The following is a 56,137-nucleotide window of genomic DNA, read 5'->3' on the forward strand; positions in this document are numbered from 1 at the left end:
CCGGGGCAAGCCTTTGATCTCGCCCAGGCCGATGGCACGACGCTGCGCCTGCGCAAGCTGCATGAAGGGCACGACGCCACCAGTCGCCTGGCGGCCATGACCGCCATCCAAACGCTGCAGGGCCAGGGCGAGCTGCCCACCGGGCTGCTCTACGTGGACCCGCAGGCGCGCAACCTGCACCAGCAACTGAAGATGGTGCCGGGGGCGCTGAACCGGCTTGACGAGTCGGCGCTCTGCCCCGGCGCGGCGCAACTGGACCGCCTCAACCAAGCGCTGCGCTGATGCTGCGGTGCGCGGCCGGCTGGGCCGTTCGACTCGGGCTCTGGGGCGGGTTGCTGTGGGGCCTGCTGGTCGGCGGGCTGGCCCGTGCCGAGTTTGAGCGGCCTGCTCTGGCCGAGCCCTTGTTTGAGAGCGTGGCGGAATCCACGCAGCTCGGGCATGTGGTGGTGTCGGCGCTGGCCACGGATCACCGCGGCTTTCTGTGGATTGCCAGCGCGGCGGGGGTGGCCCGGTTTGATGGTCACGAACTGCAGTCGCTGAAGCTGCCGATCGACCCCCAGGCAGGTTCCAGGCAATTCGTGCGCTCGCTCTTGTGGTCGCGTGCAGGCCAGTTGTGGGTGGGCACGGATCATCAAGGCCTGTTCGCCTATGACCCCTTGACCGAGCGGTGGACGGTTTATGCGCCCGCACCAGCCGGCTCGTTTGTCCGGGGCTCGATTCGAGGCTTGGCAGAAGACGCGCAGGGCCGCATCTGGGTGGCCACGCTGGGCAATGGCGTTCAGCGACTGGACCCGCAGACGGGTCAGTTGGAGGCCTACGGAGTGCGGCAGGGCTTGCGGGATGAGCGGGTGCAATCCCTGTTCTTCGATCGCAACCAAGGCGTGTGGGCCGGGACGTGGTCCGGGCTGGATTACCTCGGGCCCGGGCAACCGCGGTTTGCGCCGGCCCCCGGCCCCTTGTCCTTGCCGGGCGAAACGGTGACCTCGCTCTTCGAGGACCCGCTGGGGCGGCTGTGGATCGGTACCCGTGCGGGCGCCTTGCTGCGGTGGACGCCGGAGGGCGCCAAGTTGGACTGGCTGGATCGGGGCGAATCCCCGCTGGGGGCTCCGGCCGCGTTTGCGGTCATGGACGCGGGCGAGATTTGGGTGGCGCGTGGCCAAGGGGTGGACATCCGACAACTGGGCAGCGGTCGACGATTGCAGGCGCTGCGTCCGCGCGCCATTCGGCCCTATGGTTTGGCGGGCAACGATGTGCGGGCCATGTTGCGAGACGCGGCCGGTGTGCTGTGGGTGGGCAGTTTCGGGGGGGGCTTGCAACGGCACCTACCCAATCACTTGGCCTATTGGGTGCGTCAGGCCGATGAAAAGGAGCTGAGCGTGCTGGGGCGCGTCGATGTACGCAGCCTGCTGCAGTTGCCCAATGGTGAGATCTGGGTGGGCACCGCCGAGCGCGGCATAGCCGTGCTGGACTCTGAGCTCCGAGTGCTCCGGACCCAAAACCTGCCCGAGCGCATTGAACGTGACGTGGTGGCCCTTGCACTTGGCCCCGACCACCGGGTGTGGGTGGGGATCGAGGGGCGTATTTTTGTGTGGGCGCAAGGGCGCTGGCAACATGTCTATTCGCTCGGTAATGTCTGGGTGCGCCGCCTGCTGATCCAGGCGGATGGCACGGCCCTGGCCGCCACCCACGATGGGGTGTACCGACTGCGCCCTGGTGCTAAGGCGTTTGAGCGTTTGACGCTGCGCGGCGGCAAGCCCTTGTCCGGGACGGTGAACGCGGTGGTCCAAGCCCTGGACGGGCGCATTTGGCTCGGGGGGCAGCAGGGGTTGCACACGCTGGCCCCTGGCTCAAGCGAGTTACAGGCGGTGGCGGGCGGCGACAAACTGCGACAGGACGTGCTGGGGCTGCTCTTTGATGCCAGCCAGCAGTTGTGGGTCGATCTGCCGGCCGGCTTGCATCGCCTCCACGGGTGGACGGGCGAGCGCGCTGAACTGCTGCCGGTGGAGGCCGCCAACAGCGCGGACGGTGGCAGTTTTGGTGCCAACCTGTTGGCCGATGCCAGCGGCCGCATTTGGACCCAAAGCGGCGTGTACGACCCCGCCATCAATCGGTTTGAACCGCTGCGTGATGCGGAAGGGGCGGCCCACGGCAACGCCTGGTTCCGCTCCTACGTGCAACTTAAAGATGGACGCCTGCTGTTCGGGGGCAGTCGGGGCCTGCTGGTGGTCGATCCCACCCGCTATCGCCGCTGGCAGTTTCAGCCCGCGGTGCAGCCCAGCCGGCTGCGCATTCGCGGTCAGGACGTGCCCTTGGCGCGTCTGCAGACCAAGCTGGTGCTGGAGCCGGACGAGACCAGTTTCGTGCTGGACTTTGTCGCCATGGATTTGAGCCACCCGCGGCGCAACCGGTACCGACACCGCCTGTTGGGCGTGGACAAGGACTGGGTGGAATCCGACGCCACGGCGCGGCAGGCGGCCTATGGCGGCTTGGCGCCGGGCCGCTACCGCTTGGAGGTGCAGGGCAGCAACCGTGTGGGGGATTGGAGCCCCAACGAACTGAAGCTGGACATCGTGGTGCGGCCGGCGTGGTGGCAGACCTGGTGGGCGCGCCTTGGCGGGGGCGTGCTGGTTCTGGGGGGGCTCTTGCTGGTGGTGCAACTGCGCACGCGGTGGCTGCGTCGTCGCCAAGCCGAATTGGAGTTCCGGGTGCAGGAGCGCACGCAGGCGCTGCGGGAGCTGTCGGATGCGCTGCAGGAAAAAACCCGGGCGCTGGAAAACTCGGCGCAGACCGATCCGCTCACCGGCTTGCACAACCGCCGCTTTGTGACCGAACGGTTGGACGACGATTTGCACTTGGTCGTGCGGCAGTATGAAGAGGCGCAGCGCCAAGGGCAGCAACCGCGAGACGCGGACTTGCTCTTCTTCCTGATTGACGTGGACCATTTCAAGCAGGTCAATGACCAGCACGGGCATGCGGCCGGGGACTCGGTCCTGAAACAAATGCGGGAGCGGTTGCAAGAGGTCTTCCGTGAGTCGGACTACTTGGTCCGCTGGGGGGGCGAAGAATTTCTGGTCGTGGCGCGGGCCAGCCACCGGCGCAGCGCCAGTTTGCTGGCCGAGCGGGCCCGGCGGGCTGTGGCTGACCGGCCCTTTGAGCTGCCCCAGGGACGGACCCTGGTTCGCACCTGTTCGATTGGCTTCGCCTGTTTCCCCTTGTTGCCGGACCAGCCGCGGGCCACGGGCTGGAACCTGCTGGTGGATTTGGCCGATGCGGCGCTGTATCAAGCCAAGCGGGGCGGTCGCAATCAGTGGGCCGGCGTGGTGGATGCCGGGGCCTGGAGCGCCAGCGCCTTGGCGGAGTTGCATCTCAGTGCCGAAACGCTGCCCGACGGGTTGACTGTGGTTTCTGGGCCGCAACCCGAGTCCTGATCCGCAAGATTGGCCCCGGACGGCGAAAGTCCCGAGTGCCGGCGGGGCGGGCCTGCGCTAGGCTGGTGCCATGAACCGCGACATGCTTGCATGGCTGGCGGCCCTGTGGATAGGGCTTGCGGGGGGGGCCTTGCCGGTTGCGGCCGCGGGGCTCGCCGAACCGCGCTTTGAGGCGGTGGGCGACACGGGGTCCATCTCGGATGGGGTGGTGTCGGCCTTGGTGGTGGACCGCCAAGGCTTTCTGTGGATCGGCTCCGCCCTGGGGTTGGTGCGGTTCGACGGTTACGAATTCAAGGCCATCAGCGTGCCCAGCACCCGGGGGCGGCGCAGTGTGGGCACCTTTGTTCGCAGCCTGATGGCCAGCCGGGACGGCCGGCTGTGGGTGGGCACCGACAACGAAGAGCTGGCGGTCTACGACCCGGTGGCCGAAACCTGGCACTTTCTCCGCGGGCAGGAATCGGGCCGGGCGTTCCGCGGCACGATTCGTGCCCTGCTCGAAGACGCCCAGGGGCAGATTTGGGCCGGTACGGTGGGCGGGGGGCTGTATGAGGTCAACCCCGTCGATTTCCGCACCACGCGTTGGGGGGTGGAGCAAGGCTTGCCGGATGACCGCATCCAAACCCTGATGTTGGACAAGCAAGGGCAGGTCTGGGCCGGCACCTGGGGCGGCTTGGCTGTTCGCAAGCCGGGCGGGGCGCGATTTGAGAGCCCGGACGACGATTTGGCACTCAAAGGCCGCTACATCAATGCGTTGCACCAGGACCCGCAGGGGCGCTTGTGGGTCGGCACGCAACGGGGCGAGGTGCTGCGACGCAGTGCCGGTGCTGTGGAGTGGTTGGACCGCGGCGACAGCGGCGCGGGCCCCGTCCATGTGTTCCAAGACATGGCCAACGACGAGATGTGGCTGGGGCGCGGCAACGGGGTGGAAATTCGCCGGCGCAGCACGGGCCAAGCCCTGCAACTGCTGCGACACAGTGTGCACCGGCCCTGGGGCCCCGCCGGGTCCGAAGTGCGGGCCATGACCCTGGACCACAGTGGGGTGCTTTGGATCGGCAGCTATGGGGGCGGGTTGCAGCGCCACACCGCCGACACGCATGCCATTTGGGTGCGTCGAGCTGAGTCGCGCGAAGACTCGGTGCTGGGCGTGCTCGATGCGCGCAGCCTGGTTCAGTTGCCCAGCGGCGAGATCTGGGTCGGGACCAACGAACGCGGGGTGGCCGTTCTGGGGCCCGACCTGACCGTTGTGGCAGAAATTCCCCGCGGACAAGGCGGCTATCCGGGTGGGCGCGTGGGCGGGATTGCCTATGACGGGCGTGGCCAGGTTTGGGTGGCGGCGGACGACAAGGTGGTGCAGTTCGACGCCGCCTCCCGGCGCTTCCAGCGGGTGTTTGCGTTGGGTAAGGGGCGGGTGCGCATCATGCGCGGCGGTGCCGATGGCTCGGTGTGGGCGGGCACGCAAGACGGGGTCTACCGCAGGCGGCCCGGGCAGGAGGCCTTTGAGCGCCTCCGCCTGGGTGAAGGGGAGGTCCTCAAAGGGGACATCAATGCGCTGGCGGAATCGGGCGACGGCCAGATGTGGGTGGGGGGCGAAGGCGGGCTCTTCCAGTGGGCGCCTGGGGAACGGTTTTTGCGCAAGGTGGTGGCGGAACCGGGCGCTGAACTGGAGGACCCCACGGTCCTGGGCCTGCTGGTGGATTCGCGCCAGCACCTGTGGATTGACACCTCGGCGGGGTTACACCGGCTGGTGGAATGGAGCGGTGAAAAAGCGCGGTTTGAGTCCTACAGCCAGCAGCAACAAGGGCTGAATGGCCAGTCGTTTGGTGCCAACTTGCTGGAGGATGGCCGCGGGCGTATTTGGACGCACCGCGGCATGTTCGACCCGGCCGACCACCGGGTGGTGGAACTCAGCGCCGCCGACGGGGTGGACATCGGAACCGGTTGGTTCCGTTCGTACGTGGGATTGCAGGATGGCCGCATGCTCTTTGGCGGCAGCCGGGGCCTCATGGTGCTGGACCCCTTGCGGTTCGCGCCCTGGGCGTACCAGCCCAAGGTCCTGGCCACCGAACTGTGGGTGGACGGCGTTGCCCGCCCCCTGAGCAGTTTGAGCCCCCGCCTGCAGTTGCAACCGAACCACCGCAGCTTCCAGGTTGAATTCAGTGCCATTGACTTCAGCCTGCCGGGCCGCAACCGGTATCGCTATCGGATGCAGGGGGTTGACGCGGAGTGGCTGAAGGCCGACGCGGGGGAGCGCCGGGCGAGCTACGGCGGCTTGAGCCCCGGCCGCTATGTGCTCGAAATTCAAGGCACCAACCGCAATGGCCAATGGAGCCCGCACGCTTTGACCATCGAGGTCGAAGTCTTGCCGGCCTGGTGGCAGACCCTTTGGGCACGGCTGGCGATGGGGCTGCTGGCGGTGCTGGGCATCACCGCCATCGTGCACGTGCGCACCGTGCTCTTGCGCCGGCGTCAACGGGTGCTGGAACAGAGCGTCAAGGAACGCACCGAAGCCCTGGAAGCTGCCACCCGCGCCCTCGAAGAGGCGGCGATGAGTGACCCGCTCACGGGGCTGCGCAACCGCCGCTTCCTGATGGAGCGTTTGGACGACGACCTGCGTTTGGTGCTGCGCCAGCATGAAGAGGCCTTGCGCCAGGGGCGTGCGGCCGCGGACGCCGATTTGTGCTTTTTCATGATCGACATCGACCACTTCAAGCAGGTCAACGACCAACACGGGCACGCCGCCGGGGACTCCGTGCTGGTTCAGATGCGTGAGCGTCTGCAGGAGGTGTTCCGCGAGTCGGATTACCTGGTCCGCTGGGGCGGCGAAGAATTCTTGGTGGTGGCGCGGGCCAGCGACCGACACAGCGCGGCCGAGTTGGCTGAGCGGGCGCGCCGGGCGGTGGCGGAGCGCCCCTTCGAGTTGCCGCAGGGGCGCACCCTGTTGCGCACCTGTTCCATCGGCTTTGCCTGCTATCCGCTGCTGCCCCTCCACCCACGGACTACGGGCTGGACCGTGGTGGTGGATTTGGCGGACGCCGCGCTCTATCAGGCGAAGCGAGGGGGCCGCAACCGGTGGGTTGGCGTGGTGGACGCCGGGAAGTGGACGGTTCAGGCGCTGGCGGACCTGCACCCGAGCGGTGAGGGCTTGCCGGAAGGCTTGAGCGTGGTCAGCGGTCCGTCGGCGGCGACGCCCGGCTGACCGTCAGTTGCAGCCCACGCTGCCGCAGCCGGCATCGGCCTCGGCCGGGGCGGGGGCCACCGGCGTGGGGTGGTCCGGGTCGAAACCCAGGTTTTTCATTGTGAACACCAGGGCGGCGTCCATCATGTCGGCGTGCTGGGGCAGCCACTCGGCCAGGGCGGGCGCCAGATGGCGCATGGGCTCCCATTCCTGACGCTCCACGGCGCAACTGCGTACGTCGCGCATCAGGTCCAGCACCATGCGGTGCTGCTTGGTGTGGCAGTTGTCCGCAGAAAAGCCCGTGGCGGCCATGAAGCCCTCTTCGCGCGCGAAGTGAGCCTGAACGTGCGCGTGCAGCGCGTCAAAAGCGGGCAAGGCGCCCTCGCCGTCGGCCGCTGCGGCCGCGTCCGCGAGCGCGTTGAGCAGGCGCACAAACTCTTCGTGATCGGCGTCGATGTGCGGTTGTTGCAGCACCAACTCGTCGTTCCAGGCTAGGGCAGTCATGGGTGAATTGTCGCAGCCGGGCTGGGTTGGGCCTTGAACCGGGTCAACCGGCCGCTTTCCCCACCCTTGCCAAAAGAAAAGCCGGCCCAGTGGGCCGGCTTGGAGGCGGGGTGCCCCGGGCTTAGCGCATCGAGTAGCTGAAGCTCAGGAAGTAGCTGCGGCCGCGCGGGTCCCCGTAGGTCGGGTCCCAGGTGACCTGGAAGTACCGCGCTTGGTTGGTGAACGGTGGGGCGGTGTTGGCCACGTTCAGCACGCCAAAGCGCAGGCGCATTTGCGGGCTCACCTTGTAGCTGCCGGTCAAGTCCCACAGCGAGTAGGCCTCGACATCGCGGTCGTTCCACTCCGGCGCGGCCAGGCCGGGCACGTTTTGGTCGCGGTAGCCCGACAGGTAGGTGTTGCTCAGCGTCAGGCCGAAGGGGCCGCGGTCCCAGTCCACGCTCACCTTGTGGCGCCAGCGTTGAACGGCCTTGTCGTCCTTGAACTTGCCCAAGCCGTCCACCAGGGGCGAGCGCGGGTCGGTGGCGAACTTGTATTCGGTGACCAGCGTGCCGGCGGCGCTCACCGCAAAGCGGCCGATTTCGGTGGCGGTGCCGCGCCAGTTCAGCGCCACATCAATCCCCGAGGTATTCAGCTTGCCGCGGTTCTCCTTCTTGACGTTGACGTAGTTGACGAAGCCGTCCGAGAAGCGCGCGACGATCTTGGGGTCGTTGTAGTAGACCGGGTTGGTGAAGATGGTCTCTTCGCCGATCTCGCTGATGATGTCCGTCTTGCGGATCGTCCAGTAGTCGATGGACCCGCTCCACTCCCGCGTGGGTTCGAACACCACGCCCACGCTGGCCTGCTTGGATTTCTCGGGCTTGAGGTCAGGGTTGGAGGCGCGGTCCACCGGCATCTGCGCCACTTCGCCCGACACCGGGTCGCGCACAAAGCTGGCGGTGATGCCCGAGCGCAGCGGCAGGAACAACTCGGCCACCGAGGGCGCGCGGAAGCCGGTGCCGAACGAGGCGCGGGCCAGCAGGCTCTTGCTGGGGCGGAAGCTCAGGCCCAGCTTGGGGTTGGTGGTGGAGAGGCTTGGCGAGGTCAGCCCCGTGCGGGCATCGCTCACGCCTTGGTAGCGGTCATGGCGCAGGGCGAACTGGCCCTCCCACTGCTTGGTGAAGGGGGCGCTGATTTCCGCATAAACGCCCGCCACATTGCGCTGGTGGTCGGTGTCCGAGAGCAAGGCGCCCGAGCTGGAGCGGTCTCCCGTGATGTCATTGGCCTTCAGCACATCGGAGGCGCGGAACGCCACCTCTTCGCGGCGCAACTCGGCCCCCAGGGCCAGCATGGCGTCGCCGCCGTCCAATTCGGCCAGCGCACGGGTCAGCTTGCCGTCCAGGCTGGTGGCGCGGCCTTCCGCACGGCGCGAACCGCCGTCCAGGCGAATGGAATTCATGAAGGCTTGACCGGCTGTGCGGTCTGCGGGAGCCTGGAAGGGGTTGTACTGACCGGCCTTCAAGCCGGCTTCCAGTTTGGAGAACGACACCCAGCCCGACAAGTCGGTGTCGGTGACCTGATTGCGGCTGAAGTTCAGGGCCGTGTCGTAGTCCCACTCGCCAAAGTGGCCTTGGGCACCAGCCACGAGGCGGCTGCCCTCGCTCTCGACGCGGCTCACGCGCTTGCCGGCGTCCTCCAACCGGAAGCGGAAGTCCACCGGGGTGGTGATGCCGGTCGCAGCTTGCAGCGAGGCGGGCAGGGTGATGCCCGAGGCGGTGCGGAAGCGCGCCGTCGCCGGCGAGGCTGCGTAGTCGGTTTCGGCGCGGGTCAGCAGCAGCTCGGCAAACAGCTGGTGGTCGGGGGCCACCTGGAAGGTCACGCGGCCCAGGGCGCTGGCCTTGTCCGCCGCCGGGTAGATCTCCGAGCCGGCCACGTAGTCGTAGGAGCAGCCTTCGCGCCCGCCCAGGCCCAGGGCCACGACCGAATTCGGGTTGGGGGCACCCGTGCAAGCGGACTTGCCAAAGTTCACGCGGCGCGAGCCCGAGTTCGGGCCGCCCGGGTTCCAGGTGCCGTTGGCGTTGCTGCCCTTGAGCGCGGTGTTCGGGTTGGCCAGCACGAAGTTGTTCAGCGCCGTCAGCTGCGACGAGGTCAAGTCCACGTTCGCAGGGAACGAGTTGCTGGAGGTTTGCGGCGGCAGGCGGCCGGGCAGGTTGTATTCGCGAATGAAGTCGCGTTGCGTGGCATTGAGCTCGCCGAGCTTTTGCACGTCTAGGTTGAGGAAGGCGTTGAAGCCGTCCTTGCGCAGGTCGCCCACGCCGCCTGACACCGTCAGCGTGGTCTTCTTGGCCCCGCCTTCTTGCGTGTCCAGCGCATAGAGGTTCAGGTCTGCGCCTTGGTAATCCTTGCGGGTGATGAAGTTGATCACGCCGCCCATGGCGTCCGTGCCATAGATGGCCGAGGCGCCGTCTTTGAGCACTTCCACGCGCTGGATCGCGCCGGCGGGGATGGTGTTCAGGTCCACGCCCGCGTTGTCCCCCGGGCTGGCGAAGTTGGCGAGGCGGCGGCCGTTGAGCAGCACCAGGGTCGAGGACACCCCCAGGCCGCGAAGGTTGGCGCCGTTGAAGCCGCGCTGGCCGCCCATCTGGTCACTGACGCTGGCGCCATCGGTCAGGCCGCCCACGTTGGAGGTGATTTTTTGCAGCAGCTCGGCCGCGGTGGTCACGCCGGACTTGGCGATGTCCTCGCGCTTGATGACTTCCACCGGCAGGGCGGTTTCGCCGTCGATGCGCTTGATGCTGGAGCCCGTGACCTCGATGCGTTCGAGCTTGACGTCTTCAGCATGGGCCAGGGGTAAGGCCAGCGCCATCAGGGCGGCGCGGGCGATGGCGTGAAGGGGAACAGGTCGGTTCATGGCGGGGTTCAGGGGTAAGAGGTGGAGAACGCCACGACTCTAGAAACGCGGCCGGCGCGGCCCTACAGGGTTGGCCCCCCGGGGTCGCTTCGCCGCAAGTGGGCGTCGCAAGCCTGCAAGTCCGGCTGGCTGACTTGCGGGATTGCGACATGCACTTGCAAGTGCCCTGTAAATGAGCGCCTTCTGCGGTGCAACCCGCTGGCCCGCGACGCGTGGGGCTGACAACATGCCGGCCATGAACGCAATCCGAACCCTGGTCGCGCTGTTGACCTGTTGGCCGCTGTGGGGGCAAGCCCAGACCGCTGTGGTGGCAGGCGGCGCCCTGCGCTTTGACAACGACGCGGTGTGGCAGCGCATCGTGGACGAGGCCGGAGGGCGCGGCGCGCCCATCGCCGTTTTTGCCACCGCCGCCGGCAACCCGGCGCGCAGCGGCGCGCTGATCGTCGAGGCGCTGCAGCGCCGCGGGGCGCAGGCCCGCTTCATCCCGGTGGCCCCCAAGCTCAAGGGTGTGGACCTCCCACAGCAGCTGAACGACCCGGCGCTGATCGAGCAGGTGCGCCAATCGCGGGGCGTGTTCTTTTCGGGTGGGGCGCAGGAGTTGATCGTGGACACGCTGCAGCCCGGCGGCGAGGCGACGCCGATGCTCCAAGCCATCCGTCAGGTGTTCGACCGAGGCGGCGTGGTGGCGGGCACCAGCGCGGGCGCGGCCATCATGAGCCGCATGATGTTCCGCGACGCCCAGGACAACCACCAGATCCTCAAAGGCCGCTGGCGCGCGGGCCAGGAGTACGACCGCGGCCTCGGCTTTGTGGGGCCGGACTTGTTCATCGACCAGCACTTCTTGAAGCGCGGGCGCATCGGGCGCCTGCTGCCGGCCATGCAGGCGCTGGGCTATGGCGTGGCCCTGGGGGTCGAAGAGAACTCGGCCGTGGTGGTCAAGCAGGGCGAGGTGGAGGTCATCGGCCAACGAGGGGCCTTGCTGGTGGATTTGCGCGAGGCCGTGCGCGACGCCCGTGAGCCCCATTTCAACCTGAAGGGCGCCGTGCTCAGCTACCTGGACAGCGGCGACCGCCACCACCTGGGCACGGGCGTCACCACGCCCTCGGCCCACAAGCTGCGCGAACCCCGGCTGGACCCCGCAGCTCCCGACTTCAATCCTGGATTGCAGGGCGAGCCGTACTTCCTGGACATTCTGGGCGACCAGACCGTGGTGACCGCCATGGCCCACCTGATCGAGGGCGGCCTGCCCGAGGTGCGCGGCCTGGCCTACCGGGCCCGCCCGCGCCCGGACGATGAGGCGCCCGAGCTGGGCTTTGAGTTCCGCCTCTACACGGGCCCCGGCACGGTCGGTTGGTTCACCGGGGCCCGGGGTGGCGAGGACTACACCCTGCTCAAGGTTCGCCTCGACGTGCGCCCCGTGCGCGTGGTCCAGCCCCTGGTCCAGCCTTGGGCCCCGCCTGAGCCAGCTGCTCCCTCCCGTTGACCCTTCCGTTAAACGTTTCGCAGGCCTCGTGCCTGCCTCCCCATGCACACCCAATTCCATGAACTGCCGGCCGGCAGCGTGGGCACGCAGCGCCGTCTGCGCAGCCTGCACTTCGGGGCCCAGGCCACCGGCCGCAAGGCCTACCTGCAAGCTGCCTTGCACGCGGACGAAGTCCCGCCCCTGCTGGTCGCGCAGCACCTGATCGAACGCCTCGCGGCGGCCGAGGCGGCCGGCGCCATCCCCGGCGAGATCGTGCTCGTGCCCATGGCCAACCCGATTGGTCTGAGCCAGGACTTGCAGGGCTCGGCCCTCGGGCGCTTTGACCTGGCCAGCGGGCTGAACTTCAACCGCGACTTCCGCGACCTCACAGGCGCCCTGAAGCGCGGGCTGGAGGGGCAGCTCACGGCGGACGCGGCCGAGAACACCCGGCGCATCCGTGCAGCCGCGCGGGCCGAGCTGGAGGCCTGGGAGCCGCAATCGGAAGCCGAAGCGCTGAAGAAGCTGCTGCAAGGCCTGGCACTGGACGCCGATCTGGTGCTGGACCTGCACTGCGACAACCAAGCCGTGCTGCACGTCTATACGGGCACGGCCAACGTGCCCGCCCTGCAGCCGCTTGCGGCCTACCTGGGGGCCCAGGCCCTGCTGACCTGCGACCTGGCCGGCGGTGACCCCTTCGACGAAGCCCTGACCCGCCCGTGGTGGGAGCTGGCCACGCACTTTGCGGGTCGCCACCCTATCGCCCTGGGCTGTGTGGGCGGCACGGTGGAGTTGCGCGGCGAGACCGAGGTCTCCCACACCCTGGCGGCGCAGGACGCGAGCGCGCTGATGGACTACCTGACCCAGCAAGGTCACCTGGACGGCCCCGTGCCGCCGCTGCCAACGGGTTGTGGGGCCACACCCCTGGAGGGGGTGGATGCCGTGGTGGCGCCCTGCGCCGGCGTGCTGGTCTTTGCCGTGCAACCGGGGGACTGGGTCGAGGCGGGGCAGCTGGTGGTGGAGGTCATCGACCCGCTGACCGACGCCCGCACCCCCTTGCACGCCCGCGCCACCGGCCGTTGTTTTGCCCGCACCGCTCGGCGTTATGCCACACGGGGCATGCGCTTGGCCAAGGTGGCCGGGCCCACTCCCATCCGTTCTGGAAAGCTCCTCTCACCATGAAGCTGCGCCTGCCCAATACCTACGTTTTGTTGTTCGCGCTGCTGGCGCTGATCGCCCTGATGACCTGGGTCGTCCCCGCCGGGCGCTTCGACACCCAGCTGGTCGAGGGCAAAAAGATCATCGTCGCGGGCTCCTACCACGTGGTGGAGTCCAAGCCTCAGGGCCTGGTGGCGCTGCTGACTTCGCCCATCCGGGGCTTTGTCGAGGCCGCGCAAATCATCGGCTTTGTGCTGATCGTGGGCGGGGCTTTTGCCGTGCTGCAAAAGACCGAGGCGATCGACTCGCTGATCAAGTCGGTGGCCAAGGCCCATTCGCGCTCGCCCTTGGTGCGGGCGGCGGTGATTCCGGTGTTCGTCACCCTGTTCTCGCTGGGTGGCGCGACGTTTGGCATGGCGGAGGAGGCCATCCCCTTCGTGCTGATCTTCATCCCGCTGGCGCTGGCGCTGCGGTATGACACGCTGACGGGCGTGGCCATTCCCTTCGTGGGCTCCCAGGTGGGCTTTGCCACGGCATTTCTGAACCCCTTCAACGTGGGCGTGGCGCAGGGCATCGCCGGCGTGCCCATGTTCTCGGGGATTGGCTTTCGGGCCCTCTGCTGGGCGATTGCCACGGGCCTGACCATTGGCTTTCTGGTCTGGTGGGCGCGCCGCGTGCAGCGCGCGCCGCAACTCAGCCCCACCTACGAGATGGACCAGGAGCGCCGCCGCACCCTGGACCTGGCCAGCTTTGAGCAGTTCAGCGGCATGAGCGTTCGGCACCAGGCGGTGCTGGCGCTCTTCGTGCTCACGCTCGGCGCCATGATCGTCGGCGTGGTTCGCTATGGCTGGTACATCGACGAAATCGCGGCGCTCTTCTTTGCCATGGCGATCGGCGTGGCCCTGGTGGGGCGGCTCGCGACGGACGAGTGGATTGGCGCCTTTGTGCAAGGGGCCAAGGACTTGGTGGGCACGGCCCTGGTGATTGCGCTGGCCAAGGGCACGGTGATCCTGATGCGCGAAGGCCAAATCATCGATACGCTGCTGAACGCGCTCGCGCCGCTGGTGGAGTCCAGCAGCCCGGTGTTCTCGGCCCACAAGATGTTTGCGATTCAGTCGGTGATCAACTTCTTCATCCACTCCGGCACCGGTCAGGCGGCCCTGACCATGCCCATCATGGCGCCGCTGGCCGACCTGGTGGGGGTGACGCGGCAGACCGCCGTCCTGGCCTTCCAGTTCGGCGAGCTGACCACGCCCATCATCCCGACCTCAGGCATCACCGTGGGGGTGCTGGCGCTGGCCGGTGTGCCGTTCGGGCGCTGGGTGCGGTGGATGCTGCCGCTGCAAGGTCTTTACCTGGTCATGGCCCTGGTGCTGCTGGCCATTCCACACTGGATCGGCTGGTGATGCAGACGCAGCGCGTCGCCCTCTGTTTGCTGCCGGGCTTTTCGCTCCAGGCGCTGGCGGGGGTGCACGACGCGCTGACGGCCGCCAACGAGCTGCTGGACGACTGCCAGTACGAGCTCCGCTTGTTGGGGGGCGGCTTGGTGGCGGCGACCGGCGGGGCCCGCGTGGCCACGGTGTCCCCCGATCTGGAAGCGGACGCCCCCTGGGCCGCGGCCTTTTTGCTGGGCTCACCCTCGGCGCTGGAGGAGGGGCCGGTGGTGCGCGAGTGGCAGCGCCTGTGTCGCCGCTGGGCCGCGCAAGGCGCGGTGCTGGCGGGGGTGGACGGCGGCGCCTCCGTGCTGGCCAGCCTTGGCTTGCTGGATGGGCAGCGGGCCTGCGCCTCCTGGGCGCTGTTGGACACCCTGGCGCACCGCCACCCTGGGGTGGCCTGGGCCCAGGGTTTGTGGGAGATCAGCTTGGACGGCCGCTGGCTCACCGCTGCGGGTGGGGGCGCCGCGTTGGACCTGACGGCCGCGTGGCTGGTGCAGCGCCACGGTGAGCGCCTGGGTCCCGAGCTCGCCTGGGCGCTGGGCGTGCGCGGCTTTCGCGGGCGGGACGAGCGCCAGCGTGCGCTGGAGCCGCGCGCCAACCACCCCAAGCTGGCCGAGGCCCTGGCCCTGATGGAGGCCAACCTGGGTGAGCCCCTGCCCACCGAAGACATCGCACGGCTGGTGGGCGTTTCGCGCCGGCAGCTGGAGCGGGTCTTCAAGCAGCACCTGGGCGTGTTGCCCCTGCGCCACTACCTGGATTTACGCCTGCAACGCGCCCGCCGCCTGCTGCAGCAGTCCAGCCAGTCCATCCTGCAAATCGGGCTGTCCTGCGGTTTTTCCTCGGGCCCGCACTTCTCGAATGCCTATCGGGCCCATTTCGGCCACACCCCGCGGGACGAACGCCGGTTGCGCGGCGCCGGCGCGGAGGAGATTCCGACTCATGAGTGACTTCCTGTTGCGGCCGGTGGCGCCGGCCGACCTGCTCGCGCTGATGCGCATGGCCGCCGCCAGCGCGGATGGCATCAGCTCGCTGCCGCACGACGAAGCGCGGCTGGCCGCGCGCATCCAGGCCTCGCGCCACAGCTTTGCCAGCGCAGACGACGCCAGCGGGGAGGAGACCTACCTCTTCGTGCTCGAAGACCTGCAGCGGGGCGCGGTGGTGGGCTGCTCCGGCATCGCCGCCAGCGCGGGCTTTTACGACCGCTTTTACAGCTACCGCAACGAGTTCGTGGTGCACGCCAGCCAGGCCCTGGGCGTGACCCAGCGCATGCACACGCTGCACCTGTGCCACGACCTCACCGGCTGCACCTTGCTGACCTCGTTCTACCTGGCGCCGGAGTACGACCAGGGCCCGGCGGCCCAGCTGCTGTCGCGAGCCCGCCTGCTGTTCATCCACGCCCACGCGGAGCGCTTTTCAAGCCGCATTGCGGCGGAGAACCCCGGCGTCGTGGACGCCCAAGGCCAAAGCCCTTTCTGGGACGCCGTGGGCCGGCGCTTCTTCGGCATGGACTACCCGCAGGCCGAGTCCGTGGTGGGCGGGCGCAGCAAGGCCTTCATCGCCGACCTCATGCCCCCGTCCCCGCTCTACGTGGCCCTGCTGCCCGAAGCCGCGCAGTGGGCCTTGGGGCAGTTGCACCCGGTGGGGGAGCTGCCGTTCTCCATCCTCGCCGACGAAGGCTTTGACGCCGACACCTATGTGGACATCTTCGACGGCGGCCCCACGGTGGATGCCCCCCTGGCCAGCCTGCGCACGGTGCGCCATGCGCGCTGGCACACGGTTCAGCCCCAAGGCGTCGCCCCGCCGGCGGCCGGGGTTCCCAGCCTGCTGGTGCGCCCCGAGCGCGGCCGCTTTGCCGCGCTGCTGGGCACCGTCGGCACCCACTTGAGCGCCGCGGCCGTGGCCCGGGCCGAAGGGCAAGCCGGCGAGCGCTGGCTCTGTGCGCCGCTCGATCCTGTGGAGGGCGAAGCATGAAGGACCTGACCCTTGCCCGCATCACCCCGCGCCTGGGCCTGGACCTGCCGCGCTACCACCTGCGCCTGGGGCGTGTGGTGCATGCGGCCGCGGAGCTCCAGCTCTTCCGCGTCCAGACCACGCTTTTGCTGAGCAACGACCTGACGGGCGAGACCGAGTTGCACCTCAGCCCGGACGCCCTCGACCCCGCCCCCGCGGTGGAGGCCGCGCAGCGCCAAGCGGCGGCCGCGCCGGCGCAGCATGGCAGCCAGCTGGTGGTGGAGTTGCCGGGCTGGCGCGATGCGGCCGGCCGCAGCCCGTTTTGGGAGGCCTTCGGCGCGCGCTTTTTTAAAGGCGACCCGGCCGCCGCCGAAGCCCAGCTGGGCCCCGCCTGGCGCACGCATTTGGCGGCCCTGCTGCCGCGACAACTGGTTTACCTCTCCTTCCTGGGCGAGGCAGCCGAAGCCTGCGCGGGCCGCGTGCGGGCCGACGCCGAGCCGCTCGTCCAAGCCCTCAGCGCGCTGGGCTTTGAGCCCAGTGGGCAGCTGAGGTTGGACGATGGCGGGCCGGTGATGCGGCGGCGGCTGCAGTTGTCCGGCCCAGTTGATTCGACGATGCGATGACAAGGGGGCAGCGCGTTTAGAGTGGGCCTTTCCTTCGAGGTAGGTCCAACTCCATGACTTGGCAAAAGACGGAGCGAATGGCGGGTGGGCAGGTCAGCGCAGGCTTATGGGTGGGCCTCCTGGCCCCTTTTGCTCTGGTGGCCTGCAGCACCCCGCAAAGTATGAGCGCAGCGGAACTGGCATCAATCGGCCTACAAGATGGCACGAGGTACTGGGAGGCGCAACAGAAGCTCGCCCAACGGGGCTATCGCTGTTACGTCACGGGAGCTGCCCGAGAGCACTTCGATTGCACGCTGACGACGGGATATTTCCCCTCCTGCGTGTTGCGTGTCACTTTCGCGGTTGACGAGAAAAACCGGGTGTCGAGGCTGACTGTGAGCGAACCGGCATGCATCGGAACGCCATAAGCGGGCAGACCCTTCGTATGTCTATTTCCCCTCACGCATACCGCGTCGCCCGCCCCTCGCGCACAAAGCCATAGAGCGCCATGCCGCAGGCCTCGGCGGCGCGCACGGCCAGTCCCGTCGGGGCGCTGACGGCGGCCAGCAGGCCGCAGCCCACGCGGGCGGTTTTGTGGACGAGCTCGTAGCTGGCGCGGCTGGTGACCAGAAAGCCACCGTCGGCCGGGTTCAGGCCGTGGCGGGCCAGGCGGCCGATGAGTTTGTCCAGCGCGCAGTGGCGGCTGGCGTCTTCGGCCACGGTGTGGATCGTGCCTTGGGCATCGATCCACGCGGCGGCGTGGGCCCCGCCCGTGCGGGCGTTGAGCGGTTGGTGGCGCGGCAGCGCTTGCAGCGCGCGGGCCAGCGCACCTTCCGCCAGTTCGATGGGGGTGAGCCGCCCGGCCGGCAGGGTGAGTAGGCTGCGCTGGTCTTCGATGCCGCACAGGCCGCAGCCCCCCGGCGCCGCCCCCAGGCGACGCCGCTGGCGCAGGGCGTCCAGCCGGTGCTCGGGCAGCTCCACGAACACGCTCAAACCCGCGCCGGTGGGCACGGCGTGCAGCTCGCCCACCTCGCTTGCCCGCTCCACCAAGCCCTCGCTCAAACAAAAGCCGAGGGCCAACTCTTCGGCCAGCAGCGGCGTGGCCATCAGGGTCAGCGCCACGCTGTCGTTGAACACCAGGGTGATGGGCGCCTCTTCAACCAAGGGCTCGCGCGCCGGCTGGCCCGTGCCGCCCAGCGCGCAGACGGCGCTCTGCCCGTCAGCAAAGGCGTCGAGCGGGGGCAGGGCCCAGCTTGGCGCGGAGGGTTGGCTCATGCCACCGGATGCAAGCGCACCGGCAGCGCCTTGGCCGCGGGCGTGCGGGCGCCTTCGGCGACGAGGCCCAGGGGCACCAAGGGGGTGGCCTCGGGGAAGTAGGCGGCGGCGCAGCCGGCGGCCATGTCCAAGGCCCGCAGCTCAAACCCACGCAGCCAGCGCGTGCGGCCATCGTCGATGGGCAGGCCTTCGATGTCGACTTTTTGCCCTGCGTGCAAGCCCAGGCGCTGCAATTCCGCGGGGCTCAAGAACACCACCTCGCGGGTGCCGAACACGTTGCGGTAGCGGTCGTCCTGCCCGTACACCGTGGTGTTGAACTGGTCGTGACTGCGCACCGTCATCAAGAGCAGAACGCGGGCGTGTTCGCTGGCGGGCAAACGGGCGCAGGCCCGCTCTCGGACCCCGTTCACCCGCAGCGCCTGCGGGGTGAGCTGGGCCCGGCCCGTGGGCGTCCGCCATTGGCGGTGCGCGGCCGGGTTCGGCAGCCAAAAGCCTCCGTCGTGGCTCAGCTTGAGGTTGAAGTGCTCGAACCCATCAAAGACCCCCGTTTGACACTGTTCGATCACATCGCGCAAGCGCGCGTAATCGGCCGCCCATTCGCGCCACGGAATGCTGCCGTCGTGCAAGAGCGCATGGCCGAGTTGGGCCACCAGCGCGGGCTCGCCCAGCATGTCGGGCGACAAGGGTTCTTGCATGCCGCGCGAGGCGTGCACCATGCTCATTGAGTCTTCCACGCTGACCACTTGCACCCGGCCGTCGGGGGCCCGGTCGAGATCGGTTCGGGCCAGGCAGGGGAGCAAAAGACCGGTGCGACCGGGGTGCAGGTGGGTGCGGTTGGGTTTGGTGGCGATGTGCAGGGTGAAATCGCTGGCGGAGATGCCTGCCAGCACCCGCGGGGCATCGGCCCCGGCCACGCCGAAGTTGCCCCCGAGGCTCAGCAGGGCCCGCACCGAGCCATTCAGAAGCCCCTGCGCCACGCCCACGGCATCTAGGCCCCGAGCGCGCGTCAACCGCAGGCCGGGCAGGGCGGCTTCCTGGTTGTCCAGCCAGCGATCAGGGACCGCGTAGGTACACCCCATGGTGCGGTCGCCCTGCACGTTGCTGTGTCCGCGCACCGGGACGACGCCGGTGCCGGGCCGCCCGATCATGCCGCGCAGCAGTTGCAGGTTCACCAAGGTCTGAATGGTCGCGACCGCGTGCTCATGGTGGGTTAGCCCCATGCACCAGGTGACGAGGGTGGCGCGTGCGGAGGCCAGTTCGTCTGCAAGTTCGGTCAGCGCGGTCCGGCTCAGGCCGCTGGCCGCCTCGAGGTCTGCCCACTGGTGGTTTCGCAGGTGGGCGAGCACCGCTTCCAGACCTTCTGTGTGCTCCCGGATGAAGGCATGGTCAAAGACGACGCGGCCCGCCTCCTCCCATTCGAGCCACTGTTTCATCACGGCGAGCAGCGCGGCCTGGTCCCCGCCCACGGCGACGGGGATGACGCGCTTGGCCACTTGATGGCCGCGATCGGTCAGCATTTCGCGGATCGACTTCGGGTCGGCGAAATTGACGAAGCCGCGCTCCACCAGCGGGTTCAGCGCCAAAACGGTGGCGCCCCGCTTGCTGGCTGCATGCAGGGTGCCCATGAAGCGGGGGTGGTTGGTGGCGGGGTTTTGGCCGATGACCAAGATGCAGTCCGCCACCTCAAAGTCGCTGAGCTGGGCCGTGCCCTTGCCCACGCCGATCTGGGCCTTCAACGCCACGCCCGAGGGCTCGTGGCACAGATTGCTCGAGTCGGGCAGATTCGCCGATCCGTATGCCCGCGCGAGCAACTGCCACAAGAACGCCGCCTCATTGCTGGCCCGCCCTGAGGCGTAGAAGGCCACGCGGGTGGGTTCCAGCAGGCGCAATTCCGTTGCGGCCAGTCGCAGGGCTTCGGGCCAGGGAAGGGGTTCGAATCGATCCGTTTCGGCGTTGTAGCGCAGGGGTTCGGTCAGGCGCCCGGCCGCTTCAATATCCCGATCACGCCATCGGCGCAACTCGGTCAAGGTGTGCTGCGCAAAAAATGCCGCATCCGCCCGCTTGGGGGTCATCTCCCAGGCGATGGCCTTCTGGCCTTGTTCGCAACTGTCGGGCCCGAAGCTACCGGGACGGTCCGGAAAGGCACAGCCCGGGCAATCAAAGCCATTGGGCTTGTTGGCCTTCAAAAAGCTCCGCACCACCTTCAGCGGAATCCCCTGCTGCTGAAAGGCGTCGAAGGCCGCCTTCACGGCGCCCCGGCCGCCGGCGGGGGCGTCGTAAACGCCTTGGGCCGTGAGCGCGCCCTGGCCGCCGGCGGGGGCATCTTTCACGCCGTGGTGGGGGGCGACCGCGTCGCTGCTCTCAGGCTTGTCGACGGGGGAGTTCACGCCGGCAGGAACCCTTCAACCGACAGGTAGCGCTCGCCGGTGTCGTAATTGAAGCCCAGCACGCGGGCGCCGGGTTTGAGTTTGGGCAGTTGCTGTTCGATGGCGCGCAGCGTGGCGCCGCTGCTGATGCCCACCAGCATGCCTTCCTCGCGGGCGCAGCGGCGCGCCATCTCGCGGGCGGGCTCGGCTTCGACTTGAATCACGCCATCCAGCACGCTGGTGTCCAGATTCACGGGAATGAAGCCGGCGCCGATGCCCTGGATGGGGTGGGGCGAGGGCTGCCCGCCGCTGATGACGGGGCTTTGCGCCGGCTCCACCGCGAAAACTTGCAACTGCGGCCAATGCTGCTTGAGCACGCGCGCGCAACCGGTCAAGTGGCCGCCCGTGCCCACGCCCGTGATGAGCGCATCCAGACCGTCCGGGAAGTCCCGCAGGATCTCTTGCGCGGTGGTGCGAACGTGCATCTCAATATTGGCGGGGTTCTCGAACTGCTGGGGCATCCACGAGCCGGGGATGCTCTCCAGCAGCTCTTGCGCCTTGGCGATGGCGCCCTTCATGCCCTTCTCGCGCGGGGTCAGCTCAAAGCTCGCGCCGTAGGCCAGCATCAGGCGGCGGCGCTCGACGCTCATGCTGTCGGGCATCACCAAGATCAGCTTGTAGCCCTTGACGGCGGCCACCATGGCCAGACCGACGCCGGTGTTGCCGGATGTGGGTTCCACGATGGTGCTGCCCGGGCGGAGCAGGCCCGCGGCTTCCGCGGCTTCGACCATGCCCAGGGCAATCCGATCCTTGATTGACCCCCCGGGGTTGGCGCGCTCGGCCTTGATCCACACCTCCGCTTGGGCGCCAAAGAGCCGGTTGATGCGCACATGGGGCGTGTTGCCAATGGTGTCGAGGATGGAACGGGCTTTCATGAAGGCTCCAAGAAGGGGGCTGGGACCAGCCGCCACTTTAGCGACTCAGGCTGACGGTGGCCACGAAGGTTTGGCATGGAACCTGCAAGACCGCAGGGGGTGAACCAACCGACGTTTTCTTCTTTGCGGGTGCTCGTGGTCGACGACGGGGCCCACCGGGTGCGTTTGATTGCTGAAACGCTGATTCAGCAGGGCCACGAGGTGGTTGCGGTGCTGGACGAAGCCACGCGCATCTTCGAGGCCGTCCAGCGACAACGGCCTGACATCGTCATCGTCGATGCCGAGGCGCCCGGCCGCGACACCCTGGAGCACCTGGCGACGCTGCATGACTCCCTGCCGCGGCCGGTGCTCATGTTTTCAGAGGACGCGCGGGCCGTGACCGTTCGGGACGCCTTGAAGGCCGGGGTCAGCGCCTATGTGGTGGCGGGCTTGCGGCCGGAGCGCTTGGAGGCCGTGATGGCAGTGGCCTGCGCACGGTTTGACCAAGACCGCGCCCTGCGCGAGGAATTGCAAAGCGCCCAGCTTCAACTGGCGGCTCGCAAGCAAATTGAGCGCGCCAAGGGGCTGCTCATGCAAGAGCAAGGATTGAGCGAAGAGCAAGCCTACGCCCGTTTGCGGCGATTGGCCATGGACCGCTGTGAAACGCTGGCGCAGGTGGCGGAGCGTGTGGTGGAGGCGGCGAAGTTGCTGCGCTCTTGAACCGTGCACCTGCCCCAACCTGTGTCGCGAAATGCACCAGCTTGGAGCAAAGCGCCCTGCGAACGGCCGCAACGAGGCCCGAGGTTGGCCTTGAAACGGGTTGGCACAAGGCTTGCAATGACGAAGGAGACCTCGGCACTGTGGGCGGGGGTCTTGGGCAAAGGCGTCCAGCAACTGTTGAGGGCAATCGGCAAAAACCGAGCGCTCGTCGACGGTCTGCTGAGACGCCTTTTTTTGTTTGTTTCTGGAGACTACGCATGACCCCCACCTTTCCCCCTGCTGATCGCAGTCGTCGCCACTGGCTGGGCACCGGTGCCCTGGCCGCCGCCACCCAGGTCATGCCGCAGGCGTGGGCGCAGGGCAGCGATCGCCCGGAGAAAGAAGAAGTCCGATTGGGCTTCATCCCGCTCACGGACTGCGCGTCGGTGGTGATGGCCTCGGTGCTGGGCTTCGATCGCAAGCACGGCATCAAGTTTGTGCTCAGCAAAGAAGCCAGTTGGGCGGCCGTCCGAGACAAGCTGGTGAACGGCGATCTGGACATGGCGCATGTGCTGTATGGCTTGGTCTATGGCCTTCATCTGGGGGTCGGTGGCCCCAAGAAAGACATGGCGGTGCTGATGACTCTGAACCGCAACGGCCAGGCCATTACCCTGTCCAAGGCTTTGGCGGACAAGGGCGCGGTCGACGGGGCTTCGCTGGCCAAACTCATGGCGCGGGAGAAGCGCGAGTACACCTTTGCGCACACCTTCCCGACGGGAACCCACGCGATGTGGCTGTATCACTGGTTGGCCACCCATGGCGTGAATCCGCTTCAGGACGCCAAGGTCATCACCGTCCCGCCGCCCCAAATGGTCGCCAACATGCGGGTGGGCAACATGGATGGGTATTGCGTGGGGGAGCCTTGGAACCACCGCGCCATCTTGGATGGCATCGGTGTCACCGCAGCCACGACCCAAGACATTTGGCCGGACCATCCTGAGAAGGTTTTGGGCGCGTCACTCGACTTTGTGCGCCGGCACCCGAACACGGCGCGGGCCGCCATCCTGGCGGTGTTGGAGGCCGGGCGGTGGATTGATGCGAGCTTGAAGAACAAGCAGCAAATGGCCGAAACCATTGCGGAGAAGAGCTACGTCAACACCGCGGTGGATGCGATCAATCAGCGCATCCTGGGGCGTTATCAGAACGGGCTGGGCAAGACCTGGGACGACCCGCGTCACATGAAGTTCTTTGATGACGGCGAGGTGAACTACCCCTACCTTTCCGACGGGATGTGGTTCCTCACGCAGCACAAGCGCTGGGGCCTCCTCAAGAGCCACCCGGATTACCTGGGGGTGGCCAAGACCATCAACCAGACCGAGCTCTATACCCAAGCGGCAGCCCAACTCAAAGTCAGCGTCCCCAAGAGTGGCCTGCGCAGCAGCAAGCTCATCGACGGCACGGTGTGGGATGGCAAGGCGCCCGCCCAGTACGCGGACTCTTTCAAGATCAAAGCGGCCTGAAGCCGAGAAAGCGAGTTGGCCATGGTGGCAGCTGTGTTTCATGCGCCCGAAGCGTCGGGCGCCGTGCGGGAGGCGCGCCACGTGCCGGCCGCGACCTCGGAATCTCCACTCGAGCGCCGCCGGCCCGCGCCGCCGCGGTGGGTTTTGCGCTGGATCGCCCCCGTACTCGGGCTGGCCTTGTTGGTGGGCGTGTGGGCGCTCCTGACGCAAAAGGGCGGGGCGTTTCCCACCCCACGGGCGACGTTCGACGCTGCCCTGCACCTGTTCTCTGACCCGTTCTATCGCAAGGGCCCCAACGATGTGGGCATTGGCTGGAACATTCTCAACAGCTTGCAGCGCGTGGCCTTGGGTTTTGGTCTGGCGGCGCTGGTGGGCATTCCCCTGGGATTTGCCATCGGGCGCTTCCGCTTCCTGGCTCAGATGCTGGGGCCGCTGATCAGTTTGTTGCGTCCCGTGAGTCCGTTGGCTTGGTTGCCCATCGGCCTGTTGGTGTTCAAAAGCGCTGACCCAGCGGCGATCTGGACGCTTTTTATCTGCTCCATCTGGCCCATGATCCTCAACACGGCCCAGGGCGTGCAGCGCGTGCCGCAGGACTACCTGAATGTGGCCCGGGTGCTGAATCTTTCCGAGTGGCGCGTCATCACGCGCATCTTGTTCCCGGCGGTTCTGCCCTACTTGCTGACTGGGGTTCGTTTGTCGGTGAGCACGGCCTGGTTGGTCATCGTCGCCGCGGAAATGCTGACCGGTGGCGTCGGGATCGGGTTCTGGGTTTGGGACGAATGGAACAACCTCAATGTGCAGCACATCCTGATTGCCATCTTTGTGATCGGCTTTGTGGGGTTGCTGCTTGAACAACTGCTGATGGCGCTGGCCAAAAGGGTGTCCCATGATGAATGTTGAGAACGTGGAAATGGTCTTTTCCACCCCGCGCGGTCCCTTTCACGCGCTGCGTGACATCAACCTTCGGATTGAAGCGGGCGAGTTGGTGGCGCTGATTGGTCACAGCGGCTGTGGCAAGAGCACCTTGCTCAATCTGATGGCCGGCCTGGTTCAGCCCACCCGTGGCGTGCTGATTGGGTATGGGCGGGAGATTGCCCGGCCGGGTCCGGATCGCGCCATGGTGTTTCAGAACCACTCGCTACTGCCTTGGCTCTCTTGTTTCGACAACGTTCTGCTGGCGGTGGAGAGCGTGTTTGGTCGCCGGGAAAGCCGTTCGCAACTGAAAGCGCGGGCCCAAGCGGCGCTGGAGCTGGTGGGCATGGCTCCCGCGGCGACCAAGCGCCCTGGGGAGATCAGCGGCGGCATGAAGCAGCGCGTGGGCATTGCCCGCGCCTTGGCCATGGAGCCCAAGGTACTGCTGATGGACGAGCCCTTCGGGGCTTTGGATGCCCTGACCCGCGCCAAGCTGCAGGATGAGCTCTTGGCGATACAGGGCGCCACCGGCTGCACGGTGGTGATGGTGACGCACGACGTGGATGAAGCGGTGCTGCTGTCGGACCGCGTGGTGATGATGACCAATGGCCCCGCCGCCACGATCGGGGAGGTTCTGCGTGTGGACTTGCCGCGACCGCGCGACCGCGTGCATCTGGCTACCGATCCCACCTACATGGCGGCGCGCCGCGCGGTCTTGGACTTTCTGTACACCCGTCACAGCCATCCGGAGGCCGCATGAAAAAGCCGCATCTGGTGCTGGTGGGCAATGGCATGGCGGGCGTGCGCACGCTGGAAGAGTTGCTCAAGCTGGCGCCCGACCTGTACGACATCACCGTGTTCGGCGCGGAGCCGCACCCGAACTACAACCGCATCTTGCTCAGCCCCGTTCTGGCGGGCGAGCAGACGCTGGACGAGATCGTTCTGAACCCCGTCTCTTGGTACCAAGAGCACGGCATTCGTTTGCATCTGGGTAAAAAGGTCGCCCACATTGACCGGGTGCGCCGTCGGGTGGTCGCCGAGGATGGCACCTCGGCGGACTACGACCGCTTGCTCTTGGCCACGGGCTCGCTGCCGTTCATCCCGCCGGTGCCGGGCCATACGCTGGACGGCGTTGTGGCCTACCGGGACATCGCCGACACGCAGGCCATGATCGATGCGGCGGCCAAGTACCGCCATGCGGTGGTGATCGGCGGTGGCCTGTTGGGACTCGAAGCGGCGAATGGCTTGATGTTGCGGGGGATGCAAGTCACCGTCGTGCACCTGGGCGACTGGCTGATGGAGCGGCAACTCGACGCCACCGCCGCGCAGTTGCTGCAGCGCTCGCTCGAGGCGCGCGGGCTGCGCTTCCGTACCGGAACGCAGACCCAAGCCCTCATCGGTGACAAGTTCAACGGGTCTGGCGGGCGGGTGATGGCCGTGCAGTTCAAGGGGGGGGAAGAGATCCCCGCAGATTTGGTGGTGATGGCCGCCGGGATTCGCCCCAACACGGAACTGGCCGAGCAAGCGGGCTTGCACTGCCAACGCGGTATCGTCGTCACCGACACCCTGCAGACGGTGACCGATCCGCGCATCTATGCGCTGGGCGAGTGTGCGTCCCACCGCGGCGTGGCCTATGGCTTGGTGGCGCCGCTGTTTGAGCAAGGCAAGGTCTGCGCCACGCACTTGGCGCAGTTCGGCATCGGTCGCTACACCGGGTCCCAGACCAGCACCAAACTCAAGGTTACCGGCATCGACCTCTACAGCGCGGGCGACTTCCTGGGGGGTGAGGGCACCGAAACCATCGTCATGAGCGACCCCTTCGCCGGGGTCTATAAGAAGCTCGTGGTCAAGGGCGACAAGCTGGTGGGCGCCTGTCTGTACGGGGATACCGTGGACGGCAGCTGGTACTTCAAGCTGCTGCGCGAGGGCCGAACGATTGCAGACATTCGCGATCGCTTGATGTTCGGGGAATCCAACCTGGGCGATGCGGGGCACCAAGGGCAGAGCAAGGCCGCCACGCTTCAGGACAGCGACGAAGTCTGTGGCTGCAATGGCGTCACCAAGGGCAGCATCTGCAAGGCCATCAAGGAAAAAGGCCTTTTCACGCTGGACGAGGTGCGCAAACACACCAAGGCCAGCGCCTCGTGTGGGTCGTGCACCGGCCTCGTGGAGCAGCTCATCATGGCGACGGCGGGCGGCGACTACTCCGCCGCCCCCCGGAAAAAAGCGCTGTGCGGCTGTACGGACGCCAGTCATCAAGACGTGCGGGAGGCCATCGTCAAGGGGCACTTGCTGACGCGGGCCGAGGTGTTTCGGGCGCTGGACTGGAAAACGCCCAGCGGGTGCCCCACTTGCCGACCGGCCCTCAACTACTACCTGATCAGCACCTGGCCCAAAGAGGCCCAGGACGACCCGCAAAGCCGCGCCATCAACGAGCGCAGCCACGCCAACATCCAAAAGGATGGGACCTACAGCGTGATCCCGCGCATGTGGGGCGGCGAAACCAACAGCAGCGAGTTGCGGCGCATCGCGGACGTGGTGGACAAGTTCCAAATCCCCACCGTCAAGGTCACGGGGGGCCAGCGCATTGACTTGCTCGGTATCAAAAAGGAAGACCTGCCGGCCGTCTGGAAGGATCTGGACATGGTGAGCGGGCACGCCTACGCCAAAGCCCTGCGAACCGTCAAAACTTGCGTGGGTTCGGAGTGGTGCCGGTTTGGAACACAAGACAGCACCCAGATGGGCAAGGACTTGGAGCGCCAGTTGTGGCGCATGTACGCCCCTCACAAAGTCAAGCTGGCGGTCAGCGGGTGCCCGCGCAACTGTGCGGAGGCGGGCATCAAGGACGTGGGGGTGATCGGCGTCGACTCCGGCTGGGAGATTCACATCGCCGGCAATGGGGGCATCAAGACCGAGGTCGCGCAGTTCCTCTGCAAGGTCAAGACGGCGGACGAGGTGCTCGAGTTCAGCGGCGCCTTCTTGCAGCTGTATCGCTTGGAGGGCTGGTACCTCGAACGCACCGTGCATTACGTGAACCGCGTGGGGTTGGACTACGTGAAACGGCGCATCCTGGACGACACCGCAGGCCGCCAAGCGCTGTGGGCGCAATTGCAGTTTGCCCTGGATGGGGAGCCCGACCCTTGGGTGGAATTTGACAAAGCTCGGGTGGACTTGCGGCAATTTGAAAAGGTGGCGGTATGAGCTGGGTCACGGTTTGCGACGTTCGGGACATCCCCGTGCTGGGGGCCCGCCGTGTGGCCCGTCCCCGCGGCATGGATGTGGCCCTCTTCCGCAATGAAGCGGACGAAGTGTTTGCCCTGTTGGACCGCTGTCCGCACAGGGGTGGGCCCCTGAGTCAGGGCATCGTCTTTGGTCGGGGCGTGGCCTGCCCGCTGCACAACTGGACCATTGGACTGGACACGGGCCGGGCCCAGGCCCCCGATGAGGGCACAACGCCCGCCTTTCAAGTGCGCGTGGTCGAGGGGGCCGTGCAATTGCTGAGCGAGGAGTTGGCAACCCTGGCCCTGGACCTGCAGCCGCCCGTGGCCGGGCCTTGTGCGGCGGCCCGCATTCCCCTCGGGGTGGCCTGAGCCCATGGCCCCACCCACCCAGACCCGAAGCACGTGCCCGTACTGCGGTGTGGGCTGTGGCGTGCTCATCGAGCACGACGGCGCCCAGATCACGGGCGTGCGGGGCGACCCTGACCACCCGGCCAACTTCGGGCGGCTGTGCACCAAGGGGCAAACCTTGCACCTCACCGCAACACCGCAGGTCCGGGCGCACAGCCGCTTGCGGGTCCCTGTGTTGCAGGACCGGGGCGGCGGCCCGCCCAAGCCGGTGGGCTGGGCGGCGGCGCTGGACCGGGTGTGCGGTGAGTTGCTGCGCATTCATGGCCAGCACGGGCCGGAGGCGATTGGTTTTTATGTTTCGGGGCAGTTGTTGACGGAGGACTATTGCGCCTTCAACAAACTGGCACGGGGTGTGCTCAAAACGCCCCACATTGACTCCAACTCCCGCCTGTGCATGAGTTCGGCGGTGGTGGGCTACAAGCAAAGCCTCGGGGCCGATGCGCCGCCTTGCAGTTATGAAGATGTGGAGCAGGCCGCGTGCTTGCTGATTGCCGGCGCCAACCCGGCCTGGGCACACCCCGTTCTCTTTCGCCGCATCGAAGCGGCTCGGGCTCGCCAGCCGGGCCACCGACTGATCGTCGTCGACCCCCGCCGGACCGAAACCGCTGAGTTGGCCGACTTGCACCTGGCCCTCCAGCCGGGCACCGACGTGGCCTTGTTCCATGGCTTGCTGCACGCTTGCATTTGGCAGGGGTGGGTGGATGCAGGCTTTGTGTCCCACCACACCGAAGGATGGGCGCCACTCAAAGACCTGGTGCGCGACTGGACGCCGGCCCGTGCGGCCCAGACCTGTGGTGTGCCGGAAGCCCACATTTGGCAGGCGGCCGAGTGGTTTGCTCAGTCGCCTCGCAGCCTGAGCCTCTATTGCCAAGGGCTGAATCAAAGCGCCAGCGGCACGGCCAACAACACCGCACTCATCAACCTGCACTTGGCCACCGGCCAGATTGGCAAGCCCGGCGCGGGCCCCTTTTCGCTGACTGGGCAGCCCAATGCCATGGGGGGGCGGGAGGCCGGGGGGATGGCAACGCTGCTGCCGGGGCACCGTGACCCGGCCAACCCCGCGCACCGGGTGGACGTGGCCAAGCTGTGGGGCTTGAGCGGGTTGGAGCGGCTCCCCGGGCCGGGGCACGATGCCGTGTCGCTGTTTGAGGCTGCCGCGCGGGGCGAGATCAAGGCCCTTTGGATTGTTTGCACCAACCCGGCACAGAGCCTGCCCGATCAGGCCTTGGTTCGCCAAGCCCTGACGCGTTGCGAACTCGTCATCGTGCAGGAGGCCTTTGGCGACACCGCCACGGCCCCCTTTGCGGATGTCCTGCTGCCTGCCAGTACGTGGGGGGAGAAAGAGGGCACTGTGACCAACAGCGAGCGCCGCATCAGCCGCGTGCGGGCGGCGGTGCCGCCGCCCGGTGAGGCGCGCGCGGATTGGGCCATTGCCCGGGAGGTGGGTTTGAGGCTGGATGCGGTCCTCAACCCCCACCGCCCGTCGCTGTTTGCCCGTACGGACAGCCCCGAAGCGCTGTGGAATGAACACCGAGAAAGCACCCGCGGCCGGGACTTGGACATCACCGGCTTGAGCTACGCCCTGTTGGACGAACGGGGGCCCAAGACTTGGCCCTTCGTGCAGGGGCCACAAGCCCGGCTCTACACGGATCGGTGGTTCCCAACCCCCAGCGGGCGGGCGCGGTTTCAATGCGTACCCTTCCGACCCCTGGCCGAAAGGGCGGATGCCCAGTTCCCCCTTCAGCTCACCACCACCCGTTTGCGGGACCACTGGCATGGGCTCAGCCGCTCCGGGCGTGTGCCGCGACTCTTTGGACTGGAGGGTGCGCCGTTCGTGCGCTTGCACCCACAGGACGCCCAGCGGCGCCGGCTGGCCGAGGGCCAGTTGGTGCAACTGCGCACTCGCCATGGGGAAACGGTGCTCCCCCTGCGCTGTGACGACCGGCTGGGCTTGAGCCAAGCCGACGTGGCCATGCATTGGGGGTCTGAGGTGCTCAGCGGGTTGGGCGTCAACGGGCTGACCCAGCGGCGCCGCTGCCCCGATAGCGGGCAGCCGGCACTGAAGCAGGCTGCACTGTCCATCAGTCCGGCGAACCTGCCTTGGCGGGTGACCGCCTGTGCCTGGGTGTCGGCGGACGAGGGGCCCGCGCTGCACGCGCGCTTGCGCGCCAGCTTAGGGGGCTGGGCCTATGCCCACTGCGTGCCCGTGCCCAGCGAGACGGACGGCGAGGTGGGCTGGGCCTTTGAGGCGGCGGCCGCCACCCTGCCGGATGACGCCTGGGTGGCCCGCTTGGCCTTGGCCCTGGGCTTTGACGGGCCCGGGGGGCACCAGTACGCCGACCCCAGCCGGGGGCGTTTGCGGCGCTTGCGTCTGCGCGGCGAGGGCGCCAACTGCCAGATCGCCGCATTTCTTCGCGTGGGTGAAGGGGACGAAGCCGCCTGGCTTGAGCCCCTGTGGCGGGCACGCCAGCCCGTTGCGGGCTTGGAGCGCTGGCTGCTCAGCCCCGGTCAACCACCGCTGCACCGGCTCGACACCCCGCGCGCGCCGCAGGTCTGTCAATGCTTTGACGTTCGTGAGGACGCCATCCGCGCCTGCCTGGCGCGCACCGACGGCCGATTGAGCACGCTGCAACATGAGCTTCGGTGCGGTACCCAGTGCGGGTCATGTCTGCCCACTTTGCGTCGTCTGATCCAAGAAGGAGTCCCCGCATGAACACGCCGTCTGCCGTCCACCCGGTGGCCCTGGTGGGGGCCGGGCCCGGAGATCCCGAGTTGCTGACGGTGCGGGCGCTGCAGCGCCTGCAAGCCGCAGATGTGGTGCTGGCCGACGACTTGGTGGATGCGCGGGTGCTGGCCCTGGTGCGCGGCCGCTTGGTGCGTGTGGGCAAGCGCGGCGGGCAGCCCTCGACCGACCAGGCCTTTATCCATGGGCTCCTGGTGCGAGAAGCCCGTTCGGGCCGCCGCGTGGTACGACTCAAGGGCGGCGACCCGTTTGTGTTTGGCCGGGGCGCAGAGGAAGTGGAGGCCTTGCAAGCGGCCGGAATCCCGGTGGAAGTGGTCAGCGGCCTGACCAGTGGGTTGGCTGGCCCCACCGCCGCGGGGGTCTCGGTTACGGACCGCCGCTGCAGCCCCGGCGTGGTGCTGGTCACCGGGCACTCCGGACCCGGCTGCGAGGCCCCCAATTGGGCCGCCTTGGCCCAAAGTGGGCTTACCTTGGTCGTCTACATGGGCAAGGCGCAATGCGCGGGTTGGACAACGGCCCTGCTCGCCGGCGGCCTGGGCCCCGGCACGCCGGCCGCCGTCGTGGTGGCCGCCCACACGCCGCGTCAGCGCAGCATCAGCACCACACTGGGCGAGTTGCCCGCCACCGTGGCGGCCTTTGGTGCGGACGAGCCCACTTTGTGTGTGGTCGGTACCGCCGCGTCTCGCGCGCTGGCGCTGGTGAACTCAGCGCCCCGGGCTCAGGGCCATCGTGATGGCCTCGCGGCGCGCCAAATCGACAGCGCGTCCGAGCGTCGGGCCACTCGCGCCAGCGGCCAGTAGTGGGGCGGTCACGGCGGCTGTGTCGACCGCCAATGCCGCGTCCAGGGCCAGCAGCAGGCGTTCGGCCTGGGGGTAGGGGCGGTCCTGCAGGCCCAGCCGCCCGCGCGCGTCGGCCTCGCACACCTGCATGAGCTCAGCAAAGCGCCCTGGGCGGCGCAGCGCATCGCAGCGCTGCAGCAGGCGCTGGACGGCCTCGGCCCCAAACCCCAGGCTTTGGTGAACATGGATGTGTTCGGCGCACGCCAGTCGGGCCAACTCTTTGCAATCGGTGGGAACTTTCCAGCGTTCGCACAGCGCCGCCAGCGGTTGGAGCCCCGCCCGGTCATGGCCCATGTGCCGGGGCAACACATGGGGCGGAGTGAGGGCCTTGCCCAGGTCGTGCACCAAGGCCGCAAAGCGGACGGTGAGCGGCAAGCGGTGGGTCGCCGTGTGGGTGAGCACGAGTTCCAGGTGCGCACCCGTGTCGCCCTCGGGGTGGTGCTCCAGGGGCTGGGGCACGCCCCAGCAGGCGTCGAGCTCCGGGGCCAGGCGTTTGAGCGCCCCGCAGTCCCGAAGTACGGTGAGCATGCGCGCGGGGGCGGCCTCCATCAGCCCAGTAGCGAGCTCTTGCCACACGCGCTCGGCCACCAGGTGGTCGACTTCGCCCTCTTGCACCATGGTTTGGCACAGCGACAGGGTTTCTGGAGCCACCGAAAAATCGGTGAAACGCGCCGCAAACCGCGCCAGCCGCAGGATGCGCACCGGGTCTTCGGCAAAGGCGGGGCTGACGTGGCGCAGCACCTTGTTGTGCAAATCCGCCTGTCCACCGAACGGGTCAATGGCGCGCTCCTGCGCATCGAGGGCGATCGCATTGATGGTCAGGTCGCGTCGCGCCAGGTCTTCTTCCAACGTGACCTCGGGCGCCGCGTAGACCGCGAACCCTTTGTATCCGCGCCCGTTCTTGCGTTCGGTGCGCGCCAGCGCGTATTCCTCGTGGGTTGCGGGGTGCAAAAAGACGGGGAAGTCCTTGCCCACCGGCCGAAACCCGCGCGCCACCATCTGCTCTGGCGTGGCCCCCACGACCACCCAATCGTGATCGTTCACGGGGCGGCCGAGCAGACGGTCTCGAACGGCGCCGCCGACTTGAAAAATTTGCATCTACGCACCCAGTACTTCGAAAGGATTTGATTCCACACAAAGGAGTAGGTGGAACTTCTGCAAAGTGTGCCTTGCATTGTCGATAGCATGCAGCCCGCTCTGGGCGCCGGTTTCACCGCAGTAGTGCCCAGAACCAATGTTTCGTGGGCAGGTCACCAGTTCTAAACAGAGAGGGTTATATGAGGGTAATTGCGGGGGGGATACTTTTAGTTGCACTCGGCGCAGCAAATGCGCAGAGCTTGCCTGAGTATACGGATCCAGATTTCTATTCGGTTTGCTTGAACGAAGGCGGCAACACAGAAAGTTGCGTGCGTCAAGCAAATATGCGCTACGGAAAGCATTTCCGTGAATTGGGCCTGAATTCAGAATCACAATTCCAATTAAAGTCGCTCGTTCAATCTTGCTCCCGGAATGAGCAATGTGAATTGCGCGTTTACAAGAACGCTGCTGCAGCACTAAAGGCGCGAGTCGATGCGGCGCGCGCCGCTGCCGCCGAGCACCAGGCCAAAGTTGCTGCTGAACGTGCGGCCCTGGCAGAGCAACAGGCTAAAAGCGTATCGCAGCAGCCGGTCACCACTGTTGCTCCTGTAGCTCAAGCTTCCGAAGCTGCAAGCTCCTCCGCATCAGTACATCCAATTGGCGATGCGCCACATGCACCGTCGCCGGCAGGCGAGACTTCCAACTCCGCCGGGCCAGCGGCCGTGGCGAGCCAAGCAATAGAAGCGAACCCTGCTTCGAGTACCACCACCTCTCCTATGGTGGCGCAAGGTGTTGATGTGCAATCCGCACCTACGAGCGACAACGCCTCTGAGAGTGCTGGGGCTGAGGATGAGGCTGGCCAGCTTTCAGCGAAATTGGGACTGTGGCTGGGTAAGCTATTGATCTATGGGGGCCTTTTGGCTGGGATTGCGCTTCCGTTTTTGATGCCGCGAAGAGCCAAGCAAGTCGATGAAGTAATTTCCTGAGTGGAGGTGTTAAATGGATGCTCTAAAAGGCAAAAATAATGCGGAACAAGGTGGATTTGCTGTCACTGATCCGCAGGGTGTTTTGATATTTGGTGTTTCGCTAATTGTTGCACTTTTGTTCGAGCTTTTTTTGGCGGGAATTATCGATAAGCCAAAGGATGGTTTTCTTGAAAGACTAATTGCGGGCCTTGTCTGTGGCGGTTTGGCTCTTGTAATAAATTCTCTGTTGATGTACCGGATACGTGCACTTTTGCCCGGTGTTCGATTGGATCTAGAACTGGGGGAGATCTCCTTCCCAGGGGGCGGCTTGGCTGCGAATGGCGTGTTTGATTACGTTCGACCGAAGTTCTGGATGCAATACTTGGATCGGATCGTCATCAAGACAGACCAAGTGACGCAAATCGGGTTGGATGCACGATGGAAAAAAGTTCCTTTTCTGGGTGACAAGGATGGCGAGCGTAGGGTTTGGACGCTGAGGCTGGATGGTGATTTCGGCTCAACGGGTATTGATTTTTCGAACAAGAAAAAGGCTGAGCAGGCCTATGGGCAGTTGGCGGCCTACTTGGAAGCAGGATCACCGGTCGTTGTTCGTTGATAGGGGGTTGCAGGCCGCCGAACCCAGGGCAGTCATCGGGTTCGCGGCCTTTTATTTAATCGGTATGGTTTGGTTGAGGTTGAGTGGGAATGAATCTGATCGATGTGATTGATCGGCAAAGTCCTGAAAATATGAGGAGTGTTTTGAAGGCGATGCTGTCGACTTTGATAACCCCCGCATTTGGTGTGCATTCAAAGAGCGAGATTGAATTGGCCGTGTTTCGTGCCTTTATACAGATTGGCGCACTCCCGGACAATCCGCAAATTTATGAGTTGGTTTCTGGCTTGAGGATTTCACGAACAAAAGCCAGGAGGCTGATATATGACCATGAGTTGCGCACCAAATCGGAGGCGGATCTACATGAGGAGGCCCTAGCTATTTTGAGGCGGCCCGTGCTGCAGAAGCGGGGTGACTCTCTTGCATTGGCAGTGGAGAGACCCTTGGTTTCGGACTACATCCGTGCGAAAGTCCAGGAGCGAGGCAGGCTGACCGATGGATCGTTCTCGCCGAATATAATTATCCTTGGCGTAGACGCTTATGCGGATTTGGTAGATTTCTTAATTCCGGATGCCAACAAAAAAGAAGCGATTGCATCAATGATCGCTGCGGGTGTGCCGGAAAATTCCGTCAAGGGCTTTATTGTCGCTGTTTGTAAAAAGCTGGCGTCAACCGTTGCGGATGACGTGGGAAGGGCTGCGGTTGAGGAATACGTGTCGCCGATGATTGACGGTGGCTTTGAAAAATTTAGCGAACTGATGGTGTCAATTTTTAACAAATCTTAAAAGCTGACGACTGGCCCGGCGATTTTTGGGTGCTAGGGCAGACCTGCTTATTTATCGAGCCGGCTCGTCCGCGCTCGCCCGATAAGGCTCGTCGTCCGGCACAAAGCGCTTTTCAGCGAGCGCATCGGCCACCCAGGCTTGAACGGCCGGGGTGGTCTCCAGGGTCTGAACATAAGCAGCGCACGCCCCACTCAGCGGCAGGCCGTAGCGTGTGAGGCGCATGGCCACGGGCGCGAAGTAGGCATCGACGGCGCCAAATGCACTGCCCATCAAGTAAGGGCCACCGTGGGCTTGCAGTTCGGGCGTCCACAGGGCTTCCAGGCGGGCCAGGTCGGCGCGCAAGCCGGGTTCGGTGGCCAGCAGGCGCTGGCCCACGGCGCGCAGGTCGCAGTCGATGTTCATGGGGCACAGGCGGCGCAGGTCCCCAAAGCCGCTGTGCATGGTGGCGGCCAGGCTGCGGGCCCGCGCCCGCGCTTTGGACTCGCGCGGCCACACGGCGTGCTCTGGGTGCAGGTCGGCTACGCGCTCGGCGATGGCCAGGCTGTCCCAGGTGGTGAAGCCGTCGTCTTCCACCAGTACCGGTACGCGGGCCGTGGGGCTGATCTGCCCGGCTTGGGCGCTGAACTGGGAGCCCGGCTGGAAGTGATCGAACAAGATCACCTCCTCCTCAAACGCGATGCCGTAATGCTTCAGCAGCACCCAGGGGCGCATGGACCACGACGAGTAGTTCTTGTTGGCAATGACGAGTTTCATGCGAGAGCGCGGGGTTTGAGGTAAGTGGGCGCCAGGGCCTTGAGGCTGTGGGCGGGGAGCCCGAGTTCGGACAGGCCCGGCAAGTGGCCGGTGGCGACATTGGGAACACGCAGCGAGCGCAGGTTGTCGCGGCTGAGCAAGGGCCCGGGCAGGTGTTCGAACACCCAAGCTTGTAACCAAGCGAGCGCGGGGGGCAAGGCCAGAACCGGTCGCGGGCAGTGGGCCCAGCGCCCTGCCAACTGCACCAACTCCCGCAACGTGAACACCTCGGGGCCGGCCAGCTCGTAGGTTTGACCGATGGTCTCCGGGTGCGTGAGCCCGTGGACCAAGGCACGCACCACATCGCCGACCCACACGGGCTGCAGGCGTGCCGTGGCACCCCCCAGCGCCATCACCGGCAGCCCGCGCTGTAGGCCGGCGAAGAGGTTCATGAATTGGTCTTCTGCGCCAAAAATGACCGAGGGGCGGTAAATCGTCCACTGCAGGCCGCTTTGGGCGCGCAGCGTGGTTTCCCCCCGGGCTTTGGCCATCAGGTAATGCGAACCCGAGGCTTCTGCACCCTCCACACCCAAGGCGCTGAGGTGCAGCAGGCGCGGCACCTGGGCTTTCAGGCACGCGCGGGCCAAGCGGTGCGGCCACTGCACCTGAATGCGCTCGAAGTCGGCCGCGCTGCCGTGCAGGATGGCAATCAAATTGATCACGGCATCCTGCCCCGCCAGCAGTTGCGCCAAGAAGGCTTCATCGCGCAGCACATCGCCGCGATGCACGGTGACGGCGGGCAAAGTCAACAAGGGGCGGGCTTGGCGGTCGCGCCGCGTGGGGACGGTGACGCGGTGCCCCGCACGCTGCAACTGTTCACACAGGGCGCGCCCGACGAACCCACTGCCTCCGAGAACGAGGACGTTCATGGCAACTCTCCATTGGCCGGCGGGGCTGACGCGGGTCGCGGTCCAATGCGCTGGCCCAGCCGCTCGCGAAGCAGCGCCTGGGGTTGACCCATCAGGCGGGCGTAGAGCGTGGCGTTGGCCAGCACCTTCTTGACGTAGTCCCGCGTCTCGGTAAACGGAATGGTCTCGGCCCACGCGGCAGCGTCCATTTCCGGGCCTTCGCGCCAGCGGCGGGAGCGGCTGGGCCCTGCGTTGTAGGCCGCCGCAGCCAAGGGCAAGGCGCCGCCAAAGTCGTCGAGCACCAGGCGCAAATAAGCCATTCCCAAGCGCAGATTGGTGTCCATGTCGGCGATCTGTCCACCCTGATACGGCAGCCCAATTTTCTTGGCCGTCCACTTGGCCGTCGCCGGCATGAGTTGCATCAGACCAGACGCGCCCACGCCGGAGCGCGCGTCCAAGATGAAGCGCGACTCTTGGCGGATCAGGCCATAGGGATCGGCCGGGTTGAGTCCGGCGGCCTGCGCGCGCTCTTGGACCTGGGTGCGGAAGGGCGTGGGAAAGCGTTGCCCCAGGTGCACCTCGTGCTTGGTTTTTTCGCTGGTGTTGATGCAACGATCCCAAACCTGCGCGTCACAGGCGCGCTGGGCTGCTGCGAGCAACTCCCGATCACCCAGGCCGCGCAGGCTGAAATTCCATTCGCGCACCCCTTCACTGCGCAGGCCGCTTTGGATCAGCAGCAGGGCGCGGCTCAGACCGGCGTGTTGGGTGGCGGCTTGGCGCTCGGCCTCGGTCAAGGGGGCGGGCACGGCGGGCAGGGCGAGGTTGGCGCCCACGTCTTCTGCCGCCAGTTGTCCGTAAAAGTGCAGGGGCGACGCCAACTGCAACAAGGCCCCGCGGGCCTCCCGACGGGCGGGTTCACCGCGTTCGCCTTCCGGCGCGCTGCGGTAACGGGCTTGGGCATGCCAGTACTGCCACGTGGGATCGCTGCGCAGGCTCTCGGGCATGCCACTCACCAGCGTTCGCAGCAGGTCCCAGTCGCCACTGCCGCTGTTCGTCCGCAGGGCCGCCCGGGCGCCAGCGCTCAGTGTTTCGTCGCTCCAATCGCCCACTTGGCTGCGCACGGCCAGGGCTTTGCGGTAATAACTGGCGGCGTCTTCGTGCAGGCGCGATGCCGCTTGCCGTCCGAATTGCGACCACACCCACTGCTTGAGCGCCGGGGGCAGGACTTCGGCCCAGCGGTTTTCCAGTTGCTCGGCGGGCCCTTCGGTGCTCTGCGCCGCTTGGCGCACCAGCGCGACGGCGATCTCCTCTTGGTGCCAGCGCCCTTTGGGCCGGGCCTTGCGCTGCAGGTACAGCGCCGGTTTGTCGTAGGCGAGTTCCAGCGACTGCTCATCGTGCTTCTTGAGCAGCCCCAGCGTCTGTCGAAACGCCTTGGTGCGACCCGCTTCGACCGTGCTGTTGATCTTGCGCCGAATGTCGTCGGTCCCGAAGACCTTGGTCTCCACCAGGGCTTCGGCCAGTGACTGGCACCCTTCGTCGGCTTCGCGCTGCGCCAACCAAGCGGTCAGCGCGCGGTCTTTGAACGGACGCTTGTCGGCGTCTTTGACGGGGCGACCCAGACGATGTTCGGCATGCAGGGCGTGGCAATGCACTTCGCGGTCGTCGTCCATGCGAAAGCGCGGGTAGTCCGCGGCGAAGGCGGCCCAGTCCTTGCGGCGCCCGAGTTCCAGCAACCAGTCGTTGCGCAGGCGATCTTCCACATAGCTGCCCGGCCAGCGTTGGTAGAAGGCCTCGACATCGGCCACCGTGGTGGCCGGCAGTCGGCTGAACGTACGCCAGTAGTCCACCCAGGGGGCCAAGGGGTGCTGGGCTTGCTGGGCTTGGTCCGCCAGCCGGCTCAGGGCCGGCACATCGCGTTTGCGCCAAGCCTCGCGGGCAGCGTCCAACAGGGCATCCGCGGGCTGGGCATGGATCTGAAAGGGGAAGGCGGCCAGGGCGGCCCAGAGCAACTTCTTCAACATGGGTGTCATTGAACACCAGAAACCGAGGCCCTGCGGCGAGAACGGGCAGGCTCAAAATGGTGATATGAACCTGACCACTATGGATCGCGCCGCGCTGCGTCGCCACCTCAAAGCCGCGCGTGAACTGTGGCTGACGGATCACCCCGAAGCGCCGGCTGCGTTGGCGGGGCACTTGGCTTCGGTGTTGGCGCAGTTGGAGCCGCTGTGTCTGGGCCTGTATTGGCCCCTGCCAGGCGAATTCGATGCCCCGGCGTTTTGGCGGCAGCATGCCCTGACGGGGGTGACGGTGGCGCTTCCCTTTGCGTTTCGTGAGGGGCGGCGCATGGAATTCCGGCGGTGGGACGGGCAGGCCCCCTCGCAGACCGATGAAATGGGCATTCCTGCCCCGGTGGGGGCGGGTGTCGAACCCGACGTGGTCCTGGTGCCCTGTGTGGGTTACCGGACGGATGGCTATCGCCTGGGCTACGGAGGAGGGTACTTTGACCGCTGGCTGGCGGCCCGGCCCGGCGTGACGGCGGTGGGCGTGGCCTGGCAGAGCGCGCAGGTGGACTTCGCGGTGGCGCCGCATGACCAGGCCTTGCCCATCGTGGTGACCGACGCTGGGGTGTTGGCCCCCTGAGTGAAGGGGGTCGGCGGGGCGTTTTGACCCCCTGAAATCGGTGGATTTCCTCCTTTTGGGGGGGTGCCGCAATGGGGGTGGGAGTGACAGAGTCGGGCCATCCGAGCCGGGGAGGTCGTCATGGACGGACAAGCACTCGGGGGCCGTGCCCCCATCGCATCCACACTACGGGCCCGCTACGTGGCCGAACGCAAGGGCGCCCATGTGGTGCGGGTCTCCACCCGCGCCCGCGCCTTCAGCAGCGGCGGGGCCGAGTTGTGGTTGGAACTGTTGGTCAATGGGCAGCGTGCCGTGTTTGGCGAGCCCATCCTGTGGCAGGGGGGGACCCAAGACATCGAACTGGAATACGAGTTGATGCTGAACCCGGGCCAGACGGTGGACCTGCTGGCCATGAGCGGCTGTGCGCAAGCCCTGCCTTGCGGAATCGAACTGGAGTTGGAGCCGGCCGGGTGGATGGCTCCGTTGCTGCCGGCCCGCCGCCGCGTGGGTGACTTCTTGCCGGCTTGACCTGCATTAACCCTCGAGCCTTGCCAAAGGGGGGCTTGGTGGTGAAATCTCCGCCGTGTCGGTGGCGCCGGGGCGCACCGTGGAACAAGGACACGACGGATGAAACGACGAACCGCATGGATGGCGCTGGCGAGCGCTGGAATGGCCCCGGCCCTGTGGGCACAAGGGGCCTTGCCCAAGGTGGTGGTCTGGAAGGGCCCGCAATGCGGGTGCTGCAAGGACTGGATTGAGCACCTGCGTCAGCAGGGCTTCTCCGACATCCAAGTGCATGAGGACGGCAACGATGAAGCGCGTCAGCGCCTCAAAATGCCGCTTGCTTTGGGGTCTTGCCACACGGCCCAAATTGGGCGCTATGTGATCGAAGGGCATGTGCCCGCGGCGGACATCAAGCGCTTGCTCAAAAACCAAACCGACGCGCTGGGGCTGGCAGTTCCCGGCATGCCCGTCGGGTCGCCCGGAATGGACGGCCCGGCCTATGGCGGTCGGCACGACCCCTATGAAGTGCTGTTGGTGCGCCGCGACGGCAGCACACGCGTGTTTCAAACCTACCGCTGATGAGGATCGTATGAAGTGGGTATTTGCTTTCTTGCTGTGCGGGGTGTCCATGGGCACCGTTCAGGCGCATAACCACGCCCATTCGCATGGCGCAGGGCACGAGGCCGCAGCGCCTGCCGCGACGGACGAATGGGTGGACGGCGAAGTGCGCAAGCTTGAGCTGGCTGCGGGCAAAGTTCAGTTGAAGCACGGCCCCATCAAGCACATGGACATGCCGCCCATGACCATGGTGTTCCACGTCAAAGAGCCGGCCCTGCTGAATGGTCTCCAGGTGGGCGACAAGCTGAAATTCCGTGTTGTCCGGGAGGGTGGCAAGTTCATGGTGACGGAGATTCAGCGCTGAGCCCTGCGCAACGCGCCTGAGCGAATCACCCGGTGCTGAACAGTTCCCTTGAAACCCGCTTGCTGCAAGCCTTGTTGCGGCAGGCGGATGCCCCGCGCTTCCCGCTGACCGTGGCCGGGGTGGCGCTGGCGGCAACGTTGTCCATGTCTGTGCCCTTTGCCTCCCTCTTGGTGGCGGCGGTGTTGATGGCGCCGCGCCGCTGGTGGGCCATCGCGGGGGGCGCCAGCCTGGGGGCTGCCCTGGGGGCGGCCCTGCTGTACTGGGCCTTCCATCACATGGGCTGGGACGCGCTGGCGCAACGCTATCCCGACCTGATGCGCTCCGCGGCCTGGGTGGATGCCACGCGCTGGCTCAGTGACTGGGGGGTTTGGGCCCTGTTGGCGATTGCGGCCTTGCCTTTGCCGCTCACGCCCGCTCTGGCGTTCGCGGCCTTGACCAATTTGCCCATGGCCGCGGTGGTAGCAGCTCTATGGCTGGGCAAGCTCGTTAAGTACAGCGTCTACGCGGGCGCGGCAGCGCACTTTCCGCAGCGCTGGTTGACGCGCGCTTTGCGCCGCCTGCACATCCTGGACGCGGCCTCGCAGCGGGCCCACGGCAGCCGCCTCCGCTAAACTGACCCCATTGTTGGTGCGCGCGGCCTCAAGCCTGGGGTCGCCGTTCAACGGGAATCAGCAGGGCTCCCACCACCCGGTGAGCCGCCCCAAACTGAGCTGCCCCCGCAACGGTAAGCGGACGAAGGCCTCGCGCCTTCCGCTCCTGTCGAAGCCACTGGATCGCACGATCTGGGAAGGACACAGGGGTTGTTCCGTCAGCCCGGATACCGGCCAACTGGGGGGTGCGCCGCGCGAGCGGTGGCGCCATGAGGTGCGCGGCTGCGGGGAAGCAGCGGTGCACGATGTCTGCTGGTTCTTTCTTCATGTCTTCTCTTGTCTCGGGCCTGCGCGCCCAACCCTCTGCCGTGGCCCTCGCCGCTGCGGCTGCCCTCGCTTTGGCCACGCCGCTGGCCAACGCCCAAACCTCCACCTTGGACCCCGTCAGCGTCACCGCCACCCGCGGGGCGGCGCAACGCGTGGACCAAGCCCTGGCCGAAGTCACCGTGCTCGATCGGGCGGACCTGGAGGCGCAAGCCGGCCGCAGCCTGGCCGAGGTGCTGGCCGCCCAACCAGGCGTGCAGTTTTGGTCCAACGGCGGTTTGGGCAAAACGGCCTCGGTTTCGCTGCGCGGCCTGGAGGCCCGCCACACCCTGCTGCTGATCGACGGTGTGCGCTACGGCTCGGCCACGCTCGGCCTGCCTATTTGGGACAACCTGCCGCTGGATGCCATCGAGCGCATCGAGATCGTGCGCGGTCCCTTGTCAGCGCTCTACGGCAGCGACGCCGTGGGCGGTGTGGTGCAGGTGTTCACGCGCAAGGCGCGCGGTGCGGGCCTCAAAGCCCATGGCCGTGTGGCGGTGGGCAGCCACGGCTTGCGCCAAGGCAGTGCAGGCCTGAATTGGGCCGAAGGCGCGGTGGACGCCAGCCTGGGCCTGCAAACCTTGCGCGACGAGGGCTTCTCAGCCACCAACCCGCGTGAGCGCTTTGGCAGCCACAACCCCGACCGCGACGGCCTGCGCCAGCGTGGTTTGACCGGCCGCCTGGGCGTCAAGCTGGGCGGGGATTGGCGGGCGGAACTGCTGGGCCAAGACCAGCGCGGCAAGAGTCAGTACGACGATGGCCCGGGGGCCGATTCGCGCACGCAGATGAACAGCCGCGTGCTGGCCTTGCAAGTGGGCGGCACCGTGAGCGGGCGCTGGCACAGCCAGGTGCGGGTGTCGCGGTCGGTGGACGAGTCCGACGTGCAGGTCTCCGCTTCGCCGTGGATGGACCTGGGCGTCACCGGCACCACGCAACAGCAAATTGCCTGGGAGAACCAGCTGCAAACCGACTTGGGCCGTGTGTTGCTGCTGGCCGAGCGCCTGGAGCAAGACGTCACCCGGCCGGGCCAAGCCTATGAGGTCAGCCACCGCAGCATCGACGCCTACGCGGCCGGCCTCACCGGCGCCGCGGGCGCCCACCACTGGCAACTGGCCGCACGCCACGACCGCAATTCGCAGTTCGGGCACCAAAACACCGGCTCGGCGGCCTACGGCTACGCCTTGAGCGAGGCTTGGCGCTTGGGCGCCTCGCTGGGCACCAGCTTTGTGGCGCCGAGCTTCAACCAGCTCTATTACCCCAGCTTTGGCAACCCCAATCTGCAACCCGAAGAAGGCCGCCACCAAGAGCTGTTTGCACAGTGGGCCCAAGGCGCCCACCAACTGCGCGTGGCCGCCTTTGACAACCGCATCCGGGGCTACATCAGCAGCGGCCCGGCCCCGACCAACATCCCGCGCGCCCGGATCAAAGGCCTGAGCCTGAGCTATGACCTGAGCTGGGCGGGCTGGACGCTCAACGCCTCAGCCGACCACCTGGATCCGCGCAACGCGAGCCAAGGGACGGCCCAACTGGACAAGTTGCTGCCGCGCCGGGCCAAGACGCACCTGCGTCTGGGGCTCGAGCACAGCTGGGGTGATTGGACGCTGGGGGGGCAACTGCGTCACGCGGGCAAGCGGTACGAGAACGCTACCAACACCCTGGAAGTGGCGGGCCACACCGTGCTGGACTTGCGGGCCGATTGGCGCCTGAATGCCGACTGGGCGCTGGGCCTCAAGCTCAACAACGTGGCCGACAAAGCCTACGAAACCGCAACCGGCTACAACCAGCCGGGGCGGGAGTGGCAAGTCGTGCTGCGCTGGGGCCGCTAAGGCAAGCAGGGAGTCGAACGATGCGACGCGCACAAAGTTTGAGCTGGTTGCGACTGCTGAGCCTGGCTGGGGTCTTGCTGCTGGCCAAGCTGGCCACGGCGGCACCGCTGGAACTGCACGACGACAGCGGGCGCACGCTGCGCCTCAAGCAGCCCGCGCAGCGCATCGTCAGCCTCCTGCCCTCGTTGACTGAGGCGGTCGGCGCCCTTGGGGCCACCGACCGCCTCGTGGGCGTGGACCGTTACTCCAACTGGCCGGCGGCGGTGACCCGACTGCCGCAATTGGGCGGCTTGGACGACGTGCAGATCGAGACGCTCGTGGCCCTGAAGCCGGACGTGGTGCTGGCCTCGGTCGCCGCGCGCTCGCTGGATCGGCTGGAGGCGCTCGGCATCCCGGTGCTGCGCCTGCGCTCGGAAAGCCATGCCGATGTGCGTCGCTCCTTGGGCCTGGTGGCCCAGCTTGTCGGTCAACCCGAGGGCGCGGAGCGCCTGTGGGCGCGCGTGCAGCAGCAGGTGGCGGCGGCGCGCGCCCGCGTGCCGGCCCACTTGCGCGGCCAATCGGTTTACTTTGAAATCGGCGGGGGCCCCTATGCCGCTGGCGCCAGTTCGTTCATCGGCGAGACGCTGGCGCAGCTCGGGCTGCCCAATGCCGTGCCCACACACCTGGGGCCCTTTCCCAAGCTCAATCCGGAATTCATCGTGCAGGCGCGGCCGGCGCTCATCCTGGGGACGGCCAAGGAGCAAGCGGCGCTGAAGAAGCGGCCCGGTTGGGCGGCCATCCCGGCGGTCAAGAACGGGCGCCTGTGCGGTTTTGAGTCGGTGCCCTACGAGATCCTGGTGCGGCCCAGCCCGCGCCTGGGTGACGCGGCCGGCTTGCTGGCCGATTGCTTGGCCAAACTGCCATGAACCTGCCTGGGCTCAGCCCCTCAGCCCACCAACGCCAGCGGCTGGCGCTGGGTCTGGCGCTGCTGCTCGGTTTTGGCATCCTGGCGGGCTTGCTGACCGGCCAGCACGGCTTTTCGCCCACCGATTTCTGGCGGCAACTGCAAGGCGACCAAGGCGCGCTGATCCTTGGCCAGATCCGCGCCCCCCGCACCCTGGGCGCGGCCCTGGTGGGCGGGCTGTTGGGGCTGGCCGGCGCGCTGGCGCAGGGCCTCTTTCGCAACCCCTTGGCCGATCCGTATTTGCTCGGCTCCGCCGCCGGGGCGGGCCTGGCCGTGGTGCTGGTGATGGCCGGCGCCACGTTGGGTGGCTTGTCGCTCAGCTTGGCCACCTTGGCGTGGATCGAGCGCGTGGGCCTCGTCGGCGCCGCGTTTGGCGGTGCGCTGGCCGGGGTGCTGCTCACCCTCAGCTTGGCGGCCGGTGCGCTGCACACGCTGCGCTTGTTGCTGGCTGGTGTGGTGGTGGCCGTGGTGTTGGGCGCGGTGAGCGACTTCATCACCGTGCTCTCGCCCGACGCGCTGCGTGGCAAGCAAGCCTTCATGCTGGGCAGCACCAGCTTCATCGGCTGGGACGCTGTGCTCTTGCTGGCCGCAGGGCTGGCGGGCTTGCTCTGGGCCGTTCGGGGCCGCGCCCGTGTGCTGGATGCCCTGACCCTGGGGGAGGACAGCGCGGCCAGCCTCGGGCTGGATTTGGGCCGCTTGCGCCTGCATTTGGTGGCCTTGCTCGCCGCGTGCACGGCATTGGCCGTGTCCCAGGTCGGTTTGGTGGGCTTTGTGGGCTTGGTGTCCCCCCACTTGGTGCGCCGCCACGCCAGTGGCCTGCACGCGTGGCTGCTGGTGGCCAGCAGCGCCATGGGTGCCGTGCTGTTGCTGTGGGCCGACGTGCTCAGCCGTGCCCTCATCGCGCCACAGGAGCTGCCCGTGGGGGTGGTGACCTCGGTGCTGGGTGGGGGCTATCTTTTTGTGCTGCTGCGCCGTTGGGGGTTGGGATGAGGCACCCCCGAAGCACCCAGGGGCGCCTGCTCCTGATCTTGATGGTCTGCATCGAATCTCGCCATGCTCGACGCTAAGGCTTTACGCATTGAACTGGGCGGGCGCGAAGTGTTGCGCGGCGTCGATTTGCAGATCGGCCCCGGCTGGACCGCCATCGTCGGGCCCAACGGCGCAGGCAAGTCCACCTTGCTGCGTGCGCTGGCAGGCTTGCTGCAGCCCCAGCACGGGCGCGTGCAGTTGACCGGGCAGGCCTTGACGCAGTGGAGCGCGCCGGAGCGCGCCCAGCGCTTGGCGTGGATGGCCCAGCAGGGCGAGACCAGCGGCGAGCTCAGCGTGCGCGAGACCGTGGAGCTGGGGCGCATCGCCCATTTGGGCTTGGCCGGTGTGCCCGGCGTGCGTGACCGCGAGGCAGTGGAGCGCGCCTTGGCGCGCTGCGAGGCCCAGGCCTGGACCGAGCGCCGCCTGCACGAGCTCAGTGGCGGCGAACGCCAGCGCGTGTTGCTGGCGCGGGCGCTCGCCACCGAGGCGCCGCTGCTGCTGCTGGATGAGCCCACCACCCACCTCGACGCACCGCACCAAGTTGCGCTCGCACGGCTTTTTCGCGAGCTGGCGCAGGAGGGGCGTGGCGTGGTCAGCGTGCTGCACGACCTGGCTTTGGCCCTGCAAGCTGACCGCGTGGTCGTGCTCAGCGCCGGCGCGGTGGTGGCCGATGGCGGCCCGCAAGACCCCGCCCTGCAACGGGCGCTGGAGGCGGTCTTCGGGCACGCCGTGCGCGTCGAAACCGGCGGCTGCGGCCGACCGCAAATCCACCTCAACCTGGAGGCTCCCCCGTGCCCGCCCGCACCTTGATCGTCTGGGGCTGCAGCAGTGGTGCGGGCAAGAGCCTGCTCGCCACGGCGCTGTGCCGCTGGGCGGCCAACGCCGGCTACGAGGTCGCGCCCTACAAAGCGCAGAACATGAGCAACAACGCCCGCGTCGTGCCCCTGCCGAACGACGGTTCTGACGGGGGTGAGGGCTTTGGCGAGATCGGCTCCGCCCAGTACTTCCAGGCCCTGGCCGCGCGCGTGCGGCCCACGGTGGACATGAACCCGGTGCTGCTCAAGCCCGAGGCCGACACCCGCAGCCAAGTGGTGCTCAACGGCCGCGTGGCCCGCGAGCTGGCGGAGGTGCCCTGGCGCGAGCGCAGCCACCACCTGGCACAGGCCGCTCGCGCGGGCTTTGAGCGGCTGCACGCCGCGCACGAGCTGCTGATCGTGGAGGGCGCCGGCTCCCCTGCCGAGATCAACCTGGCTGACCACGACTTCGTCAACCTCGGCGTGGCGCGCTGGGCCCAGGCGTGCGGGCCCACGCAGGCCCTGTTGGTGTCGGACATCGACCGGGGCGGTGCCTTCGCCCACCTACACGGCACCTGGGCCTTGATGCCCGACGACCTGCGCCCGCTCTTGAGCGGTTGGGTGCTGAACAAGTTCCGCGGCGACGCCACGCTGTTGGCGCCGGGGCCGGCTCTCTTGCAGGCGCGCACGGGCGTGCCCTTGCTGGGCGTGCTGCCCCTGCTACGCCACCATGGCTTGCCGGAGGAGGATGGGCTCTACGGCGTTGAGCCCGCTCGCGGTGGCGCCTCAGACGCCCTGCGCATCGCCATCCTCGCCGGGCCGCACATCAGCAACTTGGACGAGTTCTTGCCCCTCAGCCAACTGCCCGGCGTGCGCCTGGTGTGGGCACGCGAGCGGGCGCACGCAGAGGACGCCGATTGGTTGATCCTGCCCGGTAGCAAGCAAGCCAGTGGCGATGGGGCGTGGCTGCGTGCCCAAGGGCTGGACACGCTGGTGCAGGCGCATGCCGCCGCGGGCAAGCCGGTGCTGGGCATCTGCGGCGGTTTGCAGCTCTTGGGTCAGACCCTGGCCGACCCCGAGGGCCTGGATGGCGTGCCCCATGCGGGCCAGGCGGGCTTGGGCCTTTTGCCCCTCCACACCCACTACCAAGCCCCCAAACGCCTGCGCACGGGCCGCCTCACCCTCGCAGGCCTGCACGGCCCGTGGGCGGGGCTGAACGGGGTCGCCACCGAAGGCTATGAGATCCGCTGCGGCCGCACCGAGGGCCTGCCGCAGGCCACCCCCGTGGCCTGGGCCGACGATGGCCACCCCATCGGCTGGCAGCAGGGCTCGGCGTTGGGCTTGTACGCCCACGGTCTCTTGGAACAACCCGCCTTCTTGCGCGCCTTGTTTGGTGCACAAGTGCCGCTGCTCGACACCGCGCTGGACCGCTTGGCCGATGCGCTTGAGGCAGCGGTGGGGCGCCCGGGGCTGATTCGCCTGATGGGGTGCTGAGAGCGACGGCCCCAACCGCGAGCACGGCGGGTGGCCCTCGCCCCGGCTAAAAATGCCGCTCGGCGTCCTGTCGCTGGTGCAGGACGCGGATCACATCCAGATGGGCGGGGCCGTTCAGAAAATAGATGACGTGCGACCCGCACAGGTACTTCATGAAATCCGGCAACACATCTGCGGGCCGCCGCTGCTTGGTGCCTGCGGCGAGTCCTTCAAAGGCGGCTACAAGCTCGTGCAGGTAGGTGTCAGCTTGTGCTCGTGACCAGTGTTTCAGCGTGTAGAGCCAGATGCCTCCAGGTCACCCTCGGCCGCCGGAGAGAGCCGGTACGTCTTACCCATGCCGTGCGTGCATGCGGTCCAGGAAGGCTGCGCTATCGAACGCGCGGGGCTCGCCCGATTGCAGGCCGGCGCTCAGTGCCTCTTGCAGCGCCTTGACCCTGGCCTCGTGCTCATCCAGCAGCCTCAGCCCCGCCCTGGCCACATCACTGGCGGAACCATAGCAACCGCCTTGGACCTGGGCATCAATGAAGCTCACGAAATGCGGCCCAAGGGTGACGGAGGTATTTCGGCTCATCAGCGCACTCCTATTTGGTGGCAAAAATGTGCCAAAAATTGGTACTTTTCTGCGTGACCTGGGGTGGCGATCGAAACGATGGCGGCGCCGACACGGAGTGCAAGCGGTTGGGCGTCTATAGATCGCGCCACGATGTCCATACACCCACCAGATGCGTGGTGCCGATCAGCAAGCAAATGCCGGACGAAATCACCCAGAACGTGGTGCTGTTGCCGGGGAACAGGGGTTGGATGACCGGGTAGGCGAAACCGCGCGCCAGATAGATGCCCGTGATCAGCACCAGCCCCCACTTGGCCAGCGGCAGCCTGGGCCCCCAACCCGCACCACTGAACGCAAACAGCGCCCACACGCCCAAGCAGGCGGCAATGCCCAGCGTGACCACCGTGGGCTGCCACTGCCCCAATTCCGCCGCCCGCGCCATGCGCTCACCCGCCCCCATCACCCGGTACGCTGGCGCCCCGATGGCAATGCAAGCCAAGTGCGCGAGCGCCGCCAACGCGCTGAACGTGCCGGCAAGGGTGAGGGCGAGGGAGCCGAGGTGTTGCATGTGCGGATGGGTGAGTCGATGAAGGGCTACTTGAGATCCGCGCCGGGTTCACCCCGCGCCGCCCGCCGCAGCGCCTGCCCCGCGGCCACACCGCCACCCACGAGTGCGGCCAGCAGCGCGGGGATCAACTCGCTCCCGGCCTGCCACACAAACAGGGCCGCGAACACCCCACCGGCCAGCAGGGCGATCCAGGCCACCTCAACCGGGTAGTCCGGCGCGGTGCGGGCTGGCAGCCCCACAAAGGCAAACGAGCCGAGGCCCGCCGCCAGCGCGTAGGCGGCTTGTTCCGCCGCCGGGTACCAAGCCGCCGTGCAGACGCCCGACACCAGCAGGTCCGGCGGGCAGAGGCGGGTGAGGGCGTGGGTGAACAGCACGGCGCCCACAAAGGCCACGATGAGGCCCAGCGCGGGGCCCAACAGGGCGAGAAGCCAACGGAGGGATTTCATGGGTTCAGTCAGCGGGTCAGGGCTCATCGGGGTACAGGCTCGCGGTGGCATCCGAGGACTCGACGATGCGCTGCATCTGGGCACCGAAGCGGTGCAAGTCTTCGTAGCAGGCCGGCAGCTCAAAGCTGGCCCAGCCGCGGCTCTCTGGCCGCTGCTGTTCATGCGTGCCATCGCCCAGCCGCACCTGGATGCCGATCTGGCCGGTACGACCAATCGGATACACCCGCAGCCCGACCAACACATCCCGCAAGCGGGGCGGTGAGCTACCTGATTCCCAGTAGCCCCCTTCGAGTCGCCATTCCGTGCCCGGCGTGAGTGTCAAGCCCGACTGCAACTTCTCACCAAAGGCGCGGACCTCGTCCTGCGCGAACCAGGCCGATCCGGCGCCGGCAAAGCGCTCGCAACTGGCGGTGACGAAGAGCTCGCCTGCGCCATCCGAATCCGGTTCAAAACGAAGCACAAGCTGGGATTTCATGCGGGGGAGATGTCAGGAAAGTGGCTCAGAACGGCTCGGCTGGCGGGCGCTCTCGCGCTCGAAACGAAATCAAGGGCAGCATCGCACTTGACGCCGCGGGGGCATAGTGGGTTCAAGTTAAACCGGTGGGCTCTTTGGGCTTTCGGAGGAACAGGACGTACTGCACAACGAACCAGTCGTAGGTGACATCCACCAGTTCCCATCCATCGTTTCCAAGGCCCTCGCACACGGCTTGCAGCTCTCTCAGCTTTCGATTCCTGGACTTGAAAAGTCCTTTGACGGTTTCGATCCTGTAGTCCCAGAGGGGCATGGTGCAGCTTCGCATCGTATAAGTTCATCGGGTTAGCCAGCGCAGCTTGAGCAGGTCAACTGCGAAGACCAAACAGGGGCTTTCTGTGATCCCGCCCAGAGCGGCGGGGCGAAAATCGAAGTTTTGAAATCCATTGTGCTTTGGAAGGCACAAGCCCACGTTGCGGGTTACCGAGATCCGGCTCGACTTGGGTAGTCTGATGAAGTAGGTGCCTGTCCGTCGTGGCCAAGTGGCTTGGCCAGCGCACGAGGTGCCGGGAAAACACAAGGGTTTTCTACACTCCACGCCTTTTCCAGCCCGCAGGGCCGGGCGGGCCGTGGGCCTGGGCCGGGCCTTGCTTCAACCACCATGGCCGACATCCAGCAACCCACGCCGCGCATGCCGCGGCAGATCCCCTTCATCATTGGCAACGAAGGGTGTGAGCGCTTCAGCTTCTATGGCATGCGCAACATCTTGACGGTGTTCTTGATGTCCAGCCTGCTGCTCTCGGTGCCGGAGGAGCTGCGCAAGGCCGAGGCCAAGGAGGTGTTCCACACCTTCGTGATTGGTGTGTACTTCTTCCCGCTGCTGGGCGGCTGGATTGCGGACCGCTTCTTCGGCAAATACAACACCATCTTCTGGCTCAGCCTGGTGTACTGCGCGGGCCATGCCTGCCTGGCGCTGTTTGAGAACAACCTGCGCGGCTTTTACTTCGGGCTCTTTTTGATCTCGCTGGGCTCGGGCGGCATCAAGCCGCTGGTCAGCTCCTTCGTGGGGGACCAGTTCGACCAGAGCAACCGCTCGCTGGCGCGCAAGGTGTTTGATGCCTTCTACTGGATCATCAACTTCGGCTCCTTCTTTGCCTCGCTGCTGATGCCGGTGGTGCTCAAGACCTGGGGCGCGAGCGTGGCGTTTGGCATTCCGGGCCTGCTGATGGGCCTGGCCACGCTGATCTTCTGGCTGGGCCGCAAGCGCTATGTGCACACGCCGGTGCAGCGAGACGGCAACCCGCATGGCTTTTTGAAGGTGGTGCTGAGCGCACTGCGCGCGGGGGGCGCCGGCACGGCGGTGGCGCTCTTGGGCGTGGGCGGCGCGGTGTGGAGCCTGACTGCCATCCCCCAACTGGGCCTGGTGGCCGCGGTGTGCCTGGCCTTGGTGTTGGTGATGGGTTTTGGCGGCGTGGGTGCCGCGCTGCAGTTGCACAAAGTGGGCACACAGCACCCGGCCGAGGCGGTCGATGGCGCGCGGGCGGTGCTGCGGCTCTTGGTGCTGTTTGCGCTGGTGACGCCGTTTTGGTCGCTGTTCGATCAAAAGGCCTCGACCTGGGTGCTGCAAGCGGACCAGATGGGCAAACCCGAGTGGTTCCAGAGTTCCATGATGCAGGCGCTGAACCCGCTCTTGGTGATGATCCTGATCCCCTTCAACAACCTGGTGCTCTACCCGCTGGTGGAGCGCCTCGGGGTGGCGGTCACACCCCTGCGCCGCATGGGCCTGGGGATCGCCCTGTCCGGTGTGGCCTGGATCGTCGTGGGCGGGATGCAGCTGTGGCTGGATGGCGGCCAAAGCGTGAGCATCGTCTGGCAGGTGCTGCCCTATGCCATCTTGACGATGGGCGAGGTGCTGGTCTCCGCCACGGGTTTGGAGTTCGCGTACAGCCAAGCGCCGCTGGCCATGAAGGGCGTGATCACGAGCTTCTGGAACCTGTCGGTGACGGTCGGCAACCTGTGGGTGCTGCTGGCCAACAGCAGCGTCAAGAGCCCGGCGGTCACGGCGGCCATCCAAGGCGCGGGCTTTGGCGTCACGGCCTTCCAGATGTTCTTCTTCGCCGGTTTTGCGCTGCTGGCCGCCCTGCTTTTTGCGCTCTACGCCCGCGGCTACACCATGCAGAACAACTACCGGGCGGCGTGAGGCGATCCGGGCGCCCAGTCGGGCCTTTGTTGCGGCGCGGTCTTGGGATACAAAGCGCACTGCACAGTGCCGTCCCTTGTTGCAGTGAAAGGGCCCCCAGTTGAAGCTCTTAGCTTGTGTTGCCGCCGTGGCCGTTGGGTGTCTGGGTGTCGACGCGCACGCCGCCGACGTGCGGATGGCCTTTGGCGAAAAGATCCCGCCCTTTAGCTTTCCGGCGACCAATTCCGGCATTGAAATCGAGACCTACCGTGAGGCCTTGGCGCTGAAAGGACACCGGCTGATTCCGATGTACTTCCCGTTTGTGCGCGTGCCCTTGGCCTTCAAGGCCGGGCGGGTCGATGCAGCGATGACGGATTTGGGCGAGGACTTGCGTGCGGAAGGCGGGCATTACGGCGACAGCGCCGTGCTCTATGACAACGTGCTGTTCACGTTGAAGGAGCGCGGGCTGAGCCTTCAGTCCCCCGCGGACTTGTTGCCCTTGCGGGTGGTGTCGTTCCAGGGGGCGGCGAAGCGCTACCCGGAGTGGTTGGGGCCGCTGGAAAAGGTGGGCGGCCTCTCGGAGGTTAACGATCAGGCGACCCAGGTTCGTTTGCTCATGGTGGGCCGGGTGGACGTGGTCCTCAGCGACCGCCTGATCTTTCAGTACTTCACGCAGGAAGTGCGCAAGCAGGGGATCAAGATCCTGCCGGTGACCGCCCATCGCTTCACGGTGGCCCGCCCCGAGGACTACCGCCCGGTGTTCCGCGACGCGCAGATCCGCGATGACTTCAATGCGGGGCTGAAGCAGCTGCGCGCCAGCGGCCGTTTGGCGCAGATATACAAGCAATACATCGAGGACTGATGGGGCCAGTGCGGATGCGCACAATCGCCCCTGTGTTGCTCAAGCGCCTGCATGCCCCCACCCGCCCCAAGGGCGTCGTCTTCGGACGACAGCCCAGCCTGCTGGCGCGGGCGCTCTGGTTGTCGGCCCTGTTGCACGTGTGGCTGGCGCTGAGCGTGGGGTTGCGTACGGGCCCCGCCGACCCCGCGCGCAGCGGCCGGGGCGGGCCCCTGGTGATGGTGTTGGAAGGCTGGGGCACAGCGCCCCGGGGGCGGGCCGAGACGGAGGTGCCCGAGGTGCTTCCCGATGGCCCGACGGGAACAGCGGCCACCCCGCGGCACGGCGGTGTGGTGCGACCGGCGGTCGAGGTCGCGGCTGATACGCCTGGCGCTCGGCGCCAAGGCCGCTGGAGGCCGCAGGAAGTTCGGCCGGACCCCGACCGCGCGGAGGGCGACGGCGGCGGGCGTGGCGAGGGGCCGGCCCCCCGGCCCGCACCGGCCCTTTCGGCGCAGCCTCCAGCCCCCCCGGTACCGCCCCCTGAAGCGCCGGGACCGGAACCCCGCCGCTTGGGTGGGCCGGTGACGCCCCAGCGAACCGCGCCGCCAGAGACTGCGCCTGCAGTGCCGCGCTTGGCGGTCCCTGAGCCATCTGCCCAGGTCGAGCCGCAGTCGGCGAAGCCGGAAGTGCCCCCGCCGGTGCCGGCCCCGGAACCTGAGGCTGTGCCGGCCGTGGAGCCGGTGCTGCGGGTGTTAACGCCCGATGCCCCCCAGGTGCGCGAGCGCCCGCTTGGCGTGGAGCGGGCGGGAGGGGGGGTGGCGCCGACCTTGCTGGATGCTCAGGCTCTGGCCGAGCAGCTGGCGCACATGCGGCAACGCCTGGCGGTGACCGAAGCCCAAACCGCGCAGCGCGAGGCTGCCGCTCAGGCCGCGGCGTCTGCCGCAGCGGCTGCTTCGGCCACACCAGCGGCCTCGGCGCCCACGCCCGCGGTGCCGCGCTGGCTGGAGGCGCCGGCCGAGCCGCGGCCGCGCAGCGCGGTGGAACGCCTGCGTGCGCTGAGTCTGCCGCCTGCGCGTGCCACGGCCCTTTCGCCCCCGCCCACCCTGCCGCCGGAACCCAACGAAGCCGTGTCCGAACCCGAGCCCGTGCTGCGCACCTTGAACGATCCGGCCGTGACGCCCCTGCGCCCCGTGCTGGAAACCCTGCGCCAACCCCGACTGGAGGCGCTGCCCACGGCGCGCCCCAGCCCCGCTTTGTCGCCAGCCGTTCCGCGTTTGGAGACCCCGCCGGAGGTGGCACCGGCACCGGTGCTTGCCTCGCCGGTCCCGAGTGCGGCGCCCCCCGCGGTCGCGGCGCCCAGCCCGGCGGGGGTGCCGCCAGCGCCCGTGGGCGGTCCCGTCCCCCAGACGCCGGCAGCGCTGGCCCCGGGCGGAGCGGCGCTGAGCCGTGGCGACCCACAGCCCAGTCAGGACCCGGGGCCTCGGGCCACCGCGGGTGGGCCCGACGCCGGGCCCCGGGTGGGACATGATGTGGCCACGGCGCCGTCGGCGGCCGCCAGTGCGCCCCCACCGCCGTTGAACCTCAGCTTGCCGCGCAGCAGCGCCGCCGGTCCGCGTCGCAGCCCGGGTCTTCTGGAGCTGCTGCCGGCCCTGCCGCCGGAGCGCAAGAACAAGATGGAAAAGGCCGTGGAGGACGCGCAGCGGGAGGACTGCCGCAAAGCCCATCAAGAAAAAGGCCTGCTGGCCTTGGGGCCGATGGCGTTGGAGGCCCTGCGCAACAAGGGTTGCAAGTGGTGAGCCCCCGCGCACGGGGCGGTTGAACGACATTCTGGGAGGACCTGTGCCCAAAAAACAAATGACGATCGCCGGCCGCCGGCTGGCCTTGGACGTGCGGCCGGACCGCCTGGACCTGCGCGACCGGCCCTACCGCCCGCCCCTGGGCAACCTGCCTCCGTGTTTTCCGAGCGATGCCGAGCTGGCCGCCTTTTTGCCGCGCTACGCCCAGGCGGGCCATGTGCTGAACCAGGGGGAGGACGGTGCCTGCACCGGGTTTGGCCTGGCGGCCGTCATCAACACCCTGCGGTTTCGTGCCCACGAGGCGGACGCTGCCGAGCCCCCGCCGCGCGTCAGCCCAGCCATGCTCTACCGCGTGGCCCAGCTCTACGACGAGTGGCCGGGAGAGGACTACGAGGGCTCCAGCTGCCGCGGCGCCCTGAAAGGCTGGCACCGGCACGGGGTGTGCCGCGAGTCGCTTTGGCCTTACCTCGCGCCGGGGCACAAGCCGGGGGCTGCGCCGCCGCTCGAAGACCCGACGGCCCCACTCGACCCGCGCCGCAACTGGGATGTGGATGCGCTCGCCTGCGTGCTGGGGGTGTACTACCGGGTGGACCAGCGCGCCATCGTGGATGTGCAGGCGGCGATCCGCGAGTGCGGCGCCCTGCTGGCCTCGGCCGTGGTGCACGACGGCTGGGGCGTGGACGCGCAAACCCAGCTGAGCGGACACGCGGACTTGCCGACCATCAGCAGCTCGCCGACGCCCGGCAAGGGCGGCACCCATGCTTTTGCGCTGGTGGGCTACAACGCCCGCGGTTTTGTGGTGCAGAACTCCTGGGGCCCCGACTGGGGCGCGCACGGTTGCGCGCTGCTGCCCTATGAAGACTGGCTGCTGCACGGGGTGGATGCCTGGGCCTTCACCCTGGGCGTGCCGCGCCACAGCGTGGGCCTGCTCGGGGCCGGCGCGCGCGCCGCACGGTTTTTGCTGCCGTCGCCCAGCAGCCCGACCGCGGTGTCAGCCGGCGCTGGGGAGCTGGCACCCGATCAAGCCTTGCGGCACACGGTGCTGATGAATCGCGGCCTGCCGCTGCGCAACGACATCACCGCGGCGGACGCGCGCCAAGCCGTGCGCGCCACGGCCTATGCCCACCCGCTGGTGTGGCTGCGCTCGCAGCGCCGCAAGAAAGTCCTGGTCTATGCGATGGGCGGCCCGGTGACCGAGGCCGAGGCGCTGGCGCGGGTGCGGGCGCTCGCCCCCAAGGCGCTGGCCCGCGGTGTCTACCCGCTGTTCGTGGTGGGACGGGCCACGGGGCTGGAGGGCGCGCCGGTCTACGCCGATGCCGTCGCTGCCCGCGCCGGTTTGAAGGAGCCCTCGGAGCGGGGGGACCGCCTGCTGGAGGCTGAGCTGCGAGCCCCCGGAGGGGCGCTGTGGGCCCAGACCCAGGCCGATGCCGCACGGGCTTGCGAAGACCCCGAGGGCGCCGGCCGGCAAGTGGCGGCAGCCCTCAAGGCCTTGGCCGCCGCCGTGCCCGGCTTGGAGATCCACCTGGTCGGGCACTCCGACGGCGCCCTGTTGCTGGGCCACCTGCTGCGCCGCTTCAAGCCCCTGGGCCTGGCGGCTGCCAGCCTGCACCTCTTTGCGCCGGCCTGCA

At 67.3% G+C, this 56,137-nt stretch carries 48 protein-coding genes and 1 riboswitch (2 of these 49 only partly in view); of the genes, 34 read left to right on the forward strand and 14 right to left on the reverse strand.

The genetic code is table 11. The features are described 5' to 3' along the window. The 3 genes from I7X43_RS05160 to I7X43_RS05170 form a co-directional block, all read left to right on the forward strand. Window positions 1-282, forward strand: the end of a protein-coding gene (locus tag I7X43_RS05160; RefSeq protein ID WP_198099862.1) for a 2-oxoacid:ferredoxin oxidoreductase subunit beta. Its footprint begins 774 nt before the window's first position; the window shows 282 of its 1,056 coding nt (coding positions 775-1,056); its start codon lies beyond the left edge, outside the window; the stop codon is at window positions 280-282. Further along, window positions 282-3,428 (forward strand): ligand-binding sensor domain-containing diguanylate cyclase, encoded by a 3,147-nt coding sequence (locus I7X43_RS05165; protein ID WP_198099863.1) that lies wholly within the window; start codon window positions 282-284, stop codon window positions 3,426-3,428. The genes I7X43_RS05160 and I7X43_RS05165 overlap by 1 nt, the downstream gene beginning before the upstream one ends. A gap of 70 nt (window positions 3,429-3,498) precedes the next feature. Beyond that, entirely contained in the window at window positions 3,499-6,624 is a 3,126-nt protein-coding gene (locus I7X43_RS05170) for a ligand-binding sensor domain-containing diguanylate cyclase (protein ID WP_198099864.1), read from the forward strand. 3 nt (window positions 6,625-6,627) lie between these two features. On the opposite strand, the gene I7X43_RS05175 is transcribed toward I7X43_RS05170, so the two are convergent. Then, the gene (locus tag I7X43_RS05175; RefSeq protein WP_198099865.1) at window positions 6,628-7,107 is read right to left on the reverse strand and encodes a hemerythrin domain-containing protein; all 480 of its coding nucleotides are present in this window, start codon (window positions 7,105-7,107) and stop codon (window positions 6,628-6,630) included. 121 nt (window positions 7,108-7,228) lie between these two features. Beyond that, the gene (locus I7X43_RS05180) at window positions 7,229-9,994 is read right to left on the reverse strand and encodes a TonB-dependent receptor (RefSeq protein ID WP_198099866.1); all 2,766 of its coding nucleotides are present in this window, start codon (window positions 9,992-9,994) and stop codon (window positions 7,229-7,231) included. Window positions 9,995-10,229: 235 nt separating this feature from the next. On the opposite strand from I7X43_RS05180, the gene I7X43_RS05185 reads away from it, so the two are divergent. The 6 genes from I7X43_RS05185 to I7X43_RS05210 are packed head-to-tail and all read left to right on the forward strand — an operon-like array spanning window position 10,230 to window position 16,620. Continuing rightward, on the forward strand, window positions 10,230-11,477 hold the full coding sequence (locus tag I7X43_RS05185; protein ID WP_198099867.1) for a cyanophycinase: 1,248 nt from the start codon (window positions 10,230-10,232) through the stop codon (window positions 11,475-11,477). A 42-nt stretch (window positions 11,478-11,519) separates the two neighbouring features. Further along, window positions 11,520-12,635, forward strand: coding sequence for a succinylglutamate desuccinylase/aspartoacylase family protein (locus tag I7X43_RS05190; RefSeq protein WP_198099868.1), 1,116 nt, complete (start codon window positions 11,520-11,522; stop codon window positions 12,633-12,635). Next, window positions 12,632-14,017 carry a YfcC family protein gene (locus I7X43_RS05195; RefSeq protein ID WP_198099869.1) on the forward strand — a complete coding sequence of 462 codons (1,386 nt, stop codon included), beginning with the start codon at window positions 12,632-12,634 and terminating at the stop codon, window positions 14,015-14,017. The genes I7X43_RS05190 and I7X43_RS05195 overlap by 4 nt, the downstream gene beginning before the upstream one ends. Next, window positions 14,017-14,994 carry a GlxA family transcriptional regulator gene (locus I7X43_RS05200; protein WP_198099870.1) on the forward strand — a complete coding sequence of 326 codons (978 nt, stop codon included), beginning with the start codon at window positions 14,017-14,019 and terminating at the stop codon, window positions 14,992-14,994. The genes I7X43_RS05195 and I7X43_RS05200 overlap by 1 nt, the downstream gene beginning before the upstream one ends. Beyond that, window positions 14,987-16,018, forward strand: a complete 1,032-nt coding sequence (astA, locus tag I7X43_RS05205; protein WP_198099871.1) for an arginine N-succinyltransferase — start codon at window positions 14,987-14,989, stop codon at window positions 16,016-16,018. Before I7X43_RS05200 ends, astA begins: the two co-directional genes overlap by 8 nt. After that, on the forward strand, window positions 16,015-16,620 hold the full coding sequence (locus tag I7X43_RS05210; protein ID WP_198099872.1) for an arginine N-succinyltransferase: 606 nt from the start codon (window positions 16,015-16,017) through the stop codon (window positions 16,618-16,620). The genes astA and I7X43_RS05210 overlap by 4 nt, the downstream gene beginning before the upstream one ends. A gap of 438 nt (window positions 16,621-17,058) precedes the next feature. Here the strand turns inward: I7X43_RS05210 and fdhD are convergent, their stop codons facing one another. Genes fdhD through cysK form a run of 3 tightly spaced genes read right to left on the reverse strand, consistent with a single transcriptional unit; the run spans window position 17,059 to window position 21,175 of the window. Then, window positions 17,059-17,874, reverse strand: coding sequence for a formate dehydrogenase accessory sulfurtransferase FdhD (gene fdhD / locus I7X43_RS05215; RefSeq protein ID WP_198099873.1), 816 nt, complete (start codon window positions 17,872-17,874; stop codon window positions 17,059-17,061). Continuing rightward, entirely contained in the window at window positions 17,871-20,261 is a 2,391-nt protein-coding gene (locus tag I7X43_RS05220; RefSeq protein ID WP_198099874.1) for an FdhF/YdeP family oxidoreductase, read from the reverse strand. The genes fdhD and I7X43_RS05220 overlap by 4 nt, the downstream gene beginning before the upstream one ends. Next, window positions 20,258-21,175, reverse strand: a complete 918-nt coding sequence (gene cysK, locus I7X43_RS05225) for a cysteine synthase A (protein WP_198099875.1) — start codon at window positions 21,173-21,175, stop codon at window positions 20,258-20,260. Before cysK ends, I7X43_RS05220 begins: the two co-directional genes overlap by 4 nt. A 75-nt stretch (window positions 21,176-21,250) precedes the next feature. Between cysK and I7X43_RS05230 the strand changes: the two genes are divergently transcribed. The 8 genes from I7X43_RS05230 to cobA all read left to right on the forward strand — a co-directional run bounded on the left by I7X43_RS05230 (window position 21,251) and on the right by cobA (window position 31,457). Beyond that, a complete protein-coding gene (locus tag I7X43_RS05230; RefSeq protein WP_198099876.1) occupies window positions 21,251-21,874 on the forward strand; it encodes an ANTAR domain-containing response regulator in 624 nt (207 codons plus the stop codon). A 257-nt stretch (window positions 21,875-22,131) separates the two neighbouring features. Beyond that, window positions 22,132-23,373 (forward strand): CmpA/NrtA family ABC transporter substrate-binding protein, encoded by a 1,242-nt coding sequence (locus I7X43_RS05235; protein ID WP_198099877.1) that lies wholly within the window; start codon window positions 22,132-22,134, stop codon window positions 23,371-23,373. A 21-nt stretch (window positions 23,374-23,394) separates the two neighbouring features. Then, window positions 23,395-24,273, forward strand: coding sequence for a nitrate ABC transporter permease (ntrB, locus tag I7X43_RS05240; RefSeq protein ID WP_198099878.1), 879 nt, complete (start codon window positions 23,395-23,397; stop codon window positions 24,271-24,273). Then, complete coding sequence (locus I7X43_RS05245; RefSeq protein ID WP_375140381.1) at window positions 24,260-25,045, forward strand: ABC transporter ATP-binding protein; 786 nt, start codon at window positions 24,260-24,262, stop codon at window positions 25,043-25,045. Before ntrB ends, I7X43_RS05245 begins: the two co-directional genes overlap by 14 nt. Next, window positions 25,042-27,486, forward strand: a complete 2,445-nt coding sequence (gene nirB / locus I7X43_RS05250) for a nitrite reductase large subunit NirB (RefSeq protein WP_198099879.1) — start codon at window positions 25,042-25,044, stop codon at window positions 27,484-27,486. Before I7X43_RS05245 ends, nirB begins: the two co-directional genes overlap by 4 nt. Continuing rightward, a complete protein-coding gene (gene nirD / locus I7X43_RS05255) occupies window positions 27,483-27,875 on the forward strand; it encodes a nitrite reductase small subunit NirD (RefSeq protein WP_198099880.1) in 393 nt (130 codons plus the stop codon). The genes nirB and nirD overlap by 4 nt, the downstream gene beginning before the upstream one ends. A 4-nt stretch (window positions 27,876-27,879) precedes the next feature. After that, the gene (locus I7X43_RS05260) at window positions 27,880-30,627 is read left to right on the forward strand and encodes a nitrate reductase (RefSeq protein WP_198099881.1); all 2,748 of its coding nucleotides are present in this window, start codon (window positions 27,880-27,882) and stop codon (window positions 30,625-30,627) included. After that, complete coding sequence (gene cobA / locus I7X43_RS05265) at window positions 30,624-31,457, forward strand: uroporphyrinogen-III C-methyltransferase (RefSeq protein ID WP_198099882.1); 834 nt, start codon at window positions 30,624-30,626, stop codon at window positions 31,455-31,457. The genes I7X43_RS05260 and cobA overlap by 4 nt, the downstream gene beginning before the upstream one ends. Here cobA and I7X43_RS05270 read toward each other — a convergent pair. Continuing rightward, window positions 31,362-32,594 carry a multifunctional CCA addition/repair protein gene (locus I7X43_RS05270; RefSeq protein WP_198099883.1) on the reverse strand — a complete coding sequence of 411 codons (1,233 nt, stop codon included), beginning with the start codon at window positions 32,592-32,594 and terminating at the stop codon, window positions 31,362-31,364. The genes cobA and I7X43_RS05270 overlap by 96 nt on opposite strands. 239 nt (window positions 32,595-32,833) lie before the next feature. Between I7X43_RS05270 and I7X43_RS05275 the strand changes: the two genes are divergently transcribed. The 3 genes from I7X43_RS05275 to I7X43_RS05285 all read left to right on the forward strand — a co-directional run bounded on the left by I7X43_RS05275 (window position 32,834) and on the right by I7X43_RS05285 (window position 34,936). Further along, window positions 32,834-33,559 (forward strand): hypothetical protein, encoded by a 726-nt coding sequence (locus I7X43_RS05275; protein WP_198099884.1) that lies wholly within the window; start codon window positions 32,834-32,836, stop codon window positions 33,557-33,559. A 13-nt stretch (window positions 33,560-33,572) separates the two neighbouring features. Then, entirely contained in the window at window positions 33,573-34,154 is a 582-nt protein-coding gene (locus I7X43_RS05280; protein WP_198099885.1) for a hypothetical protein, read from the forward strand. An 89-nt stretch (window positions 34,155-34,243) separates the two neighbouring features. Beyond that, window positions 34,244-34,936 (forward strand): hypothetical protein, encoded by a 693-nt coding sequence (locus tag I7X43_RS05285; RefSeq protein WP_198099886.1) that lies wholly within the window; start codon window positions 34,244-34,246, stop codon window positions 34,934-34,936. 51 nt (window positions 34,937-34,987) lie between these two features. Here the strand turns inward: I7X43_RS05285 and I7X43_RS05290 are convergent, their stop codons facing one another. The 3 genes from I7X43_RS05290 to I7X43_RS05300 are packed head-to-tail and all read right to left on the reverse strand — an operon-like array spanning window position 34,988 to window position 38,597. Further along, window positions 34,988-35,689: a glutathione S-transferase family protein gene (locus I7X43_RS05290; RefSeq protein ID WP_198099887.1), complete on the reverse strand. Its 702-nt coding sequence runs from the start codon at window positions 35,687-35,689 to the stop codon at window positions 34,988-34,990. Continuing rightward, entirely contained in the window at window positions 35,686-36,597 is a 912-nt protein-coding gene (locus I7X43_RS05295; protein WP_198099888.1) for a complex I NDUFA9 subunit family protein, read from the reverse strand. Before I7X43_RS05295 ends, I7X43_RS05290 begins: the two co-directional genes overlap by 4 nt. Then, a complete protein-coding gene (locus I7X43_RS05300; RefSeq protein WP_198099889.1) occupies window positions 36,594-38,597 on the reverse strand; it encodes a lytic transglycosylase domain-containing protein in 2,004 nt (667 codons plus the stop codon). The genes I7X43_RS05295 and I7X43_RS05300 overlap by 4 nt, the downstream gene beginning before the upstream one ends. A 64-nt stretch (window positions 38,598-38,661) precedes the next feature. On the opposite strand from I7X43_RS05300, the gene I7X43_RS05305 reads away from it, so the two are divergent. From I7X43_RS05305 to I7X43_RS05350, 10 genes are all read left to right on the forward strand, one after another. Then, complete coding sequence (locus tag I7X43_RS05305; RefSeq protein ID WP_198099890.1) at window positions 38,662-39,216, forward strand: 5-formyltetrahydrofolate cyclo-ligase; 555 nt, start codon at window positions 38,662-38,664, stop codon at window positions 39,214-39,216. A gap of 120 nt (window positions 39,217-39,336) precedes the next feature. Next, the gene (locus tag I7X43_RS05310; protein WP_198099891.1) at window positions 39,337-39,723 is read left to right on the forward strand and encodes a hypothetical protein; all 387 of its coding nucleotides are present in this window, start codon (window positions 39,337-39,339) and stop codon (window positions 39,721-39,723) included. 99 nt (window positions 39,724-39,822) lie between these two features. After that, window positions 39,823-40,278 carry a DUF411 domain-containing protein gene (locus tag I7X43_RS05315; RefSeq protein WP_198099892.1) on the forward strand — a complete coding sequence of 152 codons (456 nt, stop codon included), beginning with the start codon at window positions 39,823-39,825 and terminating at the stop codon, window positions 40,276-40,278. 10 nt (window positions 40,279-40,288) lie between these two features. After that, window positions 40,289-40,621: a copper-binding protein gene (locus tag I7X43_RS05320; RefSeq protein WP_198099893.1), complete on the forward strand. Its 333-nt coding sequence runs from the start codon at window positions 40,289-40,291 to the stop codon at window positions 40,619-40,621. 32 nt (window positions 40,622-40,653) lie between these two features. Continuing rightward, entirely contained in the window at window positions 40,654-41,232 is a 579-nt protein-coding gene (locus tag I7X43_RS05325; RefSeq protein ID WP_198099894.1) for a VTT domain-containing protein, read from the forward strand. Then, window positions 41,230-41,464, forward strand: a riboswitch (cobalamin riboswitch). It overlaps the preceding gene by 3 nt. A 73-nt stretch (window positions 41,465-41,537) precedes the next feature. Next, entirely contained in the window at window positions 41,538-43,400 is a 1,863-nt protein-coding gene (locus I7X43_RS05330) for a TonB-dependent receptor domain-containing protein (RefSeq protein ID WP_246480207.1), read from the forward strand. Between the two features lie 20 nt (window positions 43,401-43,420). After that, window positions 43,421-44,305 carry an ABC transporter substrate-binding protein gene (locus tag I7X43_RS05335; protein ID WP_198099896.1) on the forward strand — a complete coding sequence of 295 codons (885 nt, stop codon included), beginning with the start codon at window positions 43,421-43,423 and terminating at the stop codon, window positions 44,303-44,305. Beyond that, complete coding sequence (locus I7X43_RS05340; RefSeq protein ID WP_198099897.1) at window positions 44,302-45,333, forward strand: FecCD family ABC transporter permease; 1,032 nt, start codon at window positions 44,302-44,304, stop codon at window positions 45,331-45,333. Before I7X43_RS05335 ends, I7X43_RS05340 begins: the two co-directional genes overlap by 4 nt. A gap of 63 nt (window positions 45,334-45,396) precedes the next feature. Further along, window positions 45,397-46,182, forward strand: coding sequence for an ABC transporter ATP-binding protein (locus tag I7X43_RS05345; RefSeq protein ID WP_198099898.1), 786 nt, complete (start codon window positions 45,397-45,399; stop codon window positions 46,180-46,182). Then, entirely contained in the window at window positions 46,164-47,660 is a 1,497-nt protein-coding gene (locus I7X43_RS05350; protein WP_198099899.1) for a cobyric acid synthase, read from the forward strand. The genes I7X43_RS05345 and I7X43_RS05350 overlap by 19 nt, the downstream gene beginning before the upstream one ends. A gap of 46 nt (window positions 47,661-47,706) precedes the next feature. Here I7X43_RS05350 and I7X43_RS05355 read toward each other — a convergent pair whose 3' ends face one another. From I7X43_RS05355 to I7X43_RS05375, 5 genes are all read right to left on the reverse strand, one after another. Further along, entirely contained in the window at window positions 47,707-47,946 is a 240-nt protein-coding gene (locus tag I7X43_RS05355; RefSeq protein ID WP_310737536.1) for a type II toxin-antitoxin system RelE/ParE family toxin, read from the reverse strand. A gap of 42 nt (window positions 47,947-47,988) precedes the next feature. Next, window positions 47,989-48,231: a type II toxin-antitoxin system ParD family antitoxin gene (locus tag I7X43_RS05360; protein WP_198099900.1), complete on the reverse strand. Its 243-nt coding sequence runs from the start codon at window positions 48,229-48,231 to the stop codon at window positions 47,989-47,991. A 115-nt stretch (window positions 48,232-48,346) separates the two neighbouring features. Beyond that, window positions 48,347-48,778: a hypothetical protein gene (locus I7X43_RS05365; protein WP_198099901.1), complete on the reverse strand. Its 432-nt coding sequence runs from the start codon at window positions 48,776-48,778 to the stop codon at window positions 48,347-48,349. Window positions 48,779-48,804: 26 nt separating this feature from the next. Then, window positions 48,805-49,224, reverse strand: coding sequence for a hypothetical protein (locus I7X43_RS05370; protein WP_198099902.1), 420 nt, complete (start codon window positions 49,222-49,224; stop codon window positions 48,805-48,807). A gap of 16 nt (window positions 49,225-49,240) precedes the next feature. Next, the gene (locus tag I7X43_RS05375) at window positions 49,241-49,699 is read right to left on the reverse strand and encodes a hypothetical protein (RefSeq protein WP_198099903.1); all 459 of its coding nucleotides are present in this window, start codon (window positions 49,697-49,699) and stop codon (window positions 49,241-49,243) included. A 658-nt stretch (window positions 49,700-50,357) separates the two neighbouring features. Here I7X43_RS05375 and I7X43_RS05380 point away from each other — a divergent pair. The 4 genes from I7X43_RS05380 to I7X43_RS05395 form a co-directional block, all read left to right on the forward strand. Continuing rightward, entirely contained in the window at window positions 50,358-51,896 is a 1,539-nt protein-coding gene (locus tag I7X43_RS05380) for a POT-type proton-dependent oligopeptide transporter (protein WP_246480208.1), read from the forward strand. A 100-nt stretch (window positions 51,897-51,996) separates the two neighbouring features. Continuing rightward, window positions 51,997-52,737, forward strand: a complete 741-nt coding sequence (locus tag I7X43_RS05385; RefSeq protein WP_246480209.1) for a substrate-binding periplasmic protein — start codon at window positions 51,997-51,999, stop codon at window positions 52,735-52,737. 14 nt (window positions 52,738-52,751) lie between these two features. After that, window positions 52,752-54,509 (forward strand): hypothetical protein, encoded by a 1,758-nt coding sequence (locus I7X43_RS05390; RefSeq protein ID WP_198099904.1) that lies wholly within the window; start codon window positions 52,752-52,754, stop codon window positions 54,507-54,509. 58 nt (window positions 54,510-54,567) lie between these two features. Beyond that, on the forward strand, window positions 54,568-56,137 hold the 5' portion of the coding sequence (locus tag I7X43_RS05395; RefSeq protein WP_198099905.1) for a C1 family peptidase. Its footprint extends 455 nt past the window's final position; only the first 1,570 of its 2,025 coding nucleotides appear in the window; its start codon is at window positions 54,568-54,570; the stop codon falls past the right edge of the window.

Origin of the sequence: Inhella gelatinilytica (assembly GCF_016093295.1) — a bacterium.
Classification (GTDB): Bacteria; Pseudomonadota; Gammaproteobacteria; order Burkholderiales; family Burkholderiaceae_C; genus Inhella; species Inhella gelatinilytica.

Coding starts and splice junctions, on each gene's coding strand:
- I7X43_RS05165 (WP_198099863.1), top strand. CDS start 282: ATGCTGCGGTGCGCGGCCGGCTGGGCCGTTCGACTCGGGCTCTGGGGC.
- I7X43_RS05170 (WP_198099864.1), top strand. CDS start 3,499: ATGAACCGCGACATGCTTGCATGGCTGGCGGCCCTGTGGATAGGGCTT.
- I7X43_RS05175 (WP_198099865.1), bottom strand. CDS start 7,107: ATGACTGCCCTAGCCTGGAACGACGAGTTGGTGCTGCAACAACCGCAC.
- I7X43_RS05180 (WP_198099866.1), bottom strand. CDS start 9,994: ATGAACCGACCTGTTCCCCTTCACGCCATCGCCCGCGCCGCCCTGATG.
- I7X43_RS05185 (WP_198099867.1), top strand. CDS start 10,230: ATGAACGCAATCCGAACCCTGGTCGCGCTGTTGACCTGTTGGCCGCTG.
- I7X43_RS05190 (WP_198099868.1), top strand. CDS start 11,520: ATGCACACCCAATTCCATGAACTGCCGGCCGGCAGCGTGGGCACGCAG.
- I7X43_RS05195 (WP_198099869.1), top strand. CDS start 12,632: ATGAAGCTGCGCCTGCCCAATACCTACGTTTTGTTGTTCGCGCTGCTG.
- I7X43_RS05200 (WP_198099870.1), top strand. CDS start 14,017: ATGCAGACGCAGCGCGTCGCCCTCTGTTTGCTGCCGGGCTTTTCGCTC.
- astA (WP_198099871.1), top strand. CDS start 14,987: ATGAGTGACTTCCTGTTGCGGCCGGTGGCGCCGGCCGACCTGCTCGCG.
- I7X43_RS05210 (WP_198099872.1), top strand. CDS start 16,015: ATGAAGGACCTGACCCTTGCCCGCATCACCCCGCGCCTGGGCCTGGAC.
- fdhD (WP_198099873.1), bottom strand. CDS start 17,874: ATGAGCCAACCCTCCGCGCCAAGCTGGGCCCTGCCCCCGCTCGACGCC.
- cysK (WP_198099875.1), bottom strand. CDS start 21,175: ATGAAAGCCCGTTCCATCCTCGACACCATTGGCAACACGCCCCATGTG.
- I7X43_RS05230 (WP_198099876.1), top strand. CDS start 21,251: ATGGAACCTGCAAGACCGCAGGGGGTGAACCAACCGACGTTTTCTTCT.
- I7X43_RS05235 (WP_198099877.1), top strand. CDS start 22,132: ATGACCCCCACCTTTCCCCCTGCTGATCGCAGTCGTCGCCACTGGCTG.
- ntrB (WP_198099878.1), top strand. CDS start 23,395: ATGGTGGCAGCTGTGTTTCATGCGCCCGAAGCGTCGGGCGCCGTGCGG.
- I7X43_RS05245 (WP_375140381.1), top strand. CDS start 24,260: ATGATGAATGTTGAGAACGTGGAAATGGTCTTTTCCACCCCGCGCGGT.
- nirB (WP_198099879.1), top strand. CDS start 25,042: ATGAAAAAGCCGCATCTGGTGCTGGTGGGCAATGGCATGGCGGGCGTG.
- nirD (WP_198099880.1), top strand. CDS start 27,483: ATGAGCTGGGTCACGGTTTGCGACGTTCGGGACATCCCCGTGCTGGGG.
- I7X43_RS05260 (WP_198099881.1), top strand. CDS start 27,880: ATGGCCCCACCCACCCAGACCCGAAGCACGTGCCCGTACTGCGGTGTG.
- cobA (WP_198099882.1), top strand. CDS start 30,624: ATGAACACGCCGTCTGCCGTCCACCCGGTGGCCCTGGTGGGGGCCGGG.
- I7X43_RS05270 (WP_198099883.1), bottom strand. CDS start 32,594: ATGCAAATTTTTCAAGTCGGCGGCGCCGTTCGAGACCGTCTGCTCGGC.
- I7X43_RS05280 (WP_198099885.1), top strand. CDS start 33,573: ATGGATGCTCTAAAAGGCAAAAATAATGCGGAACAAGGTGGATTTGCT.
- I7X43_RS05285 (WP_198099886.1), top strand. CDS start 34,244: ATGAATCTGATCGATGTGATTGATCGGCAAAGTCCTGAAAATATGAGG.
- I7X43_RS05290 (WP_198099887.1), bottom strand. CDS start 35,689: ATGAAACTCGTCATTGCCAACAAGAACTACTCGTCGTGGTCCATGCGC.
- I7X43_RS05295 (WP_198099888.1), bottom strand. CDS start 36,597: ATGAACGTCCTCGTTCTCGGAGGCAGTGGGTTCGTCGGGCGCGCCCTG.
- I7X43_RS05300 (WP_198099889.1), bottom strand. CDS start 38,597: ATGTTGAAGAAGTTGCTCTGGGCCGCCCTGGCCGCCTTCCCCTTTCAG.
- I7X43_RS05305 (WP_198099890.1), top strand. CDS start 38,662: ATGAACCTGACCACTATGGATCGCGCCGCGCTGCGTCGCCACCTCAAA.
- I7X43_RS05310 (WP_198099891.1), top strand. CDS start 39,337: ATGGACGGACAAGCACTCGGGGGCCGTGCCCCCATCGCATCCACACTA.
- I7X43_RS05315 (WP_198099892.1), top strand. CDS start 39,823: ATGAAACGACGAACCGCATGGATGGCGCTGGCGAGCGCTGGAATGGCC.
- I7X43_RS05320 (WP_198099893.1), top strand. CDS start 40,289: ATGAAGTGGGTATTTGCTTTCTTGCTGTGCGGGGTGTCCATGGGCACC.
- I7X43_RS05330 (WP_246480207.1), top strand. CDS start 41,538: ATGTCTTCTCTTGTCTCGGGCCTGCGCGCCCAACCCTCTGCCGTGGCC.
- I7X43_RS05335 (WP_198099896.1), top strand. CDS start 43,421: ATGCGACGCGCACAAAGTTTGAGCTGGTTGCGACTGCTGAGCCTGGCT.
- I7X43_RS05340 (WP_198099897.1), top strand. CDS start 44,302: ATGAACCTGCCTGGGCTCAGCCCCTCAGCCCACCAACGCCAGCGGCTG.
- I7X43_RS05345 (WP_198099898.1), top strand. CDS start 45,397: ATGCTCGACGCTAAGGCTTTACGCATTGAACTGGGCGGGCGCGAAGTG.
- I7X43_RS05360 (WP_198099900.1), bottom strand. CDS start 48,231: ATGAGCCGAAATACCTCCGTCACCCTTGGGCCGCATTTCGTGAGCTTC.
- I7X43_RS05365 (WP_198099901.1), bottom strand. CDS start 48,778: ATGCAACACCTCGGCTCCCTCGCCCTCACCCTTGCCGGCACGTTCAGC.
- I7X43_RS05370 (WP_198099902.1), bottom strand. CDS start 49,224: ATGAAATCCCTCCGTTGGCTTCTCGCCCTGTTGGGCCCCGCGCTGGGC.
- I7X43_RS05375 (WP_198099903.1), bottom strand. CDS start 49,699: ATGAAATCCCAGCTTGTGCTTCGTTTTGAACCGGATTCGGATGGCGCA.
- I7X43_RS05380 (WP_246480208.1), top strand. CDS start 50,358: ATGGCCGACATCCAGCAACCCACGCCGCGCATGCCGCGGCAGATCCCC.
- I7X43_RS05390 (WP_198099904.1), top strand. CDS start 52,752: ATGCGCACAATCGCCCCTGTGTTGCTCAAGCGCCTGCATGCCCCCACC.